We start from the raw sequence: 57,671 nt of genomic DNA on the forward strand, positions 1-57,671 counted from the left end.
TTTCCTCCGTGGTGGGTTCGGGTACCGAAATGGGGGCCTCGTCGTTCCACGGCCCCACATCGCGGGAAAAGATGTTGTCGGTGGTGAAGGCCGCGATGCGCCAGACGCCATCCTCGCGCGCCATCTCGATCGAAATCGCGGCGCTGCGCAGGTCGGAGCGGCCATCGCGATAGGTCGAGACCTGAAGCATCATCCAGCTGGCGCTGGCGCCCGAGCCCGGCCCTTCATGAACCGTGATGATCTCGCTCGCCAGATAATGGGCGTTCAGCACGAAATGCGGAGGGTCGGCATAGGCGCGCAGCATGCCCATGATGGCGCTGCGCCCCTCATGCCGGCCAAAGGCGCGGGCGTAACGCCCCCGCCCTGCCCAGACCGCATCGCGGGTGAACAGGGCCTCCATCGCCGCCCAGTCGGTGTCCGGTCCCAGCGTGTCGCACAGGCGGAAATAGGTGGCGACCACCAGCCGTATCGCCCCTTCCGCCTCAAGGCGTGCGACGCGCCGCGCCAGCGACGCCAGATCGGGCGGCGTATCGCTCATGCGGGGATCACCAGCTCGCGGCCGATGCGGGCTTCCACGCGCATGTACTTCCACAGGCGGTGCTCGCCCACCTCGATGGTGCGGAACAGGTTGCAGGCGGCGACCACCGTGGCGCGGTCCACCACATCGGCCATGATGTAGAAGGTCCAGGGCCAGCCATTGGGCGAGGTGCCCACCATCGTCTCGTCGTCGTCCAGCGTGCCCAGCACGGTGACGCCGGGCAGATCGCGGATGCCCTTCAGCATCTCGCCGGTGGCGGCCCAGACCTTGCCGATCTCGGCGGCGGGCAGGTCGAAGAAGTTCTGAAGCACGGCGCTGCAGAAGAGGACGCGAAGGGGTTTGGGTGTATCGGTCATGACGTAAAACCTTTCAGGGAAAACCGGGAGCATTCTGCAGGCCAAGCAACACCTTGCCCGCATTCTGCCAGGTACCTTCCGACAGGAAGGCGTGCTGGGCGACGACCAGCGCATCCTGCAACTGCCCCGCCAAAGCATGGTCGCGATAGATGCCGGTGGTACCCGAGAGGGTGAAGGCCTTCTGGGTAACATCGGCGCCTGCGCGCGCGGCATGGGTGGAGGCCAGACGCAACAGGCCGATCTGCTTGACGCTCAGCGTCTCCCCCGCTTCCAGCGTGGCCCAGGCATCCTGCGTCGCCTCATAGAAGAAGGCGCGGGCCGAGCGCAGCGCGGCTTCGGATTTGGCGATTTCGCTCTGCACATAGGCGCGGTCGGCCAGCGTGGGGGCGCCGGTGATCGAGGCACGGCCACCGGCCATCTGCGTGATCGTATCCAGAGCAGCACGCGCCACGCCCAGACCGACTATCGCCAGCACCTGCGCGGCAAAGGCCATGGAAGGATAACGATAGAGCGGGCTGTCGATGGTCGGCGTGCCACCGCGCACGAAGGTCCATTCCTCGGGCACGATCACATTTTCGACCAGCAGATCGTGGCTGCCCGTGCCCTGCAGGCCGATGACGTCCCAGTTGGGCTCGATGGTGACCTTGTGCGCGGGTATCACCGCCATGCGCGGCAGGCCGCCGTCATCGGCATCGGCAAGCTTGACCCCTACACCGATCAGATCGGCCCCGGTCGAGCCGCTGCCGAATTTCCATCGGCCGGAGACCTGAATGCCGCCTGCGACGCGCTGCGCCTCCTGCGGGGGAAAGAGCGCACCGGCAAAAATCACATCGGGGCCGTTCGCATAAAGCTGCCGCAAGGTCGCCTCGGGCAGCGAGGCCAGATACATGCAGGAGACGCCGAAGCTGGCCACCCAGCCCACCGAACCATCGGCCTGCGACAGGCGCTCGACCATCTCGAGAAAGGCCATCGGCGAGCATTCATCGCCGCCATAGCGCCGCGCCACCAGCGCGCGATAGACGCCCAGCTTGCGCAAATCCTCCACCACGTCGGCAGGCAGCTGGCCCAGCGCGGCAAATTCGGCGCGGCGGGCTTTCAGGCGCGCGATGAAATCATCATGGATGGCCAAGGCCTCCGGGGCTTGGGCCGGGGCGGTGGCATCCTGTGCAGCAGCCGCGATCATGCGTTTGTCCTTGTCGTGATATCGATAAAGGGGATGTGTCGGGCTGCCGCGCTCAACCGCGCGTCCTGCCCCTTGGCGGCGACCAGTTGCAGCGCAGCCGGACGCCCCGACGGCGTGGCCAGCGGCAGCGAAAGCGCCGGATGGCCGGAGAGGTTGAAGGGACGTACCAGCGCCGAAAGACGCAGAACCGCTGCCGGATCGCCCAGATCGTCGAGCATCGGGGGAAAGGCGGGCAGCGTGGGCAGCGCCAGAATGTCGCAAGCCGTCAGCGCCGCATCGATCGCCAGAGTGACATCGCGGCGGATGTTCTGCGCCCAGGCGATCTTGTCCGGCGTGGCCATGGCGGGCGCGGCGCGCAGCCGCGCCTCCACATCGGCCCCCAGCAAGCCGGAGGCGAGCAGATGGGCATAGGCCTCATGCGCCTCGGCGGCCATCAGGATCACTCCGGCCTCGAAAGCCTCCTGCATCAGCGGCAGATAAAATGGCCTTACGCTGTGTGGCGATGCTGTGACGGCCCCGGCCACGGCCTGAGCGATCTCTTCGTCGGCCTCGGCAATCACCGTGCCGATCCGCATCGGCCCAACCTCGGCCTGACCATAAGTCGGGTCCATCAGCGCCATGGCCCTGTCCAGCAGATCGAGCGAGCCGGCAAAGACTCCGACGCAATCCTGCGAGGAATGCACCGGATGCACGCCGTCGCGGCTCAGCCGCCCATAGGTGGACTTGAGGCCGATCACCCCGCAGCAGGCCGCAGGCAGACGCACCGATCCGCCCGTATCCGAGCCCAGCGCCACATCGACCAGCCCGGCCGCGACCGCCGCCGCCGATCCGCTGGAGGATCCACCCGCAATTCTGCCCGGATAGAGCGGATTGGGCACGGTGCCGGTCCAACCATTGATGCCGGTCATGCCATAGGCCAGCTCATGCATGGATGCCTTGGCGGCGATACGCCAACCGGCATCGGCCAACACCTGAACCACAGCGGCATGTCGCTGCGCCGGCAGACTGCCAGCCAGAGCGCGCGAACCGCAAGCGGTGACGCGTCCGGCGATGTCGATGCAGTCCTTGATCGCGACCGTCGGCTTGGTGCCCTCGGTCGGATAGGTTTCGACGAAGATGGAGGAAGGGGCGTTGAACATAGGATTCATACTGTGCTTTTTACGTGAATAGTCAACTTATTTATCACTTGCCTGTGGAACGGTATCGTGGCCAAAGGTGCTGGATATTCAGCGGCGCCATAAGGCAGCCCTTTTACAAGAGAAGAGACGATGGCTGATACGCCGGTGACCACCCCGACCGATCCCGACGAGTTCCGCATGGAGCAATGGCCATTCTATTGGCTGACCCGCTTCACCGGCCATTATCTGCACCGCATCGAGCTGACCCTGAAGGCCATCGGCCTCGACGTGCCGCGCTGGCGGGTGCTGATGTCCTTGCGCAACCGCGATGTGCTCAGCGTCAGCGAGATTGCCGATCATGCCATCGTCAAGCTGCCCACGATGACCAAGATCATCCAGCGCATGCAGATCGATGGGCTCGTCGTCTCGCAGCAGAGCGCCACCGATGGCCGCGTCACCGAAGTGCGCCTGACTCAAGCCGGGCGCGAAGCCGGCGAGCAGGCCTGGAAAGCGGCCAATCGCATCTATCGCCGCGCCTTCGAGAATGTCGAGGCGGGTGAGATCGATATGCTCAATGCCCTGTTGCAACGCCTGTCCTATAATCTGTCGGATTGATCCGCTGGCGGATACGGCGCCGGTTTTTCGAGGACCGGCGCCGCTCCCCCTCATGACTGTTACCAGTTGTAGGTCAGCTTGATGCCGTAGGTGCGCGGCGCGGCCAGAGCATAATTATAGGCGCCGAAGCTGGCATTGGCGGTGGTGATGACCACGGCATTTTCCAGATTGCGCACATAGGCCTGCAGGTTCCACCTGGCGCCTGGCGCCTCATAAGTCAGCATGGCATCGCTGCGGAAATAGCCATCGTTGCGCTGATAGCCGTAATTCTCGATGCCGAGATAGGAATAGCTTTCATAGTGGGTCTGGATACGCGGCGTCAGCTTGCCCTTGGCCACAGCGAAATCATGCTGCAGGCCCGCGTTGATCATCCAGGTCGGCGCCTGCACCGCACGGTTGCCCGCGAAATTGGTGGTGCAGGCCCCCGTGGTCGAATGCACGGTGCACAGATCCTTGAAACGGCCATGCAGATAGCTGGTCGACAGATCGAAGCTGTCACGCGGGGTCAGCGCCAGCACGCCTTCCACTTCCAGACCATAGATCTCCGAGCGACCGGCATTGATCACATAGCTGGTGCCCGCGCCCGCCGAGGAACCCGAGGGATTGACCACCGAGACCTGCTGGTTGCTGTAATTGTAGTGGAAGGCCGAAACGTTGAGCTGCAGCTTGTTGTCGAGGAAACGGTTCTTGGTGCCCGCCTCGACGGCGCTGATCGTTTCGGGCGCATAGTCGAACACGCCGGTGCCGAAGATGGTGGTGAAGCCGCCGGGCTTGTAGCCGGTGTCATACTTCACATAGACCAGATTGCGCGGCGTCACCTGCCAGTTGAGCGCGGTGTGATAGGTCACCTTGCTGCTGGCGACGTAACCATCCTGCGGCACATTGCCCGCGCCCAGGTTCTGATAGCCGCTGCGGCTCTTGGTGTCGTGGGAATAGCGGATGCCCGCTTCCGCCGTCAGCCCGTCGATCAGCTCATAGGACGCCTGGCCGAACACGCCTTCGGACCGCGCATTCACGCTGTAATCGAAGATATAGCGGTTGGTCGGCGTGCTGGAGGTGGCGTAGGTCTGATAGTAGGTGAGCAGCTTGTTGTCTTCGTTGAAGTAATTGGCGCCCATCTGCCATTTGAAGCGGCCCGTGCCATTCGAGACGAGCCGGACCTCATGCTGCTGGTCACGCGGGTTCTCGTTGGGCTGATAATAGTTGCTGGCGTTGGTGGTGCCGTCCAGATCGCGCAGCTGGTGATAGTTCATGTCGCGATAGCCGCCGATGTACATGGCGGTGGCAAAGCCCAGATCATATTCCACATCAGCCTGCACCGACTTGATGGTGTTGCTGATATACTGCGCGGGATTGCTGTGCGGAGTGCCGTTGATCTGCAGATTGGGGCGATAGCTCCTGTCCACCGTGGTGAAGGCAAAACCCTCGACCGTGGGGCCTACGCCCGACATCTTCGAAATCTGGCCGGTAACCTGGATCTTGAGGCGGTCGATCGGCTTCCACAGCACGCTCAGGCGGGCCGCGCTGGAATCGGCATCGTCGCCGTTCCGGCCAAGGCCCTCGGCCGTGCGATAGCCGTCATGCCTGGTGGTGGCGAAGGAGGCGCGCACTGCCAGCGTGTCGCTGACCGGCACGTTGATCATGCCCTGTGTGGTGAGCGCATTGTAATTGCCATAGCCCACCGAAGCGCTGGCCTCGAAATGGTCCTTGGGCTTGGCCGTGATGAAGTTGATCGCGCCGCCTGTGGCGCTGCGGCCATAAAGCGTGCCCTGCGGCCCGCGCAGCACTTCGACGCGCTCCAGATCGAAGACCGCGTCCGACAGGCCGGTGGGGCGCTGGATCGAAAAGCCGTCGATGCTGATGGCAATGGCGGGATCGGCGATTTCATTGGTGTCGCGGCTGGACACGCCACGGATGCCCACGACGACAGCGGCCGAGTTCTGACCCAGGCTGACCGAGGGTGCCAGCTTGGTCATGTCCTGAAGCGTGGCGACATTGTTGCGGGTCAGCGCCTTGGCGTCAAAGACGGTCATGGCCACCGCAGTCTTCTGCGCGGTGCTTTCACGCTTCTGCGCGGTCACCACGATGTCGCTCACGCCCGAGGCGGCAGGCGCGTCGGCGGGCACCGCAGCAGCAGGCGCGCTCTGGGCATGGGCCTGAGCCATCACCAGCAGGCTGGCGCCAGCCATCGCAGCGGCGGCTAGAGTTTTCTGCATCGTCCTCATGGTTCTTCCCCTTCTCTTCGGCGCGATCCCGTCACGCATTTATAAATTGATAAGTCAGATGAATATTCATTTATTTACGCAAACGCATGCCGCGCTGCCCCTTGGTGCGGGGCAGCGCCCTTACATCTTCACCGCTTGGAAACCTTGGCGCTCAAACGGATATCCTGAGACGAACCGCCCACCAGAACAGGCCTTTCGCCCGGCACAAATGTCCATGCATGCGCGCTGCTGTTCCAATATTGCAGGCTGCGGGCCGGGACATGCACCGTCACCATCCGGCTCTCACCTGGGGCCAGCGTGATACGGTCAAAGCCTGCCAGCGCCTTGATCGCGACTGGCGCGGGCGAGGACTGAGGCGCCCCCAGATAGACCTGCGCCACCTCATCGGAAGCCATCTTGCCACTGTTGGTGACGGTGAAGGAGGTATCCAGCCCCCCGTCTCCGGCAGGCGATACCTTCAGCCCGGCATAGTCGAAATGGCTGTAGCTCAGCCCATAGCCGAAGGAATAGAGCGGCTTGACGCCCTTGCGCTCAAAGCCGCGATAGCCGACATCGATGCCTTCGGAATAGACCACCGCGCCATCGGCGGCAGGCTTGCTGCGCTCGGGATGTGCGGGGTCATGGGTGGGATAATCGGCCAAGGCCTCTCCCCAGGTGAAGGGCAGGCGCCCGGCGGGGCTGGCGCGCCCTTCCAGAATATCGGCAGTCGCCTCGCCGCCCTTGTCGCCCGGCCACCACATGTTGACCACGCCCTTCACCTTGGAGAGCCACGGCATGGCCACCGGCAGGCTGGTGTTGAGCACGACAATGGTGTTGGGATTGCGCGCGGCAATCGCCTCGACCAGCGCATTCTGGTCGCCCGGAATGCCGAAGACCGGGCTCTGGCGCACCCAGACGAAGACCACGGCCTTCTTCGCGCTGGCCGCCTTCTCGACGGCCTCATGGACATTGGCGGCCTTCTGCTCGGGCGTCATCCAGGCCAGACGAACCTGCACCGGAGCATGCGAGGTGTCGCTGAAGGTGCGCAGCTCGATGCTGTGCCTGCCAGCGCTCAGCGCCACATCGCGGCGCACATTGTCCAGCCCGTCGGTGGTGGGCAGCAGATTGTCCTGCCCCGCCTGCACCGTATCGCCATGGCGCGCGCCGGTCATGGAGGCGGTGTGCGACAGCGGCTTGCCATCCACGATCAGCTCGGCATTCGACCCCAAAACTTGCAGATAAAGCCCATAGGTGCCGGCGGCGGGCACAGTCAGCTCACCTTTCCAGCTCAGCATGCTGTCGGCCGGCAGCGCCTTACCCGATGTCGCGGTGAAATCCAGCGCGGCATCGCGGCTCACCGGCTTGCCATCCCGATAGCGCGTCAGCCCCTCACCCCAGGCCGAGGCCGGGATCGGCGTGCCGGTCATGTCATTGGCCACGGCAAAGGCGATATCCTTGCCCGGATGGCGATCCTTCAGCACATCCACAGTGCCGCGCTGGGTCGCAACGATGCCCAGCGAATGCTCGGCATTGATGCCCAGCGCCACCACCTGATTGGCGCCCGGCCCCACCAGCGCCAGTCCATCCATATCCGACGGGGCCAGGGGCAGGATACCGCCCTCATTCTTGAGCAGCACCGCCGCATCACGCGCCGTTTTGGCGATGATGGCCTCGCTTTCGGGCGCGGGGGCCAGATGGGTCGGTTGGTGGGTCTTGCCGTCCAGATAGCCGAAGCGGTTCATTTCGTGCAGCACGCGATAGGCTGCCTGATCGACCGCCTTCTGGCTCACCAGCCCGCGCGACAGGGCCGTGGCCATGTTGATCGGCGCGGGATCGTCAGGAAACTGGCCATGCATGGCCGCCGCGCGCGCGCTGCCGCCCGCCGCCGTTGCCGGCGTGCTGTCCTCGGGCATCGCCCGGCTGAAGACGTAACTCAGCACCGACATATCCATGGTCAGCGGTGCGATCGGGGCCTTGTCGCCATCGAAATAGGAACGGGTGATGGTCAACCACGGGCTGCCCTTGGGCATCAATCCGGGCATTTCCATGTCGAGCCCCGCCGTCACATCCTGCGGCTTATGGGCGCCGCCCCAATCGGAGGTGACATAGCCCTTGAAGCCCATCTCGCCGCGCAACTGGTCGGTCAGCAGCTTGTGACTGCCGCAGGCGAACTGACCCCCCACCTTGTTATAGGCGCACATGATCGAGGACACGCCAGCATCGACCACATCCTGAAACGGCGCCAGATAGACTTCATGCAGCGTCTGATCGTCGGCCACCATATTGTAGCCGGTGTTGTCATAGCCGACGAAATGCTTGGCCTGCGCCATCACGCCTTCGTTCTGAATGCCTTCGACCTGTGCGGCGCCCATTTTGCCCGAGAGGAAAGGATCCTCGCCAAAGGTGTTCCAGCCGCGCCCCACCGCCGTGTCGCGCAGAATGTTGATGAAGGGCTCAAGCACCACATCCACGCCCAGCCGCTGCGCCTCTTTCGCGATGACCTGCCCGTTGGCTTGCGCATCGGCGCGGCTGAAGGTGGCGGCCAGCGCCATGGTGGCGGGCGGAGCAATGGAAGGCTCACGCGTCAGCACGCCGGGAGGGCCATCGGCCATGCGCAGCGCGGGAATGCCAAGGCGCGCAATACCGCCCAGATAGCCCGCCTCGCCCTGATCGGTGGCGGGACCTTCCTGCACGCCCCGGATCATCTCGATCTTTTCCGCTGAGGTCATGCGTGTCACCAGCGCCGCAGCGCGGGTGTCGGTCGCGCTCTCCGCGGCAGGGGCCTGTGCCAGAGCCGAGCCCGACAGCAGTGCCAGTGCCACCGGCGCGGCAGCGACACAGCCGAGCAGTCTCGAGGTCCGGCATAAAGGGCGAGGACTGGAAAGGCGCATCAGGGACTCCAAGACTTGATAAAACAATTAGGCGAAAATTTAGTTGAATTGTCAACTCAACCCACCTGCGTCAAATACCCCATGGCGCGGCAAGTCCAACTTCGCGGTTACGGTCAGCCCTGGCGTTTCAGGTAAGCGATGCTGTCGGTGATGGCGCCCATCGGATCGTCAGAGCGATCATATTCGACATAAAAATGCTTCACGCCGGCAGCACGCGCCGCAGAGAGCAGACGCGGCAAGGGCAAGGTCCCCTGCCCGACGGTGGCGAAATCGCCAGTGGCCGACATGTCCTTCACATGGCAGCCAAAATACCGGCCCTTGTTACGCTCCAGATAGGCGAACGGGTCGCCATGGGCCTGCGTGATCCAGTAGAAATCCAGCTCCAGCTGCACAGTGCGCGGATTGGTGTTGGCAAGGATCAGATCGTAAATCAGATCGTTGCCCAGTTTCGCAAATTCACGCGCATGGTTGTGATAGGCAAAGACCAGACCCGCCTGCGCGCACATGTCGCCTGCCGTATTGAACAGCTTCAACCAGCCGTCGAGCATCGGGCGGCTGGCCATCTGCTCTTTGAACAGGATCGGCCAGACGACATAGCGCTGGCCCAGTGCATGGGCCTTAACGATGGCGTCTTCCACAATGGAAAGCGTGCGCTCCTGCGTGAAGGCGGCCAGATAGTTGGCGCGGTTTTGGTCCGTGGTGATCTCGCGCCGGGTCCAGGCTGCGAAGGAGGCATAGACATCGTCGGGCGCGATATGCTGTGATGGAGAAATCAGACCGCAGCCCTCGAAGAGCGCACGCAATTCGGCGGGTGGACGGCCGAAGCTGCCGATGGTCTCGACCTCGCGATAGCCCAGAGCGGCCAATTGGCGCAGCGTTCCAGCGAAATCCTTTTCCAGGAGAGCCAGGACAGTGAACAATTGAACACCCCAGGGCTGGCGCCGCTCAGCCGCCAATGCTGAGCCAGCCGAAGCCAGCAGGCCAGCCCCACCCATAGCTTGCAATGTTTCTCGACGGTTCATTGATTGCCTCCCCGATCGTATGGATCATCAGGCCTTCCCGGATCGCCTTATTGGTTGACCATGGCCTGCTTCAGGGATGCTGCGTCATTTTACGGTCATATTCAAGTGATTTTTATCCATATGGCATTTAGCGCGACATTGCCAGGAATGCGACTGGGGCAGGCGCCTCATCACAACACCCGCTTTTCGGCAAAACGCGCTCACAACATTGCTCGACAATGCTCATGACCGCAGGCAGACCAAACTTTGCGTCCTGGCTTGGGTATGGGCATAGTCCGACCCTCCCGGTTGGGGGAACGCCACGGAGTTCGGCGAGCGCAGCAGACAGCTTTAGCTTCGACCGGCCGATCAGCGACGATCCTTCACGAACCGCCAGCAGGAAGGTATCCGAGATCAGCAGATCCTCGGCGATGTCTGGCGAGGCATTGGGCTGCTCCTTCAAGAGGGCCTTCCTGAACGAGGCCGACAAGGCAAAGCAGCTGGAAAGCATCGATATCATTGTTCAGGATGCGCGATTTTCAGCCTGACGACGACGTTATCATTGATATGTGTTGGGCTCGCGCTTCCGCCGTCAGCGGGTGAATGAGAGTCCAACGGTGAAGATTTGCAGAATACGCCACTTCAGGATTCCGGAATGCGGCAAGCGGCGCCGAAACGTCCATTCACCCCAAGTCTTGTCGAAGGCTGTCCATTTCGGCGAAGAACGACTGTCTGGCATCCATGGCGTAAGGATTGCCATTCTCAATGGCCGCGGTCACGCCGGCCGCATCATGCCGGACCATCGAGACAGCTTCCCACAACAGGTCGAAGCTGCGCGTGGTGATACGCCGCGGCGCCTCGAGAGGCAGCAAGGCTCTGGCAATCAGATGGGTAAGCCCCTGAGTGTAGGCGGCTTCCCGATCATGCTCTTCCGGCGTCGCCCGGATGATCCGGAGCCCCATCGCCTTGCGCAGAAACGCGGCGATACGGCGCTCATCCGTGCCGCGTATCGGGCACATCACCAGCTTGAGGCCAGCGGCACCGCCCTTGATGCTTTGCGGGCCGAACAGGGGATGCGTGGCGATGAGCGAGACATGCCGGGGCAGCAGCGTCGCCATGATCCGGGCCGGTTCGACCTTGACCGAGCCGACATCCATCACCAACGCGCCCGGGCGAAGCAAAGGCGCGATCTGCATGCAAAGCGGCTCCAGTTCAGACACCGGCACCGCCAGGACCACAATGTCGCAGGCGCAGACGCCCCCCAAATCAGTGGGTGTAACGCCATGCGGCGCATTGGCGATGGGCAAGGCGTCCGTGGCGTGGATCTTCACGAAACCACGCATGTGTTCGGCAATCAACCGTCCGAATGCTCCAAAACCGATGATGCCAAGTGAACGGTGATCCAACGGGGCAGACCGTGCCATAAGACGATGCTTTCATAAGAAAGCTGTCAAACCGGCCTTGCCTTGGGAACATGCAACCGCTGGTCAGACAGCGGTTAAAGGACGACACAAGACCCACCGCCAATCAGCGGTAATAATAAAGCCCGGCAAGGACGGAGGTCTTGATCATGGCCGCCAATTAGAATTCAAGCGCAACATTGTCAACGCATGACATGCCCGAGGATGAGCACCAGATGGATTCCGCTCTGACAGAATGGGCCAAAAGCCGGTCGAGCTTATCCTTCACGCTCTGCTTTATGTTCGTCCACAGCTTGCCAGCGGTTGAGGTTACGCTAGCATAAGCGGCATGACGGCCCCCACCATCTCCGCCCAGTTTCTGCGGCATATCGCCAATTGCGTGGAACTGACCGGGCAATCAACCCATGCTCTGCTGGCGCGCATCGGGTTGACGCGGGCCGATATTGACGATGCGGACAATTTCATTGCTCTAGCCGATTTCCTGAGCTTCATCGAAAGTTGCGCCACGCTGATCCGCAATCCGCAATTCGGGCTCATGGCCGGGCGACTGGTGGGCTCGGATGCCGTCGGGCCGCTTAGCCTGCTGTTTCTCAGCGCGCCGACCTTGCGCCATGCCCTTAACGGCTTCACGCGCTATTTCACTCTGATGCAGCAGGGATCGCGCATCGGTTTTGCCGAGGAGCGCCGTCTGGCGATCTATGAATATGGCATTCTCGATCCCACTTTGGGCAACCGCCGGCAGGACGCAGAATATTCGATCAGCGCCATGTTCAATCTGGCGCAGAAATATTGCGGCGGTAGCCTGTCCCTGACCGAAGTACGCTTCGAGCATGAGCGGGTGGGCGATCTGTCGCGCTATGAGGATTATTTCCAGTGCGACGTCTTCTTCGGACAGGAGCGCAATGCGCTCTACTTCCCCGAAAGCCATCTGGAGGTGCGCGGCAAGGTGCTGAGCGACAGCCTCTATCCCATCATCGACGATTATCTGGCCCGCAAGGCCAGTGTGGAACATCCGTCAACCGGTCTGGTCAATCGGCTGCGTGCGCTGATCGCCAGCTATCCACCCGGCGCGATCCCACAACGCGAGGCGCTGGCACAGCGGCTTGCCCTTTCCGAGGAGACCATGGCGCGGCATTTGCGGGCGGAGGGCTTCTCGCTGCGTGCATTGGTGGCAGAGCGGCGGATGGATGCCGCGGCCTATTTGCTGCGCAACACCGGCCAGTCGGTGGCGGAAATCGCCCATGGGGTCGGCTATACCGAAAGCGCGAGTTTTATCCGGCGTTTCCAGCAGCATTTCGGATCGTCCCCCGCGCGCTATCGGCGCGGGTAAAAGAACGCCATCACCCCGGCAAGCCGGAATGATGGCGCCAGTCAGGGTAGAGGATTTACCATTTCACCGTCGCGCTGATGCCATAGGTGGCAGGCTTGGCATACATGCTCGTGGTGCCCAATGCGCCAAGGTTCAGCGTGTATTCGCGGTAAGCCTTGTTGAAGATGTTGCGACCAAAGACTTCCACCGAAAGCTTTTCATTGCGCGCCGTCCAGGTCAGCGAAGCGTTGGAGACATTGTAGGCTTTCTGAAGCGAGGACAGACCATTGGTCACCTCCAGATATTGATTGTCATACCATGCACCGTCGAATTGCCCTGCGAAATTGCCGATCGGCGTATCGCGGTCATAGCGGAACACATAGTTTACGCTGAACTTCGGCGCGTTGGGCAGCTGCGCGCCGGTGATTGTCTTGACCGGATAATTGCAGACGTAATTATCGCCAACCTGCGTGCAATATTGCGGCACGGTTGCGCCCGGCACGGCGGAGAAAGTCTCGGTGCCAACAGCCTTGACAGCATTGACCCGGCTGGTCTCCCAAGTCGCACCCAGATTGACATTGACATGCGGCATGGGGGTCAGGAAGGTTTCCAGCTCGACACCCGTTGCCGTAGCATTGCTGTTGCTGACCTGAGGCGTGCCGCCCAGCAGAGCAAACACCTGATAATTGGTGTAGATATAATGATAGAGCGTGGCGTTCGCGCGGATCGTCTTGCTATCATTGGCCCATTTCGCGCCCGCTTCCAGCGCATTGAGCACCTCGCCCTTGTGCTGGAAGTTCTCGGGCGTGACATTGGGGTTCAGCGTGAAATTGCCGCCCTTGATGCCACGGTTCCATGAAACGAAGAACAGCGTGTTCGGCGCCGCCTTGTAATTCAGCGTGGCACGCGCCGCCCAATCCCCCTTCACGATGCTGTCCACGCCGGGAATTACTGCATCAAAGCTCTGGTTGGTGGCCAGAACGGCGGTCTGTCCGCTGTCATTGATCACCGAGTTGTAAAGAACGTGCTTGTTGTCCTTCGAATAGCGCAGGCCGCCGATGAAGGTCAGTCTATCGGTCAGATCATATTCGCCATGACCGAAGATCGACCAGTTCTTCGACGACAGACGATAGGTCTCGTCATCCGCCGGATTGTTGCCCGGCAGGCCAAGCCCGAGCGAAGCCCCCAGCACCGGCTGGCCGGTCGTCACCGAATGGCCACGCACCAGCATGTCGAGGTAATAGAGCCCCGCCTGCCAGCGGAAGGGGCCCGACGCCTCGCCCGAAAGCCGGAATTCCTCGCTGAACTGGGTGTAGCGCGCCTGGCTCTGATACTTGATGATGTCGAGCGAGGTGCCGTCGCCATCCTCTTGATACTGCTTGGTCAGCCAGGTGTAATTGGTGATGTTGGTCAGCTTGGCGAAGCCAAGATCGTACTGCAGCTTGCCCTGATAGATGTCTGTCTTGCGGCTGAAATCACCCGGCGTGTTCGAATAGTTGGTCCATGGGCTGGCCTTCTGGCCGGTGGCGCCATTGATCACCCCGCCCATGCCGTTGGAAAGACCAGCCGCATCGGTCGTGCAATAGCCGCTGTCGAGCATGTTGCAATTGTCGAAGACATAACCGCCGGTGGCGACATGGTCGTCCTGACTGTGCTTGTACCAAAGGTCCAGCTTGCCTCGGCTGCCCAAATCCGCCTGGATCGTGCCACGCAGCGCCCAGCCATTCTCGCCGCCCAGCGCCTGACCATCGCTGCCCGCCCCCGGCTTCACATAGCCATCGGCCTTGGAGACGCGGCCCGCGACGCGGAAGCGCACCCCATCGATAATGCCGCCGCCCAGCGCGCCTTCGACGGAGCGATGGTTGAACCGTTCCCAACCGGCGGTGACATAGCCGTTGAGCTTGCTCTTGGAAGCATCCTCGCTGACATACTGGATCAGCCCGCCGGTGGCGTTACGCCCGAACAAGGTGCCCTGCGGCCCTCGCAAGACTTCCACGCGCTGCACATCGAAAAGCTGACCGGAAATGCCGTTCATCGACCCCATATACGCATCGTCGATATAGACCGCGACCGGACTCTCCAGATAATCGGTGAAATTGTTCTGCGAAATACCGCGCAAGTTGAAGATCGTCACATTGGGCGACCAGGCGTTGAGTTGCAGCCCCGGGACGTGCTGGGTGATCTGGGTGGTGTCGGTGATGCCCAGTTTCCTGATCTGGTCACCCGAAAAGGCAGTAATCGCAATCGGCACCTTCTGTACATTTTCGCTGCGTTTGTTGGCGGTGACGACGATATCGCCGAAACCGCCCGACTGCGGCGCGGCCTGCGTTCTGGCGCTGTCCTGAGCGGCGGCAGCATCCTGCGCCTGCGCCAGGCCACCATAAGCCAGCGCGGCCAGAGCCGTCGTCAGCGCCAAAACATCCCTCATATGCTTCATCCCGGAACTCCTGCTGAACGGTAAGATCGCTCCTGCGGCACCACTTTGCGTGGGTCTCGCCATCGTCCATGCTGGTTTTCGTCGGGTCAGGCTTGCCCGATCCGGCCAAACAGGCGGCAGGGGCAGGTGATCCGGCCTTCTCTGGGTCAAATACCCCATGCATCCCGAAAATGCTAATTTACGACCGAAAAAATCAATCGGTTTTGCCGATCCGGTTATAACCTTCTGCTCAGCAAGAAGAAGAAACGGATTCGGGAGAACACCATGATACGCGCCAGCGTAAGATCCACCGCGCTCCATGGATGGCATGACATGCTGGCGGTGAAAGGCCATCAGTTGGGCGAGAACATCGCGGAAAACCCGCATTCGCCGCGCAGCGACATGATGTCTCTGCAGGATTTTGTCAGCTTTTCCGAAGGCGTTGTGCAGCAGGCGCGCGATGTGGCCATTCCCTGGCTGGTGGGCACCCATTACGATCTGGTCAATCTGGGGCAGATCGGCCCGGCGATCCTTTCGGCCAACAGCGTGGGCGTGGCGCTGCGCCGTCTGGTCGATTACTTTGCCCTGCTTCAGGACAGCACCGACATCGCCCTGCATCGCGACGAGCAGAGCGCCACCGTCAGCTACCGCATTCTCAGCCCCGATATCTGGCCGCGCCATCAGGATGCGATGTTCACCCTGGGCATCGTGTCGCAGCTCCTGCGGCAGGGTCAGGGCTCGGGCTGGGACCGCATCAACTTCGCCTTCGAGGCCGAGCGCCACGATATGCGCGGCGACATCGGCCAGGTGCTGAACGCCCCCTGCAGCTTCGGCGCGGACACCAACCAGATCCGTTTTCCTGCCGCTTTCCTTGATCTTGCCCTGCGCGCCGAACCGCAGCACAGCGATGTCGGCGCGCTCAACCGCGCCATCGCCCAGCAGCGCCGCCAGACCCCGATCATCGACCGCATGGCGCAGCTGGTTTTCCGCGATCTCAACAGCTTTGCCGTCGATCAGGCCCGTCTGGCGCGCGAAATCGGCATGTCGGACCGCACCATGCGCCGCAAGCTTGCGGACGCGGGCAGCTCCTATCAGCAGGTGCTGGATGAATGCCGGATGCGCCAGGCCGCTTTCGAGTTTCAGACGCGTCCCGAACTGTCGATCGCCCAGATCGCACTGCGGCTGGGCTATGCCGAACACAGTAATTTCACCCGCGCCTTCCAGCGCTGGAGCGGCATGGCCCCACAAACCTACCGCGCCCAGCTGGCGCAGCATCGGGCGCAATAGGCATGGCCAGCCTTCATCCGCAACCCGGCGCCATCCGCGCCATGGCGCTGATCCGCATCGCCGAGGATCTGGCGCAGCATCGCGCCGGGCTGGAGCCGGTGCTGTCGCGCCGCAGCCTTTCGCTGACGCAGCTGAAAGATCCTTACGCCCTCCTGCCGCTGCATGACTATGTCCAGATCTTCGAGGAACTGGCCGCGCTCGCCGCCCGCCCCGCGCTGGGCGCGATGATGGGCCAAAGCCACCGCCCCGCCGATATCGGGCCGGTGGGCATTCTGTTTTCGCTCTCGGCCTCCCCGGCCAGAGGATTCGAGCGTCTGGCCCGGCTTCTGGCCGCCTTTCAGTCGGGCACCAATGCCGCTCTGGTGCGCAACGGCGCGGAAACCTCATGGGTCTACAAGCTGAACCGCGCCGATATCTGGCCAAGGCGGCAGGATGCCGAATATGCCATCAGCGCCACCTGCGCCATGGTGCGTTCACTGCGCGGCACATCGTGGAGCCCCATCGAGGTCCAGTTCGAGCATGTGGCCCCCGCAGACCCGCAGGTGCTGCTGATGCTGCGCAACATTCTCCGCTGCCCGATCTCTTTCGGCCATGCCGCCAATGCGCTGGTGATGGACAGCCGGGAGATGGACCAGCCCTGTCACCGTGAGGACACCGCGTTGATCGCCGTGCTGGAACGCCATCTGGCTGACCTCCACAGCCAGACCGCGCAAAGCGACACGCTGCGCCAGCGGGTGGAGGCCGCGCTCGATCTGCTGCTTGGCCAGCGCAGCGTCACCTTGCCTCTGGTGGCCTCAACCCTCGGCATGCCTGCACGCACCCTGCAAAGGCGGCTGAATGCGCAGGGCCTGACCTTGCGCGTGATGCTGCGCGAAAGGCGCCTCGCCACGGCTGAGCATCGCCTGAGGCAAGGCGACACCTCCATCACCCAGATGGCGCAAAGGCTGGGTTACGCCGATCCCACCTCTTTCTCGCGCGCCTATCGCCACTGGACGGGGGATGCGCCATCGCGCCGCCGCGCCTGACGATTGCCTCGCGTGACACAGAACGTGGCGCAATTTGCCACGCACTTGTCGCACAATGCCATTCCAGCCCTCGCCCGCAGCGCCTAACATCCCGCCAAGGAAACACTGCAGCGAGAGGGCCAGTTCAAGGACAGCTATGATGGAACAGCCATCACTCTCCCTTTCCGCCGATGGACCGCAGGCGCTGACCGGCTCGATCGGTGTCGGCCATGTGGTCTTCTTCGTGGTGGCCGCCGCCGCGCCGCTCACCTCGGTGGTGGGCGCCTCACCCGCCGCTTTTGCTTTCGGCAATGGCGCGGGCGTGCCCGGTACCTATGTGCTGGCAGGCCTGCTCTATCTGATGTTTTCGGTGGGCTTTACCGCCATGAGCACGCGCGTGCGCGCCACCGGCGGCTTCTTCCTTTACATTTCGCTGGGGCTCGGCGTGCCGATGGGCATGGGCGGGGCCCTGGTCTCGATCCTCACCTATATGGCGATGCAGTTGGCGGTGCTGGCGCTGGCCGGTGTTTATATCGGCCATGTCGCGCAAGGGCTGGGGGTGATGCTGCCATGGTGGGCCTATGCCGTGGCGATCATGGGCGTGGTGATGGCCGTGGGCCGTCGCAAGATCGAGTTCAGCGGCAATCTGCTGGGCTTTTGCATGCTGGCCGAAATCGCCATTCTGCTGCTGCTCGATCTGGGCATTCTGCGCCATGGCGGCGGCCCTCAGGGCATCACCTTTACCGGCTTTGCCCCGACTTCGGTTCTGGCGCCCGGGCTGGGCGTCTCGATGGTCTTCGTGATCGGCTCTTTCATGGGGTTCGAGGCGACCGCGCTTTTTGCCGAAGAGGCGCGCGATCCGGCCCGCTCGATCCCGCGCGCCACCTATCTGGCGGTGGGGCTGATCATGAGCTTCTACGCCTTCTCCACCTGGACCATCGCCCAATTCTACGGCCCGGCCCATGTGATGCAAGCCGCCCATGCCGGGCTCGACAGCTTCTTCTTCCGCGCCAGCGACGCCATTCTGGGCAGCTGGGCCACAGACACCATGCGCGCCCTGTTGATCGTCAGCCTGTTTGCCTGCGCGCTGTCATTGCACAGTTCGATCAACCGCTATCTGCTGGCGCTGGGCCGCGACGGGCTGCTGCCCCGCGCGCTGGGCCGGATCGACGCCCGCCATGGCGCCCCGGTGATCGCCGGCGTCGCCCAGACGCTCAGCGCTCTCGTGCTGGTGGCATGGATGGCGTTGGCGCATCTCGATCCCTATGCGGTGGTCTTCGGCTGGGCCTCGGCCTTTGCGGTGCTGGGAATTCTGATGGTTCAGCTGGTGGTCTGCTTCGCCATCGCCCGCTATTTCCACCGGCGCGATGAAAGGCCCGCGCGGCTGGTCTGGCTGCTTGCTCCCACCTTGGCCGCGACCGGCCTGCTGGCCTGCATCGGTGCCGTCATCGCCAACCTTCCCTTGCTCGCGGGCAGCGACAGCCCCGTCATTCGCACCTTTCCCTATGCGATCGCGCTGGTGTGGTTGCTGGGCGTGATCCGCGCCCGCCGACGAAAACACGCCCCCCTGCGCGCCTTCGCCTGACACCTTTCCAAATTCAACGGAGACTGGCCATGAGCACCATCTGGCAGCGCCTCGACGCGCCCAATTACTACCGCGCCACCAGGAAATATGATCTGTCCTTCCCGGCGCTGGACGGCGATCTGGATGTGGACATTGCCGTCATCGGCGGCGGCTTTTCCGGCATCAACACCGCGCTGGAACTGGCCGAGAAAGGCTTCACCAACATCGCCGTCCTTGAAGGCAAAGTGCTGGGCTATGGCGGCACGGGGCGCAATGGCGGCCAGGTGATGGCTGGCATCGGCCATGACATCAACGCCGTCTCCAAACATGTCGGCAAGGAAGGCATGGAGATGCTTTTCCAGATCTCCACGCTGGGCGCGGGGGTGATCCGTGAACGTGTGGCGCGTTACGGCATCGATGCCGATCTGTGCCGGGGCTATGGCTATCTTTCCTACAACAAGCGCCAGACCGCAACCTTGCGCAAATGGATGGACGAGTTCACCCAGGCCGAACCCGACGAGGACATCCAGCTGCTGGAAGGCAAGGATGTGCATCAGATCATCGGGTCCGATGCCTATCACGCGGTCATCAAGCATATGGGCGGCGGCCATGTGCATTCGCTCAACCTGCTGTTGGGCGAAGCCAAGGCGCTGGCCAGCCATGGCGCGAACATCTTCGAGAACACGCCGGTGCTGTCGGTGGAATATGGCAGTCGCATCACGCTGCGCACCGCTACGGGCACCGTGCGCGCCAACAAGCTGCTCTGGGCCTGCGACAGCTTTCTGCGCGGTCTGGAGCCGGAGATCTATCCGCGCACCATCAACACCCATTCCTTTCAGGTCTCGACCGAAGTGCTGCCGGAAGCGCTGGTCAAGCGGCTCAGTCCGATCCGGGGGGCCTTCAGCGATATCAGCCCGGTGATCAACTATTTCCGCCTGACCAATGAGAACCGCCTGCTGTTCGGTTCGGCCACGCGCTACATCGAATATATCCCCAAGGATTTCGCGGCATGGAACCGCGACCTGATGCTTCAGGTTTTCCCCTATCTCAAGGATGTGAAGATCGATTTCGCATGGGGCGGGCCGATGGCCTGCAGCGCCAATCTCTTCCCACAGATCGGCACGCTCTCGGGGCGGCCCAATGCCTTCTATGTGCAGGGTTATTCCGGCTTTGGCGTCACGCCCTCGCACATCGTCTGCAAGGTGCTGGCCGAGGGCATGAGCGAAGGCTCGGCCCGCTACGATCTGATGCGTTCGATCCCCCATGCCAGCATTCCCGGCAAGGACGCCTTCGCCCCCGCCCTGCTGACCGCCGCCAAGAGCTGGCACCAGATTTCCGGCTTTTTCAACGGCCGCCGTTAAGGAGAACGATGATGCATGCTTTCACCACCAACAATCACCCCGAACTCGATGCCTGGGGCACGGTGGCCGATCTGGGTTCCGAAATCCTCGAGGGCGAATGCAAGGCGCTGGGCAAGATGGTGTTCGGCGCCCCCACCGATGCGCTCTCCAGCGCCTATTTCGGCGTGACCAGGGGCAAGTTCCGCATGACCTATCCCTTCAACGAACACGCCACCGTGATCGCGGGCAGCCTGACGCTCACCGACGAGCGCACCGGCGAGGCCACCACCTACAACCCCGGCGACGGCTGGTTCGTGGAGAAGGGCACGCCGGTCCTCTGGGAGGTTCACACCGACCATTTCGTGAAGCACTATCTGGCCGTGGCCTGATCGACCGGGGCTGGCGCGAACCGCGCCAGCCCCTTCCCCTCACTGATTGCCGATCAGCAGATCGACAGCCTTTTCCGCCAGAGCGATGGTGGGCGCATTGGTGTTGCCGCTGGGCACCGCCGGGAAGGTTGAGGCGTCGATCACCCGCAAACCATTCACCCCATGCACCCGCATCCGCAGATCGACCACCGAATCCGCAGGCGACAACCCCATGCGGCAGGTGCCGACCGGGTGATACACCGTCTTGCAGGTGCGCCGCACCCATGCCTCCAGCGCGGCTTCGTCAGCCTGCGGATCGGGCGAAAAGGCGCCTTGCGTCAAAGCGCCCAGCGAAGGCGCACCGGCCACCTTCAACCCGGCCTTCGCCGCGCGGATCTGCCCGGCCAGATCGTCCGGATGGCCCAGATGATTGCCCCAGATCTTCACCCCCTCGGCAGGATCGGCGCTGCGCAGGGTCACCTTACCGCGCGCCTTGGGGCGCAGATGGCCGACCTTCAGCGTGATGCCATGGGGATGGCCGTTGGTGATGCCATCGGGATCATCCCAGCGGTCGAGCAGGGGCAGGAAATGGATCTGCACATCAGGGCGGCCCTCGCCGTTGGTGTCGATAAAGGCCCCCGCCTCTAGGATGTTGGAGGAGACCACGCCGCGCCGCGTCAGCATCCATTCCATGCCGTTGCGCAAGGCTTTCAAACCGCCATTCTCGCCATCCAGCGTGATCGGCTGCTTCGTGGCGGCGTTCACCGAGAGATGGAGATGGTCATGATAATTGCGCCCCACCGGCAGATCGGCGACAGGCGCTATCCCAAGCGCCGACAGCTCCGCCGCAGGCCCGATGCCTGAGAGCATCAGCACCTTGGGACTGCCGATCGCCCCCGCGCTCACGATCACCTCGCGGGCGGCTTGCGCCTGTGTCACACCACCCCCGGCATCATAGGCCACCCCGTTGGCGCGGCCATCCTGCACGATCACGCGGTGCACCAGCGCCCCGGTCACCACCTTCAGCCTTGGGTTGCCCGCCACCGCTTTCAGATAGGTCTGCGCGGTGCTGGCGCGCTCGCCGCCATGGGTGGTGGTCTGATACCAGCCGACGCCTTCCTGGCTCGCCCCGTTGAAGTCCTGCGTGTAGGGCAGGCCCACCTCCTGACCGGCACGGATAAAGGCGCTGGAGAGCGGATGGCGGTAACGCTGATCGCTGACCGGCAGCGGACCGTCGGTGGCGTGATAGCGGTCGCTCAGGCTCTCATTGCTTTCGGCGCGGCGGAAATAGGGCAGCAGCGAGTCGTAATCCCACCCCGTGCAGCCGTGGAGATCGCGCCAGTCGTCATAATCTTCTCGCTGCCCCCGGATGTAGATCATGCCATTGACCGACGAGCCGCCCCCCAGCACCTTGCCCTGCGCCACCCCCATGCGCCGGTTGCCGGTGGCCGCATCGGGCTCGGTCGCATAGTCCCAGGTGCGCTTGCCGATGGCGATGGGCACACCGGCGGGCATTTTGAGGAACTGGTCCCTGTCCGCCGGGCCGGCTTCCAGCAGCAACACGCGCGCATCGGTGCGCTCGATGAGACGACTGGCCACGACGCAGCCCGCAGAGCCCGCGCCGATGACGATGTAATCGAAGGTGTCACTCACGTTGAGGGTCTTTCGCAAAAGAGGCCGCCATGGGGGAGCATGGCGGCCTGTCGGGGGGAGATTTCAGAAGTGGAATTCGGCCCGCGCGTACCATTCGGCGGGGCGGTTGTAGGTTGCCTCGGCAAAGCCGACCGAAGGGGTGACGTAACCGGCAATCTTGTAGCGCTTGTCGAAGACATTCTTGCCGCCCAGGCTAAGCGTCAGCGCCCCGCTGGGCACCGTATAGGCCACCGAAAGATTGACCAGATTGACCGCGCGCTGAAACAGTTGCGGCGAATTTTCAGCGTCGAGATAGACGGAGGAACGGTAGCTGTCGGAAGCGTTGAGATCAATCTTCGCCCCCGAACGCAGCGGCAGCGTGTAATTGGCCGAGGCGCTGGCCGTCCAGGTGGGCGTGTTCTGGAAGCGGGCATTGATACCGAAGGGCGCGGTGCCCGCCGGGAAGGTCAGGCTGGTGTATTTCGCATCGAGATAGCCAAGCGAACCGCCGATCCGCAGGCGTGAGGTGACTTTGGCATCTAGCTCGCCCTCGAAACCGCGAATGCGGCCCTGCGCGGCGTTCTCATTGGCAGGGGTGATCCCGGCCTGCACCACCACCTGAATGTCGCGATAATCGTTCCAGAACGCGGCCATGTTCAGCCGGACACGGTGATCGAACAGCTCGTTCTTCAGGCCGATCTCGTAAAGTGTGTTCTTCTCCGGCTGGAAAGCCAGCGAGGGCAGCAGCGAATTGCCGGGAAAGGCCGGATTGTAAGGCGCGGTCAAACGCGTGGTGAAGCCGCCCGACTTGAACCCCTGCGAGAAGGTGAAATAAGCCATCGTGTCGCGCGTGAGTTTGTAATTCGCGCCCGCCCGGATCGAGAAATTATGGAAATGCACGCGCTGCACGCCGTCTGGCCCCAGATAGCTGTGATCGGCACGTGGGAAGGCATTGGCGGGCAACCCCTCCAGATCGAAGAAATTGGTCAGATTGCGCTGGTCGAGCTGCAGCCGCTTGACCTCATCGGTGTAGCGCCCGCCCAGCACCAGATTGAACCTTGGCGTAACGGCAAAGGTGCCCTCGCCGAAGATCGCGCCATTGTAGGTCCATTGCGTGTTGGGCCCATAGATCTGCAACAGCCCTTGCCCCAGCGGCACGAAATCGGTCTGAAGCGCGTATTCTTTGAAGTAATAGCCGCCCAGCGTGTAGGTCAGCCGGTTCAATGCCTTGCCGTTCAGCTGGAGTTCCTGACTGAACTGATGCTCATTGATGGCAAAGGTTGTCTGATCGATATCCAGCGGCGACCCGTCGATATCGGCGCCGAACCGCGCTTTCATACTGCGATAGGCAGTGATCGACTTGACCGACAGATTGGGCGAGAACTCATAGTTCAGCGACAGCGCGGTGCCCCAGGAATCCATGTTCGAGAAATTGGCGCCGGTGGCATAGGTCTTGTCGATGTTGCCGGTGAGATAGCGATTGTCATAAAGCGCCGCATTGCCGACGCCGTAGTTGATATAGGGCGATGCCGCGCAAAGCCCCCGGGGCGCGGCCCCCATCACGCAGCCATTGTACAGCGCCGAGAGCGAACTGACCGGATCGAGCGTGGTCGTCAGCAGGCTGGTGGGCGGCGCGGCATCGCGGATGCGTGAGTAATCCGCCGAAAGCGTCGCGGTCAGCCCATCCTTGCGATAGCGCAACTTGCCGCGCAGCGTCTGGTTGTTCTCCGCGCCCGATTTGGCGCCGGAGTTCTTGTCCGCCACGAGAATCTGGCCAAGCTGAGCGCCGCTGGTGGGCGAAGCGCCGGGGAAAGCGATCCGTTCCTGATAGCCGTCCCGCGCATGGGTGACGAAGGAAAAGGTGGCCCCCAGCGTCTCGCTGATCGGCATGTTGAGTGAACCGCCGGTGTTGATCTGGTTGTAGTTGCCATACTGCACCATGCCCCGGAAACCGAACTTCGGCCCCGGATCGCGGGTGGTGATGTTGATCGCCCCGCCGATGGTGTTGCGCCCGAAGAGCGTGCCCTGCGGACCTTTCAGCACCTCGACGCTGTTCACATCCATCAGATCGGTGACCGCCCCCACGGTGCGCGCGATATAGACGCCATCGATGTAGACGCCCACGCCGGGATCGGTGTTCACCGCAAAGTCGGACTGGCCGATACCGCGAATAAAGCCCTGAAATGTGGAAGACGCCCCCGAAAAGGACGAGGTGGAGGCGAACATCACATTGGGCACCGCATTGGCCAGCTGCGTCGTGTCGCTCAGCCCTCGGGCCTTGAGCGTATCGGCGTTGAAGGCCGAGACCGAGATCGGCACATTCTGGATGTTCTCGGCCCGCCGCCGCGCCGTCACCACGATTTCGCCAAGGCCCTGACCGGGAGCATTGGCGGCGGGCTGGGGCGCGGACGTTTCCTGCGCGAAGGCAGGGGCGGCGATCAGGGCCCAGCCCAGGGCCAGGACGGAACTCAGCTGTCGATCAGGTGTCACGGTCTTCTCCCACTCATGTTTTTATGAGGGAGAGATTGGCGCCTGAATGACGCCCCGTCTTTCACGTAACCGAAGCGATCATGTCCAGAGGCGAAGCGGCGTCTGCTTTTGGCGATAATCGCGCGGCGACATGCCGAAGCGCCGCGCAAAACAGCGCGAGAAATGCGCGGAACTGGCAAAGCCGCAATCCAGCGCGATCTGGGTGATGCTCTCGGGCCGGCTGGCCAGACGCTGCGCCGCCAGATCCAGCCTGCGGTCCATCAGATAGGCCGAAGGGGTGGTCCCGGCTTCGGCAAAGGCCATCTGCAAGGCACGCTGCGTGACCCCCAAACGCCGCGCCAGCTCCTGCCCTGTCAGTTCGACATCATCGGCCGCCCGTTCGATCTCGGCCACCGTGCGGCGAAACAGGGCCCCCGCCCCGCGCCCGGCGATCGCGCTGTCGTTGGAGAGCACCGCCAGCGCCACCATATCGAGAAAGGAACGCTCCAGCAGCAGACCCGCCTGATCCCCGGCCTGAAACGGCGCCTCGCTCACCAGTGTCGCCAGCATCTGGCCCACCAGCCCCACGGCAGGGGCGCAGGCATCCAGATGGATCGCCCCCCGGATCGCCGCCGCGCCCACGCGATCGCGCAGGGCCTGTTCGTCAAATTCCGCGATCAGCAGGCTGACATCGCGCGAGGTGTCCAGATCGTAATGATCGTCAAGCCGCAGCAGGGTAAGGTCGCCGATGCCCAGCGTGGCCTCGCGCCCGCATTGGCGGTTACGGGTGGCGCCGCCTTCCTGAAAATGCAGGATCATGCGCTGCGGGCCGGTGCCTTTCGCCTGCCGCCGCACCTTCGACGAGCAGGAGCGCACCCGCGAAAAGCGGATGTTCCCCAATTCGCATTTGACCAGATCGGCAGGAAACCCCGCCTCCCGGCTGGAGATCGCGATGCCGTGCCAATTCTCCATCGCCCAGTCGTTCCAGCAATCGAGTTGCCGCCGCAGCGGCAACGCGCGCGTGGAGAGAACGTCTCGCCCCATGATCCTTCCCCCTCTGTGATGCGGGGCGCCTTCTATGAACGCCCTCGCCGTGTTGTGCGGCCTGCTCAATGCGCGATGCAGACCGATTTTTCCTCCGTATAACCGTCAAGCCAGTTCACGCCGAAATCCCGGCCAAGGCCCGATTCCTTGAAGCCGCCGAAGGGCATGTTGGGATCGATGAAGACATGGCTGTTGACCCAGACCGTGCCCGCCTCGATGCGGCGGGTGAGGTCCATCGCCGCGCCGATATCCTGAGTCCACAGGCTGGCGGCCAGACCCAGGCGCGTGTCATTGGCGCGAGCCAGACCTTCCTCGGCATCGGCGACTTTGGTGATGTTGAGGATGGGGCCAAAGACCTCCTCGCGTGTCAGTTTCGTCTCTTCCGAAGGGTTGAGCACCAGCGCGGGCGAGACGAAATAGCCCTCATCGGGCACCGCGATCTGGCCGCGCAGTTCCACGCCCTGCGCCCTGGCGTCAGCCACATAGGCCTGCACCTTGGCCTGATGATCCGCCGAAACCAGCGGATTGACCTGCGCCTGAGGGTCGAGCCCGCTGCCCACGCTAAGGCCCAGCAGCGCCTGTTCCAGCCCGGCGACCAGATCGTCGTACAGCGGCGCCTCGACAAACACGCGCGAGGCCGCCGCGCAGACCTGTCCACCATTGAGGAAGCCGCCCGCCATCAGCCCGGGGATCACCTTGGCCACATCGGCGTCCTTCAGCACCAGAGCCGGGTTCTTGCCGCCCAGCTCCAGCGTGAAATGCTTCATGCCGTCGATGGCGGCATGGCCGATGGCCTTGCCTGTGGCGGTCGAGCCGGTGAAGGAGAGCTTGGCCACCAGCCTATGGCTGGTCAGAGCACGGCCCGCGACAGCGCCGCCGCCCGTCACCACATTGAACACGCCGGCCGGCACGCCCGCCTCAAGCGCGGTTTCGGCCAGCCACAAAGCGGTCAAAGGCGTCACTTCGGAAGGCTTCAGCACGATGGAACAGCCCGAGGCCAGCGCTGGCAAGACCTTCCACAAGGCGATCATCAGCGGAAAATTCCACGGCGCAATGCCGCCCACCACGCCCACAGGCTCCCGCCGCGTATAGGCCGTCCAATGCGAAGGGCCGCCGGGCAGCGAGACATCGAAGGTGCGCCCACTCAGCTTGGTGGCCAGCCCCGCCGCATAGCGGATCCAGTCGACCGAGGCGCCCACCTCGATCATCCGGGCGATATGGATGGACTTGCCCTGCTCCAAGGTCTCCAACTGGGCGAAGGCCTCAGCACGATTTTCCAGCAGATCGGCCAGTTTCAGCAACACCTTTTCACGGTCGGCAGGGCGCAGCAGGCGCCAGCGGCCATCGACAAAGGCCTGATGCGCCGACTGCACCGCCGCATCGACATCGCCCTCGCTGGCCTCCACCGCCTTGGCCAGTTCCTTGCCTGTCGCCGGATCGAACACCGCGAACTGCTCGCCATCCGAAGAGGCCCGCCACGCGCCCTCAATGAACAGGGCAGGATCGCGCTTCAGAAAGGCGCGCACCGCCGGATCGATGTCATGAGGGCCCTGATACGGCATAGCTCTTCTCCGCCTGTCTGCGGACGGCGCATGGCCGTCCATGTTATGCCCATCCCTTCTAGCCTTGCGCCGCGCGGGGCGCTGTCATCAGTTCCAATGACAGAGGCTGGTTCGCCTCGGCGCTAGAAGGAACCCACAAGGCCTCCCCGGCAAAGGCGAGGCAGTTTGGGAGCATTCTCATGACCGTCTCACCCGTTCTGGAGATTCCGGTCCGCGCCGCCCCGGCGGTGGACGCCTATCTTCCCGGCTTCGGCAATCATCTGGCGACCGAGGCCGTGCCCGGCGCGCTGCCGGTGGGCCGCAATTCGCCCCAGCATGTGCCCTATGGCCTGTTTGCGGAGCAGCTTTCGGGCACCGCCTTCACCGCGCCGCGCGTGGAAAACAAACGCTCATGGCTCTATCGCCTGCGCCCCACCGCGCAGCATCCGCCCTTCGCGCCCTATGAGCGCGACAGTCTGATCCGCGCCAATCCCTACGACAGCGCGCCGCCCAGCCCCAACCGGCTGCGCTGGGACCCGCAGCCGATCCCCACCGAAGCGGTCGACTTTATCGATGGGCTGACGACCTATTGCGGCAATGGCGATGTGGGCACCGGCGTGGGAGTCAGCGTTCATCTCTATGCCTGCAACGCCTCGATGCAGCGTCGCGCCTTTTTCAGCGCCGATGGCGAATGGCTGATCGTGCCTCAGCAGGGGCGCCTGCTGATCGTCACCGAACTGGGCCGCATCACCGTGGGGCCGCAGCAGATCGCGGTGATCCCGCGCGGGGTGCGCTTCCGGGTGGAACTGCCCGATGGCCCGGCGCGCGGCTATGTCTGCGAGAACCATGGCGCGATCTTCCGCCTGCCCGATCTGGGGCCCATCGGTTCCAACGGCCTCGCCAATCCGCGCGATTTCGAAACGCCGCTGGCTTGGTTCGAAGACAGCGACGAGCCTGTCGAGGTGGTGCAGAAGTTTCAAGGCCATCTCTGGACCTCAACGCTGGATCACTCGCCCTTCGATGTGGTGGCATGGCACGGCAATCTGGCCCCCTACCGCTATGATCTGACGCGCTTCAACACGATCAACACCGTCAGCTTCGACCACCCCGATCCGTCGATCTTCACCGTGCTGACCTCGCCCACCGACACGCCCGGCACGGCCAATTGCGACTTCGTGATCTTCCCCCCGCGCTGGATGGTGGCCGAGGACACCTTCCGTCCGCCATGGTTCCACCGCAATGTCATGAGCGAGTTCATGGGCCTGATCCATGGCGCCTATGACGCCAAGGCAGGCGGTTTCGCGCCGGGCGGGGCCTCGCTGCACAATCAGATGTCGGGGCACGGCCCGGATCAGGCCAGCCATGAGGCGGCGGTGAAGGCCAGGCTGGCCCCGCATCGCATCGAGAACACCCTGGCCTTCATGTTCGAGAGTTGCCACGTCTTCGTCCCCACGCGCTTCGCGATGGAAACGCCGCTGATGCAGCTCGATTACGACGATTGCTGGGCCGGCTTCCAGAAGGCCCAAGTGCCCCTCAGCCTCCCCCTTTCAGGAGTTGCGCAGTGACCCTGCCCCAGATCGACCATACCCATGACGCCGCCCTGAAAAGCTGGGTGCCCTCTGCCGACAATCATCCCGAATTCCCCATCCAGAACCTGCCTTTCGGCGTCTTTTCGCCTCAGGCTCGCGCCGCAAGGATCGGCGTGGCGATCGGCGATTATGTCGTGGATCTGGCCGCCCTGCGCGATATCCTGCCCGAAGCGGCAAGCGAGGCGCTGGTCCAACCCAACCTCAATGCGCTTTTCGCCTTGCCCGCGCAGGATCGCCGAGCGCTGCGCCTGCGCCTGTCGGAGTTGCTGTCCGATGACACGCTGAGCGGCGCGGTGGTGCCCGCGCTCTATCCGCAGGCGGAGGTGACGCTGCATCTGCCCGCCCGGATCGGCGACTACACCGATTTCTATGTCGGCATCCATCATGCCACCAATGTCGGCAAGCTGTTCCGGCCTGACAATCCGCTGCTGCCCAACTATAAATATGTGCCTATCGGCTATCATGGCCGCGCCTCTTCGGTGCGCCCCAGCGGCGAGCCCGTGGTGCGCCCGCGTGGCCAGCGCAAGGCGCCCGATGCCGATGCGCCGGTCTTCGAGCCCAGCGCCCGCCTCGACTATGAGCTGGAGCTGGGCATCTGGGTGGCACAGGGCAATGCGCTGGGCACCACCATCCCCATCGGGCAGGCCAGCGAACATATCGCCGGGATCAGCCTGCTCAACGACTGGTCGGCGCGCGATGTGCAGGCTTGGGAGTATCAGCCCCTCGGGCCGTTCCTTGCCAAGAATTTCCACACCACCGTCTCGCCATGGGTGGTGACCACCGAGGCTCTGGCCCCTTACCGCATCGCCCAGCCTCCGCGGCCCGAGGGCGATCCGGCGCCGCTGCCCTATCTGCTCGATGTGCAGGATCAGGCGCAGGGCGCACTGTCGCTGACGCTGTCGGTGTGGTTCTCCAGCGCGAAGATGCGTGAGGAAGGCCGAGCCCCGCTGCGCCTCTCCGAAGGCCCGGCCAGCAACATGTACTGGACGCTGGCGCAGATCGTGGCGCATCATGCCTCGAACGGTTGCAACCTCAATCCGGGGGATCTGCTGGGCAGCGGCACCATCTCCGGGCCTACGCCCGAGAGCTATGGCAGCCTGCTGGAGATCACCGAAGGCGGCAAGCGCCCCTTCACCCTGCCCACCGGCGAGACCCGCAGCTTCCTTCAGAACGGCGACGAAATCTCCATCACCGCCAGCGCCCATGCGCCGGGCCGCGCCTCCATCGGCTTTGGCGAGTGCCGCGCGGTCATTCTGGCCACGCCGGCATGATCCGGCTGCATTCCTATTGGCGGTCGGGCACGTCCTACCGCACGCGGATCGCGCTGAACCTGAAGGGGATCGCCTATGAGCAGGTGACCCATGATCTGCGCAAGGGTGAGCATAAGGACAGCGCCTTCCTCGACCTGCAGCCGCAAGGGCTGGTCCCCGCGCTGGAGGTCGATGGGGACACGCTGATCCAGTCTCCCGCCATTCTGGAATGGCTGGAGGAAACGCATCCTGAACCGCCCCTGCTGCCAGCCCATCCTCTGGCAAGGGCTCAGGTGCGGGCGATGGCCGCCATCGTGGGCTACGATATCCATCCGGTCAACAATCTGCGCATCCTCAAATCCCTGCGCGCCGATCTGGCGGCGGATGAGGCGCAGGTCAGCGCCTGGATCGCCCGCTGGATCGCGGAAGGTTTCGCGGCTCTGGAAAGGCTGATCGCCCGGCATGGCGGCGCTTTCGCCTATGGCGACAATCCCACGCTGGCCGATGTCTATCTGGTTCCGCAAGCCTATGCCGCCGAGCGTTTCGACCTCGATCTAAACGCCTATCCGCGCCTTAACGGCGTTGTCGCCCATGCGCGCCAACACCCCGCCTTCGCCGCCGCCGCGCCAGAGGCGCAGCCCGACGCCGACCCATCCTGATACAGCCAAACCCTCAAAAGGATCACATCATGGCCAAGCCATTTGCTTCTTCTGCCGATACCGCGCCGAAAAAAGAAACGCTCGAAGTGTTGGCGGATGGCGTCTACGCCCTGACCGCCGAGGGCGACCCCAATGTCGGCGCCATCGAGGGCGAGGATTTCCTCGTCGCCTTCGAAGCCCGCGCCACCCCCGCCGCCGCCCGCGACTGGCTGACCAAGCTGCGCGAACACACCGACAAGCCGGTGAAATATCTGGTCCTCACCCATTATCACGCCGTGCGCGTGCTGGGCGCCAGCGCCTTCGAGGCCGAGCATATCATCACCAGCGATGTCACCAAAAAGCTGATCGAGGAGCGCGGCCAGCAGGATTGGGACAGCGAATTCGGCCGCATGCCGCGCCTCTTCAAAAACCCCGAAGAAATCCCCGGCCTGACCTGGCCCACCGAAACCTTCGCCACCGACCATCGCATCGAGCTGGGCGGCGACCGGGGCGCCATCGAGCTGAAATTCTGCGGTCGCGGCCATACAGCGGGCGATATCGTGGCCTGGCATGACAAGTCCAAGACACTTTTCGCGGGCGATCTGGTCGAGGCCGAGGCCGCGCTCTACACCGGTGACGCTTTCCACTTCGACTGGTCGACCACCACGCTGGACAATGTGAAGGCCTTCCGCGCCGAAAACCTGATCGGCGGGCGCGGCGCCATCGCCAAGGGCACCGCCGCCACCGATGCCGCCATCGAGCAGACCCGCGATTTCCTCAAGGGCATGATCGAGCATGTCGGCAACGCCCACAAGAATGGCGGTACGCTGAAGGACGCCTTCCGCGCCACCCATGAGGCCCTCTCGCCCAAATTCGGCATGTGGCCGATCTTCGAACACTGCCTGCCCTTCGACGTGCAGCGCCTGTGGGACGAGTTCGACGGCATCGACTGGCCGCGCATCTGGACCATGGAGCGCGACCGCGAGGTCTGGGCCCAGTTGCAGGACTGAGAGGAACCATCATGACCGCTACGACCAAGAAGGGCGGCATTCCGGTCTGGCGTGACATGGGTGTCACGCCAAATCCGGCCCGGGAGGATGATGCCGAAGTGGTGATCGTGGGCGGAGGGCCGGTCGGCCTGACGCTCGCGCTCGATCTGGGCCGCCGGGGCCGCCGGGTGCTGGTGCTCAACAAGCGCGACATCATCGCCGCCGGCTCCAAGGCGATCTGCTTTTCCAAGCGCACGCTGGACATCTGGAACCGGCTCGGCGTGGGCAAGGCCATGGTCGAAAAGGGCGTGGTCTGGAATGTCGGCAAGGTGTTCTGGGGCGCGCAGGACGAACCCGTCTACAGCTTCGACATGCTGCCGGTGAAGCATCAGCAGATGCCCGGCTTCATCAATTTGCAGCAGTATCACGCCGAGGAAATCCTGATCGAGGCGGTGATGGCGTTGCCCAATGTCACGCTGCGCTGGGGGCATGAGGTGACCGAGATCGCGCAATCCGCCGAGAGCGCGCGGTTGACTGTACGCTCGGATGAAGGCGCCTATTGCATCGATACGCCATGGGTGGCCGCTTGCGATGGCAGCACATCGCCCTTACGCCATATGCTGGGGCTGGATTTCGAGGGCCGCATCTTCGAGGATAATTTCCTCATCGCCGACATCCGCCTCAAGCAGGACCGCCCCGCCGAGCGCTGGTTCTGGTTCGATCCGCCCTTCAACCCAGGCCAGTCGGCCCTGCTTCACAAACAGCCCGACGATGTCTGGCGCCTGGATTTCCAGCTCGGCTGGAACATCGACCGCGAAGCCTGCATCAAGCCCGAGAATGTCGCCCCCTATGTGCGCGGCATGCTGGGTGAGGATGTGGAGTTCGAACCCGAATGGTACAGCGTCTATACGTTCCAGTGCCGCCGCATGGCGCGTTTCGTGCATAGCCGGGTGATCTTCGCCGGGGACAGCGCGCATCTGGTCTCCCCCTTTGGCGCGCGCGGCTGCAACGGCGGCGTGGCCGATGCCGACAACCTCGGCTGGAAGCTGGACCTGATCCTGCGCGGCGAAGCGCCGGAGGATCTGCTGGAAAGCTACAATGACGAAGCCATCGCCACGGCGGACGAGAACATCCTGAACTCCTCGCGCTCGACCGATTTCCTCACGCCCAAATCGGAAACCAGCACCGCCTTGCGCAATGCCGTGCTGGAACTGTCGGAAACCCACGCTTTTGCGAGGCCCTTCGTCAATTCCGGGCGGCTGTCGACGGCGGTGTCCTATCCGCATTCCCAGCTTAACACGGACGATGGCTTGCAAGGCGGCATTGCCCCCGGTTCGGTCGCGCTGGATGCGCCCGTGGACCATGGCTGGCTGCTCGATCATCTGGGGCAAGGCGATTTCGTGCTGCTCAGCGCGGATGGTTCGGTGCCTCAGATCGAGGGTCTGCGCAATCTGATTGTCGCAGACCTCGGCGATAGCGAAGGCCTTGTGGCCCAACGTTATGCCATGGAACCGGGCGCCGCCTATCTGATCCGCCCGGACCAGTATATCGCGGCACGCTGGCACCAGCCCAGCGCGCATCAGATCCGCGCCGCCCTGCGGCGCGCGAAGGGATTGCATGTATGAGCACGATTAACCTCGCCCCCAACATCGCCCGCCCCGACGATTTCTACGCCCGTCTGGTCAGCCTGCACGATGGGCTGGACATACAGGCCAGCGCGGTGATCAATGCCAAGCTGATCTTCCTGCTGGCCAACCATATCGGTGATGAGGACGTGCTGCACCAAGCCCTGACAATGGCCGCCGCCAAGCAGCCGATGCCGCAAGCGCCCTGCGCACAGGCAGCCTGAGAGCTTCCCTCGTTGCGGCGATGGCATGGTTTCATCGCCGCAACGTCATACCGCCGGACGATTGCAATCCGCGTGCAAAACTGCTTGACTGATACCGATAAGAACAGGCCGCCTTCCTGACGTGAGAATGTGGCCGGGAGACTGCGATGGTTGTGGGATCTGTCCTCTATGAGGCGCTGATCGATGCCACCGGCACGGGTGCCCTCGCCGATGTGCTGCTCTCGGCGGCGGATCAGGCGGCCGGTGTCGATGAAATCTTCGGCTATTGGCTCGATGAGCGCGGGCGCGTGTTTGTGATCGTCTCGTCCGGCCATGTCGGATCATCGCAAAGCCGTGCCGATCGCTATGCCAGCCAGTATCATGCGCTCGATCCGCTGGCGGGCATGGCGCATTATCACGGCAAGGATATGCGCATGGCCCGGCTGGCGGCGAGCGATGTGCATCATTCCGCCTATCGCCGCGAATGCTACGACCACCCCGGTTTCGCCGAAAAGATCGCCTTTGCCCGCGCGCGCGGCGGGCGCAATTTCGTGCTCAACTTCTACCGCCGCAAGGAACAGCCGGTCGGCAGCCTCGACACGCTGAGCGAATTGGCCGAACTGGCCTTTCCGCTGCTGCGCAAACATGTCGATCTCGCGCGGGACGACACAGACCTGCCCATCGTCGCCAAACTGGAGCAGCGGCTCACCAACACCTATCCCCTTCTCAGCCGCCGCGAGCGAGAGGTCTGCGCCCGCACCCTGACAGGCATGACCGCCGAAGCGATCGGCATCGACCTGTCCGTCAGCGAAACCACCGTGCTGACCTATCGGCGGCGCGCCTATGAGCGCTACAATCTCTCCAATTCGCAGGAAATGCTGGGGCGCATCCTGTTCTGAGCCCCCTTTCCTCCCGCTGGACCACCGTCCAGACAAACGCCAGAATGTCTGCCAGATCCAAGGGATGTTCACGCCACCGTCGAATAGAAAAAGGCAGGCAGCCGCCTTCCGAGCAGCCGCCCGCAGTGAGCCGAGCAGTTAGGGTCCGTTCGGCATCGCAAAGATCATGAATGAGCGAGATTTAAAGAAAATTCCGTTCGCTGAGCGCCTGAAAAACGTCCAGGTCCCGGCGCATCCATCATTTTACAGAGCGTAAAGTTATAAATCCTGTTTCAGATAAGCCAGCGTCATGCGTCCCAATTCGGTCTTCAACGATGCCCATTCGCTTTCGATCTGCGTCTCGGCCACGGATCCCAGACTCAGATAACGCGCCAATGTCGAAAAGATGATCTGATAGGCCGCATTCGCTTTCAACTCATGGTCTTCACCACCGAATTCATGACGATACCGCAGCATCGCCTCGGTGCTGGACTGCTCCGAACGCCGCGCAGTCTCCTTGCCGGGTTCTGCCACCAGCGGATCACGCTGCGCCCTTTCCATGATCAGGCGCAAGAACGGCGCATGGGTGCGCAGCATTTCGGCATAAGCCGCCACATAACGCGGTATGTAATCCGAAAGATTGGGAGATTCCCCGATTGCCCGGATCAACATTTCCCTTTCATCGTGCGCCACCCTCTCCAACTGATGGGCAATGACTTCGCGAACAAGATTATCCTTACTCTTGAAACGCAGATAGATCGAACCAATGGAGACTTCACCACGCTTGCTCACATCTCTCAGCGTGAAGTTCTCGCTCCCCCGCTCGAGCATGAATTGCTCGGTCGCAGCGAACATTCTTTCAAGCGAAGCCTGTGAGCGAGGCTGCTTGGGTGCCTTTTTTGAGGCAACTTTCCTCTTGGGGGCGGTGGGTTCCAATGACTTCGGCCTTCAGGTGAACACGAAACTCCACCGCATCCGAGATTATTCGCGATGTCAATTCCAATTATTTTGAACCACGGCGATGAAGCTGCCCCTCCACCCACCCAAATATCCAATAATATGCTGAATATATTTGGATATTTTAGAATTCCGAGCAAAGTTCCGAACCCGAAAAATAAAACATAAATTCCAAATTTCGCGGATGGGGGCCGACCGGCATGGGCTCAGGCGTCTTCATGCCAAACCACACCGGCCGCACCCCATCACTCAGGCAGCCATCTGCAGCTCACGGCTCCCCTTGGTGGTGGGCACGAAAGGCAGGTAAGAGACACGCATTCGCACCGCAAAGTCGATGGCATGCGGGCCGGCGGCCAATCCACCATCCTTCAGCACCGTGATCCGGGCCTTTTCACCGAAATTCCAGCGATTGTCATAGACCGTTTCCATCTCGTCGAGCGTATAGGTCTTGTCCCGCACGGTAAAACGGATCGCCTCGCGCGGCATCGCCTCACCATCGACCGTCACGGCAAGATCCTCGATCATCGAGAGGCCCAGCCCGCGATAATAAGGCAAGCGCCCGAGAAAAACGAAACCCGTCGCCCGGCCATCCTCGATCACATTCTCGAAGAGTTCGGGGCAAATCATCTTATTGTCCATCATGGCGCTGATCTCCTTATGCGGCCACGGGGGTTTTCAGGCTGGGCACCTCGGTTTCGCCCAGCAACTTGGCCAGCATCACCTGCTGACGGCGAACCTGCTCCACCGAATCCGGCTCCTGCGCGTCCTCGATCCAGCGGTTGCCCTCATATTCCGAGCAGATGTAGCCCTGATAGCCGCCCTGCTGCAGCACGCGGACAATCTCGTCATAAGGGATCGAGGGTTCGATATAGTCCTCGGTCATCTCATAGAACTTGCCATGCACATTGTGGATACGCGGCATGTAATCGAGCATGCGCTTCGGCTCGAAAGCGGCATTGTGGCGCAGGGTTTCGGCCATGGCGATCGCCGGGCCAACGCCGCCCATGTCGCGCACATTCAGAATGACATATTCCGACAGCACGCGATCTTCATAGGCCTTGACGATATAATCCGCGATGTTGGCAGGCACGCCGATGCGCATGAACTTTTCCTTCCACACCGGCGGGAAGCCGAAGAGGAACATGCCCATATCGGGCAGGAAGCCCAGCGCGTCCGAGCCGGATTTCTCGAAAGCCTCGGCATGGCGAATGATCCAGGGGTGATCGAAATGCAGCGGAGCATGCACCTCGATCAGGATCTTGATGCCCTTTTCCTCGGCATAGGGGGCAGCGGCCACCAGGACTTCAGGCGCAATCGAGACCAATGCGCGTATGTATTTCATGCCCAGCGCGGCGCCGAAATCGACATCCTTCTTCACGCTGGCTACCTGTTCACCAAAGGGCATCTCGCGACCCTTGTAGCGCTTGTAATCCAGCATGAAGTCATGGCTGACCGGGGTCGTGCCATATTTCGCCATCAGTGCGTGCCAATGATCGATATCGGCCTGCGCCACGCCCACCTCGGGCCAGCCCCAGAAGGTCTGCTCACCGATGATCTCGATGCCACAGGCGCCCAGTTCGGCACTGGTTCGCACGGCATCTTCAAGGGTCATTTTGCCCTGAAATGTCTCGTTCTGATAGGAATAGAGGCTCACGCCCCGTTTGATCTGACTGGTCATGCCATTCACCTGGCTGTCGGTTGATGTTCGGGGATGGTTCTCCGCTGGATGCTGCCAGCGGCGCAGGCTCTCTCCCCCGACTGAGACTGTCTTTATTAGAACAATGATTCCTAAAAATGGAACGGTCGTCAAGCCCATCTTTTTCGAGGAGATGAGAGATTTTTCTCCAATCCCCAGCGAAACGCCTGTTCTCAGAGGGTCTTCGCGTTGACATGATTAAAACCATTGTATTAATTTATCTCACCATAAAAGAGGACGCCCGCCATGACCTGCAAACTTTTCGCGTTGACGGCGCTTCTGGCCGCCAGCACGGCTCAGGCTGCCCCATCCCGCCCGGCGGCCATCCTGCGCCCGCCAGCGCTTTCCGCAGATCTCGCCCTGCATCTGGCCGCCACCGCCCGCGCCGCCTGCCTGAGCCATGGCGCACAGGTGGCGGTGGCGATCACCGATGCGTCGGGCGAAACACGACTGCTGGTGGCGAGCGACGGCGTCTCGTCGATCGGTGTCGAATCCGCCCGTCGCAAGGCGATGTCCGCCGCGCTGGTCGGCTTCCCCACCGCAGGCCTTGTCGAGGCGGCCAAGGTCGCGCCCACCTACACCGATCTCCTCAAAGCCCTCCATGGCGACATGCTCTTCATGGCCGGAGGCCTGCCACTGCGGGTCGACGGGCAATTGGTGGGCGCCATCGGCGTGGGTGGCGCGGCCAATGGCGAGGCCGACGAGGCCTGCGCCAAAGCCGCCGCCGATGAACTGGCCAACCAGCACTGAACCTGCAAAGGGGCGCCACGCCGGGCGCCCCTCACACCTCACTTCGTGGGATAGGCCCTGGCATCCTCCTCGACCGGCAAGGTCACCTTGCCCGTAGCCGCCCATTCGGTGCCGCGCGCCATCAGCGTCTTCAAGCCGGCAAAGCCCAGCCCGACCTCATCATGGCCCAGCGTGATCGAAAAGACGCGACCCTTGCCGTAATCGGCGGTCCACACCTGCGGATGGTCGGCGTCCAGCCCCTTCATCTTGGCCAGCTTGTCGGGCGTATAGGCAGCGACAGGATATTTCGGCCCGGCGAGTTCGGGCTTATAGGCGGCTGAGGCATCATGCGCTGTCGCCAGCACATGGATATGCGCCTCGGGATCCTGCACCATATTGGTGTACATATCGTCGTTGTAGGTCCAGATATACTCGCGCATGCCCAGCGTGATCGGATGCGTGCGATCGACAATATGGACCGGGAAGCCACCCGGGGGCGAGCGGCGGCTCTGCCCCGGCTCCATCACGGCGCCGACCAGACGGCGATACTCCGGCCAGTTGTAGCCGAAGGTGAAGGAGGAATGATAGGCGACCAGCCCGCCGCCCTGCTTCACATAGTCGAACAGCGCCCTTTCCGCCCCGGGCGACCAGCGATGCTCGGCAGGATCATTGTAGACCCAACGGCTGGAATAGTTGAGCAGCACGACATCGTAACCCTTGAGCATCTCGAGATTGCCGTGATCGAAGTCCTCGATCACCCGCACATCGAAGCGGCCGGTGTCCTGCAACTGCTTGCGCAGCAGATTGTTCACCCCGGTCCAGTCATGCTCATAGCTGTTCCAGCCAGTGATGATCAGCACTTTCAGGCGCTTTTCCGAAGGGTCGACGGGGATCGCCACCCGCTGCACCGTTTCGGGCGGGCGATAATCGGGGTGAACGATGACCTGCGCCGCGCCCGGCACGGCCCATGCGATCAGCGCTGCGCCGGCACCCGCCAGCACGCCATTCCCAGCTTTGAACATCACTGCCTCTCCTTTGTTTATAGCTTGTGTCACGCCCCCTGAGCAGCGGTCCGCGCGGCGATATCGGAGCGGATGCGGGCATGATCGCCGTCCATCGGCCAGAACAGGATGGCTGCGGCCTGAGCGATCAGCACCACGGCAGGCCAGATATAATAGGACCAGCGGATCGCCTGATGGACGCCCTGAGACATCTCGCCGGAATGATAGCCCGCCATGCCCAGCGTGTAGGCCACTCCCGCCGTGCCCAGCGCCATGCCCACCTTGGTCGCCAGCGAAATGCCCGAGGACAGCAGGCCCTCGCCGCGCACGCCAAAACGCCATTCATGATAGTCGACGCAATCGGCGGCCATCATGAAGATCGAGGTGGTCGTCACGCTGATCGCCAGCGATGAGCCGACGAAGACCGCCACGAACAGCGCAGGCTGCCCCTCCAGCCCCGGCAACAGCGCATAGAGCGCCAGCGCCACGGCGATCGAACCCAGCCAGCCCCGGCGAATACCCGTCAGCTTGAGGATCGGCGGGGCAATCACCGCCCCCAGCAGCAACGTGCCCGAGACCGAGGGCAGCAGCACCGAAATCGCCCAGGGCGCATGCAACACCTCCAGCGCGAAAAACGGTGTGTTCGACAGCACCGCGCCAAAGCGCACGAAATTCAGCGAAGCGACCGCGAAGGTCACCAGCCAGGCCCGGTTGCGCAGCATGCGCCCCACGGCGGGCAGGATCGCTCCGGTGGCGGGGGTCGGGTCATAATGCACCTCGCGGCAGGTGCGGAACAGGTTGAGCGAGAACATCAGCGAGATCACCGCAAAGACCCCGGCCAATGCGGCAAAGCCCATGCGCGGGTTGCCTGCGCCCAAAGCCTGCACCAGCGGCATGGCGAAGGCCGTGGCCAGGATCACCGAAAGCGCGGTCGCCCCGGCGCGCCAGCTGGAAAGCTGCAGACGCTCGTCGGTGCGTGCGGTCATCATCGGCAGCAGCGCGGCCAGCGGCACGCTGCCCAGTGAGAACAGCAGCCCCAGCAGGTTGAAGGTGATAAAGGCCCAGACCAGCCTTGCATCCACCGACAGGCCGGCAGGCACCCAGAAGGTCAGCACCATCAGCGCCGCGAAAGGCAGGCCCGCGTAGAGGAAGAAGGGCCGCGTGCGCCCCCAGCGGCTGCGCGTGCGGTCCACCCAGATCCCCACGCCGATATCCACCACCGCATCGAACAGCCGCGCCAGCAGGAACAGCGTTCCCACCGCCGCGGCAGGCAGCAGCGCCACATCGGTGTAGTAGAAGAGCAGGAACGCCCCCACCATATTCCAGGGCAGGCTGAAGGCGAAATCACCCATGCCATAGCTGAATTTCTCGAACAGGGTCAGGCGGCGCTCGGCCATGATGATGCTCTCCCGGAAATGGGCCCGGCGCATCGGATGCGCGCCCTTTGGCCCGGTCATGCGCAGACGGTCAGGCGTTCAGCGCGGCGCGCGCCTGCGCCAGTGAGGCCAGCGCCGGTTGCGTGGGGCGGTATTCCAGGCCGAAACCGCCCTGATAGCCCAGATCCTTCAGCGTGGCGCAAAGCCCCGCCAGATCGAGATCGCCTGTGCCCGGCTCATTGCGGCCCGGCCTATCGGCCAGTTGCACATGGTGAACCAGATGGATGCGCCCTTGCAACACGTCACGCGCATCTTCCCCCATCACCGCCGAGTGATAGGCATCGTAGAGCAGGCGCAGGTTCGGGCTGCCCACTGCCTCGATCAGATCGAGGCCCAGCGTGGTGCTGACCAGATACATGCCGGGATGGTCGATCCGGTCGTTGAGCGGTTCGAGCAGGGCCATCACGCCAGCATCCTCGGCCATCGCGGCAATGCGCTTGAGCGCCGTGACGGCGTGATCGAAATGCTCCTTCGTGCTGATGCCTTCGCGGTTGAAGCCCGATGCCACGATCATCGGCGCCTTGCCGAGCTTGCGCGCGGTGACAAGGCTGTCGGCCACGGCCGCGAACAGCTCGGCGTGCTGCGCCGGATCGACCAGGCTGCGGCGCGGATCGGCGCAGAAACCGGTGAGCGTCACGCCCGTTTCGGCCAACGCCTTGGCAATGCCCTCGATATCCTTGTCGCGCCACAAATGGAACTCAACCTGCCTGTAGCCAGCAGCGCGGGCAGCGCGGATGCGGTCTGGCAGCCCCTCATGCTCATCGGCGAAAATCCATTCGATACAGGGGGACAGTTGCACGGCTCTCTCCTCTCGCGCTCACGCCATGGCTTGCGCCTCATCAGATCATGACGAGCGCGGCAGGGGTGGCACATTTATTGGAACGATGGTTATGATTTAGAGATAGAGATGCGCGGATCGAACCGTCAAGCCATTTTTGCGGCACGCTCATATCATGCCGGAAAAGCGCCACGAACGATGGAGCTTTTGCAATTTAAAATAAGACGAAAAACCATATCGATAAGAAAGGGTCACGGTTATCCCGCCCGTACCGCAGGCCATATTTTTTTGCAGGCCGAGCTTGCGCCTTGACAGTTGAACCGAATCACCAATACTAAAACGGCAATTCTATAAAAATGCAAATTGGGGAGGATCAGGACGATGCGCAAGGGAACCGCTTGGCTTTTTTCGGCAGGTGTCAGCCTGCTGGCCACAACAGCCTATGCCCAGACGGCGAAAGACACCACCGCCGATGACCATGAAATCATCGTGACCGCCCAGAACCGCAAGGAAAACGTCCAGAACGTGCCGATTGCCATCTCGGTGGTCTCCGGCGCCGCGCTGGTGTCGAAGGGGGTAACGGATTTCACATCGATCCAGAAGGTGTCCCCTGCGCTCAACATCACCAATGACACGAACAACACCCGCGTGACCGTGCGCGGCGTCGGCACGCTGTCGAACAATGAAGCGCAGGACCAGTCGATCGCCGTCAACATCGATGGCGAATACATCAACCGCCCGACGATCCTCAATGCCGCGATCTTCGATCTCGATCGCGTCGAGGTGCTGCGCGGCCCTCAGGGCACGCTCTATGGCCGCAACTCCACCGGCGGCGCGGTGAACTTCATCACCCGCAAGCCCGGCGACCACTTTGCCGCCAATGGTTCGGTCACCTATGGCAATTACAATCAAGTGATCGTCGATGGCGGTCTGGATGTGCCGCTGGCGGGCATCGGCGGCATCCGCTTCGCCGGTTTCTACCGCAGCCATGACGGCTATTCCTATCACCCCAACACGCCCTCCAGCCCCACCGCCGCCTATACGCCGGTCAACACCCAGCGCAGCGACGACGATAACACCGGCGGCGGCCGCATCAGCCTGCGCCTGCGCCCCCTGCAGGGGCTGACCATCGATGGGGCGGTGGAATATGTCGAACAGAACCTCATCCCCGCTTCACAGGCCGGAGGCGACATGACCAGCGCGGCCAACAATCCGGGCGCCAGCGGCTGCGGCAATGGCTGGGCTTCGGCGGGAACGGTCTCGGGCGCTCCGGCCTGCGTGCCTCAGAACACCCATGCGCTGGTCGCCATCAACCGCCAGAGCTACAATTCGCCGGCGCAGGGATCGGGTTGGCTGCACCAATATTCCACGGCGGAACGCGGACGCATCGCTTATGACGCGGGCCCCTTCACCGTCACCTACACCGGTGGCTATCGCTATACCCGCGATTCCAATGTGCTGACCCTGGCCCCCAATTACGTCTTCACCCATTTCGGCGAGACGGTCAAAACCCAGAGCCATGAATTGCGCTTCAACGGCATCACCAGTGGCGTGACATGGCAGGCGGGCGCTTTTTACTTCCGGGAGAAGCAATGGACCAATGGCGGACTTTATTCCGCTTACATCGGCCAGAACGGCTCCTACATCAATTACTTCCAGCATCCCACAGACACGCAGAGCATCTCGGGCTTCGGCCAGCTCGAAGTGCCGGTGACCGAACAGCTGACCGTGGTGGCGGGCGGGCGCTATACGCATGATGTGCGCAACGCCACCTTCCGCGCCTTCAATCCCTTCTACTATGCCTTTGCGGGCGGAACCGGCGCCTACAACACCGGGCCGATCAATCTGGCGCCCCTGGCATCGCAGATCGGCTACAGCGATGTGCCGCTGCACTATGCGGGCAGCAAGGCGACTTGGCTGGCCGGGATCAATTACAAGCCCAACACGCGCACGCTGGTCTATGCCAAGGTCTCGACCGGGTACAAGGCGGGCGGTTTCGACGGTTCGGGCAACACGTTCCGGCCAGAAAACAACACCGCCTATGAAGGTGGCGCCAAGCTGAAGCTGGGCGATCGCGGCCAGCATACGTTCAATGTCGCGGGTTTCTATTACGATTACAAGGATCTGCAAAACGATGTGCTGCTCAATCCGGTGATCGGCGCGCAGACCTTCAATGCCGGTCGCGCCCGCATCTATGGCCTCGAGGCCGAGGCCAATCTGCGCCCGACCTCCGACGATACGCTGACGCTTTCGGCCAACTGGACGCATGGACGCTACACGCAGTTCACCGCCAGCGTGAATTACTACAATCAGGATGGCACGCAGAACCCCACCATCAATCTTGCGGGCAATCATCTGCCGCAGTCACCCGACTATGTGCTGACGCTGGGTTACGACCACGCCTTCCATCTGGGTAATGGCGCCACCGTGACCGCCTCTGTCTTCGAGCGTTACAAGAGCGGCTATTATCTCGACTTCTACAATTATCATGACAGCTATCAGATCGGCCACACGCAGACCGATCTGAGCATCGAATACAAGCCGCGCAACAAGGCCTACAGTGTTCAGGCCTATGTCCGCAATCTGGAGAACTATCGCTCTTTGACCTATGCCGCCAACACGGTGATTTCGGGTCAGGCCAACATCTACAGCTGGCAGTTCGGCCCGCCGCGCACCTTCGGCGCACGTCTGGGCTTCGAATTCTGATGCCGCGCGCCGGGGCCTGCTGCGGGGCAGGCTCCGGCATCCAGCCTTACAGCGAAAGCATGTGCGATGGCCGATCATGACCCCTCCCTCTGGAAGCGCCGCGATGTTCTGGGCGGCGCGGCGCTGTTCGCGCTGGCGGTGGGCCTGCCGGTCGCGGCGATCCGCCTTACCGACCTTTCGCCCGATGACCGGCCCACACCGCGCCTGCGCCGGATGCTGCGCGAGGTCAGCCAGTTGGTCATCCCCCGCAGCGATACGCCAGGCGCCGGGGATGCGGGCGTCGGCGATTTCCTGATCTTTGCGCTGGCCCATGGCATGGAGGGCACGGGCGAGCCGTTCAGCCATCCAGGCACCGACCTGCCGCTTCGCGCCAACGGCAGCCTGCGCCACACGCATTGGCTGGAAACCGAACTGGACCGGCGCGGCAATGGCGACTGGCTGGCGCTGAGCCCTACCCGCCGCGCGGAAATGCTGGCCGCGCTCGACCATCAGGCCTTTCCCGATGGCCCGCCGCCCGCTGTCCTAAGCCCGTGGCGGGCGATCAAGGGCCTGATCCTCACCGGCTATTACACCAGCCAGATCGGCGGCGCGCAGGAGCTGCGCTACGCCCTGATCCCGGGCCGCTATGACGCCGACCTGCCCTTTTCCTCCCATGACCGCGCCTGGTCCAGCGACTGGACCGCGGTGGATTTCGGATAGCACCATGACACACCAATTCGACGCCATCGTGGTCGGTTCGGGCATCACCGGAGGCTGGGCCGCCAAGGAACTGACCGAGGCCGGTTTCAAGGTGCTGATGATCGAGCGCGGCCGCGCCATCGAACATGGCGACTACAGCCGGGAAACGAAAGCACCGTGGGATATGCCCTTTCGCGGCGAAGGCGACCCGGACCTCTATGCCGGCGACTATCCGGTGCAGCGCCTCAACCGCCATTTCACCGAATTCACGCAGGATCATTTCGTCAATGACCGCGAGAATCCCTACGCCACGGAAGCGGAAACAGCCTTCACCTGGTTCCGCTCCTATCAGCTGGGCGGGCGTTCGCTGACATGGGGCCGACAAGCCTATCGCTGGTCGGACTATGATTTCGGCGCCAACAAGCGTGACGGCCATGGCACCGACTGGCCGATCCGCTATGCCGATCTGGCGCCATGGTACGATCATGTCGAAAGCTTTATCGGCGTCTCCGGCGCGCGTGAGGGGCTGGCGCAATTGCCCGATGGGCAGTTCCAGCCGCCTATGGCGCTCAATGCGGTGGAGGTGGCGCTGCGTGACAAGATCCGCGCGAAATGGCCCGAACGCGTGTTGACCATCGGCCGCACCGCCAATCTCACGCAAGGCAAGCCGGATGAGGGGCGCAATCCCTGCCAGTATCGCTCGATCTGCGCTCGGGGCTGCTCCTTCGGCGCTTATTTCTCCACCCAATCCAGCACGCTGCCCGCCGCGATGAAAACCGGGCGACTGACCGTGCTGACCGACAAGGTGGTCGAAAAGGTCGATTACGATCCGGTCACGAAGCGCGTCACCGGCGTGCGCTGGCTGGACACAAAAGACCGCAGCCGGGGCAGCGCCACCGCGCGTATGGTGTTCCTGAACGCGGGCGCGTTCAATTCGGTGCATCTGCTGCTCAATTCCGCGAGCGAGGCGATGCCGCATGGGCTGGCCAATGGCTCGGGCGTGCTGGGCACCCATATCATGGATCATGCCAACACCATGGGGGCTCTGGCGGTGATGCCGGGCTTTGAACTGCACACCTCTTTCGGCAACCGCCCGACCGGCATCATCATCCCGCGCTTCCGCAATATGGAGCGGCTGGATGGCGTGGGCCATACGCGCGGTTTCTCCTTTCAGGGCGGCGCGCTGCAATCAGGCTGGAGCCGCGGCAAACGCGAGGCAGGCACGGGCGCGCAGTTCAAGGAGGCGTTGCGTCAGGTGGGCCCATGGCGGATGGTGCTGGTCTCTTTCGCTGAATGCCTGCCACGCCCCGGCAACCGCCTGACCCTGGACCGCACCCGCACCGACGCCAACGGCCTGCCGCTGCTGAACATCGCCTTCGCTTTCGGCAAGGAGGAGCATGCCGCCGTGGCCGAGGCCCATGCCTGCGCCACCGAAATGCTGACCCATGCCGGGGGCCAGGTGTTGTTCGGATCGGACACGCCCGGGCCGGGCGGCACCGCGATCCATGAAATGGGCGGGGCGCGGATGGGTTTCGATCCGGCGACCAGCGTGCTGAACGGGCACAGTCAGGCGCATGGCATCGCCAATCTCTTCGTCACCGATGGTGCGCAAATGTCGTCCAGCGCCTGCCAGAATCCCTCGCTGACCTATATGGCCCTCACCGCCCGCGCGGCAGCCTATGCGAAGGAGCAGGCACAGGCGGGGGCCATCTGATGATATGCCGCGCCTGAACAGAAAGGCTTGAGCGAAGGGCGCCGCCAGCAGGAGACTGGCGCTCCCTCGCCATGCAACCGACGGTCAAAGAATGCCCGCCCACCATAGTCCGACCAGCAGGATGGTTATCGCCGGAATGCCCATGCAAATGGCCGCTGCGTCAGAGCAGGTGCATGCCACCCGATGTTTTGCGGATATCGTTCGCGGCGCAAACCTGCCGCCGTGTGCTCTGTTCATCGGCCTCTCCCAAGGTCCAGCTATGCCGAATTTTTCAGCTTCGAATTAGTATATCACTTCTGATATAGAAGTGTCCAGCCGTCAGTGGATGGCCGCCTCGAATTCAGGCTGATGACACGCGGCAGGGCAAATGCCCCTCGGATCACCTTGAACCGGGCACAGTCGTACCGTTTGCTAGCAACTGGCGCGATAGTCAGCCAATTTCTCCCGAAGCGTATCGATAACCTGATCGCGCAGCACGTCCGGCACGGCGCGGAGCCAGGCCGCGCTCAATGGCAGCAGAGCGATCTCCTCCACATCGGTCAGCTGGCGGAACACAACATCCTCATGCCCGCCCTTGGCGCTCCAGCGCTGAACGATGGCCGCGCCGATGCCCGCCGAGACCAGGCGCAGGATCGTGTGTTTTTCCTCTGCCTCCTGCGCCACCGACAGGGCAACACCGGCCACTTCGAAGAGCTTGACGGTCAGATCGTGGCTATGCGGCCGCGCACGTCTGCCCGGCAGGATCATGGGCACGCCGGCAAGATCGGCCATGGCAACCGATTCAGCCGTCGCAAGAGGATGATGGGCCGGCACGGCAAGGACCGGGCGCTCCTCCAACAACGGCTCCATGACCACGCGTGGATCGTTGCGCGCTGGCGGGCGAATGACAGCCAGATCGATGGACCCGGCGATGAGCTTGGGAAGCAGACGCGTGCTCTTGCCCTCGACAAGCGCGACTTCGATATCCGGATGAAGCTGATGCAGATCGTTGATCAGCGCCGGGATGAGCCCCATCGAGGCGCTGTCGATGGCCCCGATGCGGATGATGCGCCCTTGCTTCTTGGCATGATGGCGCATGGTTTCCACCATCTCGTCGGCCTGCGCGATGAGTTTGCGCGCCAGCGGCAAGAGCGTCTTGCCCGCGTCGGTCAGCGCCACGCTGCGGGTGGAACGCCGGAACAGGGCCGCACGCATTTCCTCTTCCAGCGTCTGGATCTGGCGTCCCAGCACGGCCGGGAGAATCTCCATATGCTGTGCGGCTTTCCCGAAATGGAGTGTTTCAGCTGCCTCGATAAAGCAGCGCAATTGCCGCAACTCCACGCCCGCCTCCGCCGATTATTCAATTTAAGTATATAATTGGATGAGGATTGCAATGCAATCCCTGCGGTCGCTAATGTCGCTTCAAGACAAGCAACGTCAAGAAAAAATCCAAAAATGATCTGGAAGAGGACGTGTCGTGGATATCGATATCGAAAAGCGCGCAATCATGCGCATTTCATGGCGCATCGCTCCCTTCGTCATTATTCTGTACTTCGTATCGTTTCTCGACCGCGTCAACATCGGATTCGCCGCATTTTCGATGAATCGTGACCTTGGAATCAGCTCTTATGCCTTTGGCATTGGAGCGGGGATCTTTTTCATCGGCTATTTCCTGTTCGAGGTTCCCTCCAATCTCATTCTTCACAAGATCGGCGCACGGATCTGGATCGCACGGGTCATGGTGACCTGGGGCCTGATCTCGGGCGCCATGGCCTTCGTTCGGGGTGAGCATAGCTTCTACGTTCTTCGCTTCGTGCTGGGCGTGGCCGAGGCAGGCTTCTTCCCCGGCATCATCCTCTATCTCACCTGCTGGTTCCCCGCACGTTATCGCGCCTCGGTGATGGCGCTGTTTATGGCCGCCGCACCGCTCTCCACCGCGCTGGGCTCGCCCTTGTCCGGCCTTTTGCTGGAAATGCACGGCCTGCTGGGCCTGCGCGGCTGGCAATGGATGTTCCTGATCGAGGCCGTGCCCGCCGTGATGCTGGGCGTGGCGACCTTCTTCTACCTCACCGACCGCCCCGAACAGGCCTCCTGGCTGCCTGAGGCCGAACGCGACTGGCTGGTCGCCACCATGGAGGCCGAAAAGCCTGCCACACCGCGCCACGCCTCGCACAATCCACTTGCGGCTCTGGCGGATATCAGGGTGATCGCGCTGGCGCTGATCTATTTCGGCACCTCGGCGGGGCTTTACACGCTGGGCCTGTGGTCGCCGCTGATCATCCGCGCCTTTGGCCTCTCTTCGCTGGCCACCGGCTTTGTGAACGCCATTCCCGCCGGGATCTCGATGGTGGCGATGGTGGCCTGGGCCCGCCATTCGGACCGCAGCGGAGAGCGGGTCTGGCATGTGGTCTGCCCTGCCTGCTAGCCGCCGCGGGCCTTGCCGGAGCAGCCTTCGCCGGAACGCTGGTGGCGGTGGTGTTCGCCCTCGTCGTCATCAACATCGGCATCTCCTGCGCCAAGGCGCCGATGTGGGCCATGCCCGGCCAGTTCCTGAGCGGCCCCACCGCCGCGGCAGGCGTGGCGGCGATCAATTCCATCGGCAATCTGGGCGGCTTTGTCGGCCCGGTCGCCATTGGCTGGCTCAAGGAGCGCAGCGGCGGATACGGACAGGGGCTCTGCGTCGTGGGCGCCTTCCTCCTGCTCTCGGCCCTGCTGGTTCTGCTGCTGGCCCGTCATCAGAAAACCCTGACCTCCGCTCAGCCATCCCACTGATCAACCTTTTGTTCTGGAGATAACGTCATGCGTAGCTACAAGATCGCGGCGATTCCCGCCGACGGCATCGGCCCCGAAGTGATCGAAGCCGGTCTCGACGTCCTGAAGGCTCTGGCCGAGCGCGACGGCGACCTGAATTTCGAGGTCACCACCTTCGACTGGGGCTCGGACTACTACAAGAAGCACGGCGAGATGATGCCCAAGGACGGGCCCGATCAGCTCAAGCCCTTCGACGCCATCTATTTCGGCGCCGTGGGCGCGCCCGATGTGCCCGATCACATCACCCTCTGGGGCCTGCGCCTGCCGATCTGCCAAGGCTTCGACCAGTATGCCAACGTGCGCCCCACCAAGATCCTGCCCGGCATCACCTCGCCGCTGGCCGGCGTCGGCCCCGGCGATCTGGACTGGGTGATCGTGCGTGAGAACTCGGAAGGCGAATATTCGGGCGTCGGCGGCCGGGCGCACCGCGGCCTTCCGGAGGAAGTGGGCATGGAGGTCTCGGTCTTCACCCGCACCGGCGTGGCCCGCATCATGCGCTATGCCTTCAAGCTGGCCCAGTCGCGCCCCCGCAAGCTGCTGACCGTCGTCACCAAGTCGAACGCCCAGCGCCACGGCATGGTGATGTGGGACGAGATCGCCGCCGAAGTGGCCAGGGACTTCCCGGACGTCACCTGGGACAAGATGCTGGTCGACGCCATGACCGTGCGCATGACGCTTCACCCCCAGAGCCTCGACACCATCGTCGCCACCAATCTGCATGCCGATATCCTCTCGGATCTGGCGGGCGCGCTGGCCGGTTCGCTGGGCGTGGCCCCCACCGGGAACATCGACCCTGAACGCCGCTTCCCCTCGATGTTCGAACCGATCCACGGTTCGGCCTTCGATATCACCGGCAAGGGCATCGCCAACCCGGTCGCCACCTTCTGGACCGCCGCGCAGATGCTCGAACATCTCGGCGAACCCGATGCCGCCAAGCGCCTGATGGTTGCAGTCGAGCAGGTCTGCGCCGATGGTGTGCTGACGCCGGACGTGGGCGGCGGCGCCACCACCAAGGATGTGACCGCCGCCGTCATCGGCGCGATCCATGGAGCCAACGCGTAACATGACCCAGCCAGCCTTCACCGACACCCATGCCCGCCATGTGCTCCGCCGCATGTTCGATGCCGCCGTGGAAAGCGCTGCGCCCGCGCAGGCGGTCGTCGGCCATCTGCCGGAAAAGCCGCGGGGGCGCTGCGTGGTGGTGGGGGCTGGCAAGGCCTCGGCGGCGATGGCCGCCGCCGTCGATACGGCATGGCCCGATGTCGATGTTTCCGGCGTGGTGGTGACCCGTGATGGTTATGCCGTGCCCGCCGGGCGGATCGAGATTCTCGAAGCCTCGCACCCCGTGCCGGATCAGCGCAGCATGGATGCCGCGCATCGCATCCTCGCCGCCGTGCAGGGCCTTGGGCCCGACGATCTGGTTCTGGCGCTGATCTCGGGCGGCGGCTCCGCGCTGCTGGCCGCGCCCGCCAAGGGCATGACGCTGGAGGACAAGCAGGCCGTCAATCGCCTGCTGCTCCACAGCGGCGCCACCATCGAGGAGATGAATGCCGTGCGCAAGCATCTCTCCGCCATCAAGGGCGGCAGGCTGGCGGCGGCGGCGCATCCGGCGCGGGTGGTCTCGCTGCTGATCTCGGACATTCCAGGCGACGATCCGGGCTCCATCGCCTCGGGCCCGACCGTGGGTGACACCAGCACGCTGGCCGACGTTCAGGCCATTCTCAGGCGCTATGACATCCAGCTGCCGACAGCGGCGCTGGCGGCTCTGGAGCACGGTGAGGAAACGCCCAAGCCCGGTGCGATCCCCGAAGACATTCGCATCATCGCCGCGCCGGCTCTGTCGCTGCGCCATGCCGCCGAACTGGCCAGCCGGATCGGCATCCACCCGATCATTCTGGGCGACGCCATCGAGGGTGAGGCGCGGGAGGCAGGCATTGTCCTCTCCGGCATCGCCCTGGGCGTGGCCCGCCATGGCTTTCCGGCGAGCGCGCCTGCCGTGCTGCTCTCGGGCGGGGAGACCACCGTCTCCATCGGCAAAGGGCCAGCGGGCAAGGGTGGACGCAACACCGAATTGCAACTCTCCATGGCGCTGGCGCTGAAAGGCGCGGCGAACATCTGGTCCATCGCCTGCGACACCGATGGCATCGACGGCAGCGACGATGCCGCCGGGGCCATCGTCACCCCCGATACGCTGGAGCGCGCCCGGCAGGCGGGGCTTGATCCCCATGCCTTCCTTGCAGCTCACGACAGCTACAGCTTCTTCGCGCCGCTGGGCGATCTGGTGATCACCGGGCCCACGCGCACCAATGTCAATGATTTCCGCGCTATTCTGATAGGTTAAGCCATGAACGCCGCAACCCTGATCGGTCCCTCCTCCGCCGAAACGCTCGGACCGGCCAGCACGTCGGCCGTGGTGATCGAAAGCCTGTTCCGCGCCGGTGTCGATGTCTTCCGCCTCAACGCCATCGAGGGGCTGATCGGGCTCGATACAATGCATGGCTGCAGCTCAACCCTGTCCACAACCGGTTCCTGACGGGGCCGCGCTTTGAATACAACGGGATACGCACGCAGCTGAACGTGCGGTTCTGATGAAGGGACGAATGCCGTCCGGCATGCGGGGCCTCGGACAGCAGCGCCGGCCGCCGCAAGGAACGGCTGGTCGAGCTGGCCGGCCCCCATCCACACCGGCAAGGCTTTTCGCGACTCCGGCGATGACATCCATCGCGGGATCAGCCAGAGCAAAAGCCGGAATATTAAGCCGATAAGGGCCTTGGTCGCGGTTTCCTCGGTAACGATCAGGGCCCACATCCTCCTGACACAGCCGCCTTACAGAATGGATCATCCATGAGAACCCTCCTCCGCCTTGCTGCTTCCGCTTCGCTGGGCGCCCTGCTGAGCGTCTCGATCGCCCAGGCCCAACCGGCCGGCCAAATCGTTGCTCTGCGCCATGCCCGCGTGATCGATGGCAACGGCGGCGCGCCCAAAGCCGCCCAGACCATCCTGATCGAGCAGCACAGGATCCGTGCCGTGGGCCCCGATGCCCGGGTGACGCTGCCCAAGGCCGCCCGCGTGATCGACCTGACCGGCCAGACCGTGCTGCCCGGCCTGATCTCCGACCATTCGCATCTGGCCTATACCGATGGCGCCACCAGCGGCCCGCAAAACTACACCCGCGACAATGCTGTGCGCGAGCTGAAACAGTGGCAGCGCTATGGCGTGACGACCATCACCTCGCTGGGGCTGAACGCGCCGCTGTTCTACGAAATGCAGCCGCAGGCCCATGCCGGATCGCTGGGCGGGGCCGACTTTTTCGGCGCCGATCGGGGCATTGGCGTGCCGGAAGGCGCTCCGACCATGACCGCCGCCGCCGACCAGCTCTATCGCCCCACCACGGTGGAGGAAGCGCGCGCCGATGTGGATGAAACCGCGGCCCGCCACCCCAGCTTTATCAAGGTGTGGGTCGATGATTTCCATCACGCGGTCCCGGCCAGGATGAAGCCGGAGATCTACAAGGCGGTGATCGAGGAAGCCCATGCCAAGGGCCTGCGCGTGGCCGCCCATGTCTATTACCGAGAGGATGCCCGCAAGCTGGTGGAAGCCGGGGCCGATGTGCTGGCCCATGGCGTGCGTGACGAGCTGGTCGATGCCGATCTGATCGCCCTGATGAAGCGGCGCGGCACATGGTACATCCCGACGCTGGGGCTCGACGAGAGCTTCTACATCTATGCCCAACATCCGGAATGGCTGAAATCGGGCTTTTTCCGGGGCGCGTTGCAGCCTGCTCTGGCCACGCAACTGGCCGATCCGGCCTGGCAGGCCAAGGCGCTCGATCCCAAGGCGCTGGCGATGAACCAAGCCTCGCTGGCGATCAACAAGAGCAATCTGCTCACCCTCTATCGCGCCGGGGTGAAGATCGGTTTCGGCACGGATTCCGGCGCGACGCCGCTGCGCATCCCCGGCATCGCCGAACAACGCGAACTGGTGCTGATGGTGCAAGCGGGCCTCACCCCGCTGCAGGCGATCACCGTGGCGACGCGCGATGCGGCGGCGCTGCTCGATCTGACGGATCGCGGAATGATCGCGCCAGGCAAGCGCGCCGATCTGCTGGTCGTGGCGGGCGATCCCGCGCGCAACATCACCGACACCACCCATATCCGCTCCGTCTGGGAAGCGGGGCAGGAGGTGGTTTCAAACGCCGCTCCCCGGCCCCGGCCCTGACCCGGAACCGCAAGGAGCCCGCCATGCCATGGCCGGCTCCTTACTGTCCAACGGGCCCCAACAGATCCGCTTCGACCAGACTGAGGCGCCAGCCCGCAGGCACGGTGTCGGCCCCGACGCTGGCGGCCACCTTGTCGTTTTTCACCTCGACGATCTTGCCGAAGGCATCGCGATCGGTGGCGGCGGCGGTCAGCGCAATGCGCAGGCGCGTGCCTTTGGCCGGGGCCATGGGCAGGTTCACATAGCCCAGCGACTTGGGCGTTGCACCCGCGAAGATGACCTTGTCATCCAACGTCACCCGGATCGGATAGCTGCGGATGCGCCATCCGGTCAGCCGCAACGACAGTTGCGCCACGCTTTCGGGGCTGGCGAAGCGATACTCGATCCATGCATTCTCGGGTTTGCCGTCGCTGCTCCAGCTCGTAGCCTCATTGTCGTCATGGCTTTTGGATGCATCCAGCTGGTTCGATCCGGCGGTGATCTCGACCGGGTGCAGCGTGACGAAGCGGGGCACCACGGCATCGCCGGTCGGCGTGGGCCCACGCGACAGGTCGGAGGGCTGCGCATCTTCCGGGAACATCGTGGAAAGCCCGCCGTTGGACGGCACCGTAACGCTGTGAGCATCGATGGATGCGCTTTTCAGACCGCCCGCCGTCGCCGTGAGATGGATATCCCCGGCCTGACGGGTCGAGCGGATCAGCACGCGGTTCACGCCCAGTTCGACAGGCAAGCGCCTGGAAAGGATGAAATTATCCTCATCGCGCGCCGTTCCGGCAAAGCTGGTGGTGCCCGCATAGCTGGGCGCCATCACCGCCTGCGTGGGGCGCGGCCTGCCTGAAGAATCCCCCTGAGCCATGCCCCCGCGCCATTCCGCGGGGCCATCGAGCCTGAAATCGATCGTGTTGAACGCCGTCGGCACGCGCTGCCCCCTGGCATCGACGACCTCGACATCGACCATCATCACGTCGGAACCATCGGCCAGCAGACCTTTCGGGCCGGTGTGCGGCGTCAACCGGAGCGCCGCCGGAGCGCCTGCGGTGGTCAACACCTGCTCGGCCTTGCTGCCATCGCCGAAAGTGGCGACCGCCCGCAGATCGCCCGGCGCGAAATGCACGTCCCTGAAGGTGAAGAGGAAACCGCTCTCCGGCTCGCCCCGGCCCAGCGAGCGGCCATTGAGGAAAAGTTCGACCTCCCGCGCATTGGCCACGACATAGACCGGCTTCACCGTGCCCGGCGCATAGGTCCAATGGCCCAGAATATGGACATGATGGCCACCCGCTTCCACCCAGCCATCCCACATCGCCTGATGGACATACCACGGATCCTTCGGCAGCCGCAGCGCATCGACCACGCCGGAGCGGCGGTAGTTGTTGTCGCCCCGAAAATGTGAATTGGAATCGGTGAAGCCGATCTTCACGCCGCCCGCGCTGACCCGGTCGCCGCCACCGGGCCGCTGCTGATAATAGTCCCACCAGCGGCGTACATCCTCCACCGCCATGCTTTCGACGTTGCGGTTGTAGTCGGGCGCATCCTTGTGGAAGGGCGGGGTCCAGTCATCCTGATAGGCGCGGGCGGCCTCGTCGCGCGAATATTCCATCGCCCAGAGCGGTTTGCCGGCGCTCTTGTTGATGTAGAGCATCTCGCCGCCATAGCCGGCCGTGGTGCTGCCCAGCATCTCGCGTGCGCCGATGGCGCGGCCGCCATGCGGATCCCAGCGTTGCTTGAGCGCCATCATCTCGGCCATATGGGCCTCCGTGATGCCGTGATTGCCGCTTTCATAGAACAGGATCGAGGGATTGTTGCGGTTATAGATGATGGCATCGCGCATCACCGCCACGCGCTGATCCCAGCGTCGGCCGGTGGGATCGCCTTCGGCATCACCGGCAGGCATCGCCTCGATCAGACCGACGCGATCGGCGGATTCGATGGTCTGCCTGGCCGGGGTGACATGCATCCAGCGCACCAGATTGCCGTTGCTGCCGGTGATCAAGCTGTTCGAGACATCGCTCATCCATGGCGGCACATCGGTGCCAAGGGCAGGCCATTCGTCGGTCGAGCGCTGGGCATAGCCTTTGAGCTGAAGCACCCGGCCATTGAGCCGCAGCACGCCTTGGCCGAATTGCGTGGCGCGGAACCCGGTACGGATATCGACGGCATCGATCACCTTGCCCGCATCGTCGCTCAGCAGGCCGGTGACCGTGTAGAGATAGCCATAGCCCCAGCTCCAGAAATGCAGGCCGGACAGGCGATGCCGGGCATGAAGGGTTGCCGTGGCGCCCGCCGCGACCGTCTGCCGTTCCCCCTGAAAGCGAGCGACCTCCCTGCCATCAAGATCGCGGACAACCACGGCGTAACGAACGCCCAGCGGCGCCTTCCCGGCATTGCGCACCTCGGCTTCGGCATGCACCGTTGCGGCGCCATGCGGCAGATCGAAACCATCGGCCCAGACATAGCTGCCGCTGGTGCCCAGCGTGCTGTAAAGCGGCAAGGTCTGGTAGACCGGTCCCGTCAGATGGAGCCGGACCACCTTGTTGATGCCGCCGAAATTGGCGTAGAAATTCTTGTCTTCCCACTGGAATTTGGTGTCCGTTGCCCGCTCGCGATAGTCCCAGTGGTTGTCGACCCTGACGGCGATCACATTCTCGCCGGGGCTGAGGGCATCGGTGATATCCACGCCGAAGGCCATCACGCCATTCTCGCTGAGCCCCACCTTCTTGCCGTTGACCCAGACATCAGCGGCTTGCCGCACGCCCTGAAATTCCAGAAAGGCGTGCCCGGCAGGCGCATCGGCGGGAAGAGTGAAGGATTTGCGGTACCAGATGATCCCCTCGGCATGGTTGTGCCCGTCCACCGCAAAAGCCTGATCCTCGTTGAAGGCCCGAGGGAGGCTGACCGCAGACCACGCGCCAGCGCCGAACACGCCGGCGGAGAAGGCGGGATCGTCGCCGACATGCATCTGCCAATCGCCATCGAGATTGTAGCTCTGACGCGGAGAGGTCACGACAGTCGAGGCCCGCTGCGCCATCGCGGCTCCCGCAAACGCAAGCTGAAGACCCATCGCAGCGGCAAGCATCCTGGTGGCGCGGCGCATCGGCATGTCCTTCCCAATGTTTTCGTGTTGTATCGGCAACCCTATCATGGAGATTCCACAATGTGAACAATAAGTCCTCAATGTAGAATACATCCTGCGTGGCGCCAAGGTATGGCCGCTATGCCTTGGCTGGTAGCCTGAGCTTTCCAAGGCCCTGGCCTCTCATTCTGCATGGATCTTAATCCATACATAATAAAATTATCACGAATTGCATGGCGTATTGCATGCATGCAATCATGGGTCTACAGGGCAGACAGAATCAACCACCCCGCCAAGGTTTGAGTCGATGCAGAACAAAGACGCCCTTGAAAGCAAAGGGAAATGGATTTTCCGCTGCGGATTGAGAGGCCTTTGCCCGAAATGCGGGCAGGCATCCATGTTCAGAAAATGGCTGAAGCTGCAAACCCGCTGCCCGCATTGCGGCCTGAATTACAACTTCGCGGCGCCCGATGATGGACCGGCTTTCTTCTCGCTCTGCATCGTGGCCTTCCCGCTCTCGTTTTTCGTGGTGTGGCTTCAGGTGGTGTTCGATCCACCCTATTGGGTGCATCTGATCACGTCCTTCCCGCTGGTGATCCTCGGATGCGTTTTGCCCCTGTCCTATATCAAGGGCTGGCTGGTCGCTTCCCAGTATGTCAATCACGCGCAGGAGGCCGGGACCGAGAAACTCTGGGCTGAATTGCATGCCCGGGCTGAAGGCAAGGACGACTGACATGAGCGCGCCCAAAAGCCTGAACCTGGCCGCGCGCCTTGTTGCGGACATGTATGATGCGATCAACCGGCCCGATCTGTCCGGCATGATCCGGACGGGCCAGGCGGAGGATTTTCCGGAGATCAAAGCCGCAACGGCCTTGCTGGAGCAGGATGCCGCGCAACGCCACCGCTATGAGGCAGCCCTGAGCCAATACGCAGATCCCGGCTTCTGGGATGACATGACGCCGGGCGGCGCGCTGGCGCTTCATGATGGCGGCGAGATGGCGAGAAATGTTCTTGCGGGTCGCCCCGCTTTCAATCATCGGGACTGATGATCCTGACAAAATACAGACAAAGCTGGTTGGAACGTCACGATGCAAGACTGGAACCCTGACATTCGCGCGGCAAAAGGGCCGAAATATCTCGCGATCGCCCAAGCCCTGTCCCGCGACATCGAGACCGGGATCCTTGCGCCAGGTGATCGCCTGCCCCCACAAAGATCGCTGGCCGAAACGCTGGGGCTGGATTTGACGACAGTGACAAGGGCCTATGGCGAAGCACAACGCCTTGGCCTGATTGAAGGCAGCGGACGCCGTGGCAGCTTCGTTCGGACCAGACCAACCGCGCAGCCGCCGGTTTTGGCGAGCGATTCCGGCGATACCGTGATGAACGCCCCGCCAGAAGGTTTCGGCGGGACACTGGCGATGGCCT

49 protein-coding genes (1 of these 49 running past the window's edge) are annotated in these 57,671 nt (G+C 63.2%); 27 read left to right on the forward strand and 22 right to left on the reverse strand.

From position 1 onward, the window contains the following. The 4 genes from SR3_RS00005 to SR3_RS00020 all read right to left on the reverse strand — a co-directional run. Positions 1 to 538: nuclear transport factor 2 family protein (locus tag SR3_RS00005; RefSeq protein ID WP_068079356.1), on the reverse strand; the 538-nt coding region annotated here is incomplete at its 3' end. Then, entirely contained in the window at positions 535 to 894 is a 360-nt protein-coding gene (locus tag SR3_RS00010; protein ID WP_068079358.1) for a hypothetical protein, read from the reverse strand. The genes SR3_RS00010 and SR3_RS00005, both read right to left, overlap by 4 nt. Before the next feature lie 13 nt (positions 895 to 907). Continuing rightward, entirely contained in the window at positions 908 to 2,077 is a 1,170-nt protein-coding gene (locus SR3_RS00015; protein ID WP_068079360.1) for an acyl-CoA dehydrogenase family protein, read from the reverse strand. Then, entirely contained in the window at positions 2,074 to 3,225 is a 1,152-nt protein-coding gene (locus SR3_RS00020) for an amidase (protein ID WP_068079362.1), read from the reverse strand. Before SR3_RS00020 ends, SR3_RS00015 begins: the two co-directional genes overlap by 4 nt. Positions 3,226 to 3,345: 120 nt before the next feature. Between SR3_RS00020 and SR3_RS00025 the strand changes: the two genes are divergently transcribed. After that, a complete protein-coding gene (locus SR3_RS00025; protein ID WP_068079364.1) occupies positions 3,346 to 3,810 on the forward strand; it encodes a MarR family winged helix-turn-helix transcriptional regulator in 465 nt (154 codons plus the stop codon). Between the two features lie 59 nt (positions 3,811 to 3,869). Here SR3_RS00025 and SR3_RS00030 read toward each other — a convergent pair whose 3' ends face one another. The 5 genes from SR3_RS00030 to SR3_RS00045 form a co-directional block, all read right to left on the reverse strand. Beyond that, on the reverse strand, positions 3,870 to 6,035 hold the full coding sequence (locus tag SR3_RS00030) for a TonB-dependent receptor (RefSeq protein WP_084454765.1): 2,166 nt from the start codon (positions 6,033 to 6,035) through the stop codon (positions 3,870 to 3,872). Positions 6,036 to 6,163: 128 nt separating this feature from the next. Continuing rightward, positions 6,164 to 8,836 (reverse strand): beta-glucosidase family protein, encoded by a 2,673-nt coding sequence (locus tag SR3_RS00035; RefSeq protein WP_218018729.1) that lies wholly within the window; start codon positions 8,834 to 8,836, stop codon positions 6,164 to 6,166. A 182-nt stretch (positions 8,837 to 9,018) separates the two neighbouring features. Beyond that, positions 9,019 to 9,825 (reverse strand): sugar phosphate isomerase/epimerase family protein, encoded by an 807-nt coding sequence (locus SR3_RS00040; protein ID WP_245653652.1) that lies wholly within the window; start codon positions 9,823 to 9,825, stop codon positions 9,019 to 9,021. A gap of 229 nt (positions 9,826 to 10,054) precedes the next feature. After that, complete coding sequence (locus tag SR3_RS31035) at positions 10,055 to 10,369, reverse strand: hypothetical protein (protein ID WP_157098547.1); 315 nt, start codon at positions 10,367 to 10,369, stop codon at positions 10,055 to 10,057. A gap of 220 nt (positions 10,370 to 10,589) precedes the next feature. Next, positions 10,590 to 11,330 carry a prephenate dehydrogenase gene (locus tag SR3_RS00045; protein ID WP_068079370.1) on the reverse strand — a complete coding sequence of 247 codons (741 nt, stop codon included), beginning with the start codon at positions 11,328 to 11,330 and terminating at the stop codon, positions 10,590 to 10,592. 325 nt (positions 11,331 to 11,655) lie between these two features. On the opposite strand from SR3_RS00045, the gene SR3_RS00050 reads away from it, so the two are divergent. Next, positions 11,656 to 12,657 (forward strand): AraC family transcriptional regulator, encoded by a 1,002-nt coding sequence (locus SR3_RS00050; protein WP_068079372.1) that lies wholly within the window; start codon positions 11,656 to 11,658, stop codon positions 12,655 to 12,657. Between the two features lie 55 nt (positions 12,658 to 12,712). On the opposite strand, the gene SR3_RS00055 is transcribed toward SR3_RS00050, so the two are convergent. Further along, the gene (locus SR3_RS00055) at positions 12,713 to 15,064 is read right to left on the reverse strand and encodes a TonB-dependent receptor (RefSeq protein WP_084454807.1); all 2,352 of its coding nucleotides are present in this window, start codon (positions 15,062 to 15,064) and stop codon (positions 12,713 to 12,715) included. 273 nt (positions 15,065 to 15,337) lie between these two features. On the opposite strand from SR3_RS00055, the gene qhpR reads away from it, so the two are divergent. From qhpR to SR3_RS00080, 5 genes are all read left to right on the forward strand, one after another. Beyond that, positions 15,338 to 16,339: an AraC-like transcriptional regulator QhpR gene (gene qhpR, locus SR3_RS00060; RefSeq protein WP_084454768.1), complete on the forward strand. Its 1,002-nt coding sequence runs from the start codon at positions 15,338 to 15,340 to the stop codon at positions 16,337 to 16,339. Between the two features lie 2 nt (positions 16,340 to 16,341). Further along, the gene (locus SR3_RS00065; RefSeq protein WP_084454769.1) at positions 16,342 to 17,364 is read left to right on the forward strand and encodes an AraC family transcriptional regulator; all 1,023 of its coding nucleotides are present in this window, start codon (positions 16,342 to 16,344) and stop codon (positions 17,362 to 17,364) included. A 139-nt stretch (positions 17,365 to 17,503) separates the two neighbouring features. Then, on the forward strand, positions 17,504 to 18,928 hold the full coding sequence (locus SR3_RS00070) for an APC family permease (RefSeq protein WP_157098564.1): 1,425 nt from the start codon (positions 17,504 to 17,506) through the stop codon (positions 18,926 to 18,928). Between the two features lie 29 nt (positions 18,929 to 18,957). Further along, entirely contained in the window at positions 18,958 to 20,268 is a 1,311-nt protein-coding gene (locus SR3_RS00075) for an NAD(P)/FAD-dependent oxidoreductase (protein ID WP_068079378.1), read from the forward strand. A gap of 8 nt (positions 20,269 to 20,276) precedes the next feature. Beyond that, entirely contained in the window at positions 20,277 to 20,636 is a 360-nt protein-coding gene (locus tag SR3_RS00080; protein ID WP_068079380.1) for a cupin domain-containing protein, read from the forward strand. Between the two features lie 39 nt (positions 20,637 to 20,675). On the opposite strand, the gene SR3_RS00085 is transcribed toward SR3_RS00080, so the two are convergent. The 4 genes from SR3_RS00085 to SR3_RS00100 all read right to left on the reverse strand — a co-directional run bounded on the left by SR3_RS00085 (position 20,676) and on the right by SR3_RS00100 (position 27,322). Beyond that, complete coding sequence (locus SR3_RS00085; protein ID WP_084454770.1) at positions 20,676 to 22,268, reverse strand: GMC family oxidoreductase; 1,593 nt, start codon at positions 22,266 to 22,268, stop codon at positions 20,676 to 20,678. 63 nt (positions 22,269 to 22,331) lie between these two features. Continuing rightward, positions 22,332 to 24,737 carry a TonB-dependent receptor gene (locus SR3_RS00090; protein WP_068079384.1) on the reverse strand — a complete coding sequence of 802 codons (2,406 nt, stop codon included), beginning with the start codon at positions 24,735 to 24,737 and terminating at the stop codon, positions 22,332 to 22,334. 78 nt (positions 24,738 to 24,815) lie between these two features. Beyond that, positions 24,816 to 25,760 (reverse strand): helix-turn-helix domain-containing protein, encoded by a 945-nt coding sequence (locus SR3_RS00095; RefSeq protein ID WP_084454771.1) that lies wholly within the window; start codon positions 25,758 to 25,760, stop codon positions 24,816 to 24,818. Positions 25,761 to 25,825: 65 nt separating this feature from the next. Next, complete coding sequence (locus SR3_RS00100; RefSeq protein WP_068079388.1) at positions 25,826 to 27,322, reverse strand: aldehyde dehydrogenase family protein; 1,497 nt, start codon at positions 27,320 to 27,322, stop codon at positions 25,826 to 25,828. A gap of 179 nt (positions 27,323 to 27,501) precedes the next feature. Between SR3_RS00100 and hmgA the strand changes: the two genes are divergently transcribed. From hmgA to SR3_RS00135, 7 genes are all read left to right on the forward strand, one after another. Next, positions 27,502 to 28,866 (forward strand): homogentisate 1,2-dioxygenase, encoded by a 1,365-nt coding sequence (gene hmgA / locus SR3_RS00105; protein WP_068079390.1) that lies wholly within the window; start codon positions 27,502 to 27,504, stop codon positions 28,864 to 28,866. Beyond that, positions 28,863 to 30,161, forward strand: coding sequence for a fumarylacetoacetase (gene fahA / locus SR3_RS00110; protein ID WP_068079392.1), 1,299 nt, complete (start codon positions 28,863 to 28,865; stop codon positions 30,159 to 30,161). The genes hmgA and fahA overlap by 4 nt, the downstream gene beginning before the upstream one ends. Then, complete coding sequence (maiA, locus tag SR3_RS00115) at positions 30,158 to 30,799, forward strand: maleylacetoacetate isomerase (protein ID WP_174549115.1); 642 nt, start codon at positions 30,158 to 30,160, stop codon at positions 30,797 to 30,799. Before fahA ends, maiA begins: the two co-directional genes overlap by 4 nt. Positions 30,800 to 30,828: 29 nt before the next feature. Beyond that, on the forward strand, positions 30,829 to 31,788 hold the full coding sequence (locus tag SR3_RS00120; protein ID WP_084454772.1) for an MBL fold metallo-hydrolase: 960 nt from the start codon (positions 30,829 to 30,831) through the stop codon (positions 31,786 to 31,788). 11 nt (positions 31,789 to 31,799) lie between these two features. Next, complete coding sequence (locus SR3_RS00125) at positions 31,800 to 33,392, forward strand: FAD-dependent oxidoreductase (RefSeq protein WP_068079399.1); 1,593 nt, start codon at positions 31,800 to 31,802, stop codon at positions 33,390 to 33,392. After that, a complete protein-coding gene (locus tag SR3_RS00130; protein ID WP_068079401.1) occupies positions 33,389 to 33,616 on the forward strand; it encodes a DUF2783 domain-containing protein in 228 nt (75 codons plus the stop codon). Before SR3_RS00125 ends, SR3_RS00130 begins: the two co-directional genes overlap by 4 nt. A gap of 146 nt (positions 33,617 to 33,762) precedes the next feature. After that, positions 33,763 to 34,494, forward strand: coding sequence for a helix-turn-helix transcriptional regulator (locus tag SR3_RS00135; RefSeq protein WP_068079404.1), 732 nt, complete (start codon positions 33,763 to 33,765; stop codon positions 34,492 to 34,494). 258 nt (positions 34,495 to 34,752) lie between these two features. Here SR3_RS00135 and SR3_RS00140 read toward each other — a convergent pair whose 3' ends face one another. From SR3_RS00140 to SR3_RS00150, 3 genes are all read right to left on the reverse strand, one after another. Then, positions 34,753 to 35,328 carry a TetR/AcrR family transcriptional regulator gene (locus SR3_RS00140; protein WP_084454773.1) on the reverse strand — a complete coding sequence of 192 codons (576 nt, stop codon included), beginning with the start codon at positions 35,326 to 35,328 and terminating at the stop codon, positions 34,753 to 34,755. A gap of 351 nt (positions 35,329 to 35,679) precedes the next feature. Continuing rightward, positions 35,680 to 36,072, reverse strand: a complete 393-nt coding sequence (locus SR3_RS00145; RefSeq protein ID WP_068079408.1) for a C-glycoside deglycosidase beta subunit domain-containing protein — start codon at positions 36,070 to 36,072, stop codon at positions 35,680 to 35,682. 13 nt (positions 36,073 to 36,085) lie between these two features. Further along, the gene (locus SR3_RS00150) at positions 36,086 to 37,108 is read right to left on the reverse strand and encodes a sugar phosphate isomerase/epimerase family protein (RefSeq protein ID WP_068079414.1); all 1,023 of its coding nucleotides are present in this window, start codon (positions 37,106 to 37,108) and stop codon (positions 36,086 to 36,088) included. 264 nt (positions 37,109 to 37,372) lie between these two features. Here SR3_RS00150 and SR3_RS00155 point away from each other — a divergent pair, with 264 nt between their 5' ends. Further along, positions 37,373 to 37,876: a GlcG/HbpS family heme-binding protein gene (locus SR3_RS00155; protein WP_068079416.1), complete on the forward strand. Its 504-nt coding sequence runs from the start codon at positions 37,373 to 37,375 to the stop codon at positions 37,874 to 37,876. A gap of 38 nt (positions 37,877 to 37,914) precedes the next feature. Here the strand turns inward: SR3_RS00155 and SR3_RS00160 are convergent, their stop codons facing one another. The 3 genes from SR3_RS00160 to SR3_RS00170 form a co-directional block, all read right to left on the reverse strand. Next, complete coding sequence (locus SR3_RS00160) at positions 37,915 to 38,877, reverse strand: ThuA domain-containing protein (RefSeq protein ID WP_068079418.1); 963 nt, start codon at positions 38,875 to 38,877, stop codon at positions 37,915 to 37,917. Between the two features lie 29 nt (positions 38,878 to 38,906). Then, a complete protein-coding gene (locus SR3_RS00165; RefSeq protein WP_068079865.1) occupies positions 38,907 to 40,253 on the reverse strand; it encodes an MFS transporter in 1,347 nt (448 codons plus the stop codon). A 70-nt stretch (positions 40,254 to 40,323) separates the two neighbouring features. Then, the gene (locus SR3_RS00170) at positions 40,324 to 41,091 is read right to left on the reverse strand and encodes a TIM barrel protein (protein ID WP_068079420.1); all 768 of its coding nucleotides are present in this window, start codon (positions 41,089 to 41,091) and stop codon (positions 40,324 to 40,326) included. A gap of 360 nt (positions 41,092 to 41,451) precedes the next feature. On the opposite strand from SR3_RS00170, the gene SR3_RS00175 reads away from it, so the two are divergent. From SR3_RS00175 to SR3_RS00185, 3 genes are all read left to right on the forward strand, one after another. Beyond that, positions 41,452 to 43,776 (forward strand): TonB-dependent receptor, encoded by a 2,325-nt coding sequence (locus SR3_RS00175; RefSeq protein WP_245653653.1) that lies wholly within the window; start codon positions 41,452 to 41,454, stop codon positions 43,774 to 43,776. Positions 43,777 to 43,842: 66 nt separating this feature from the next. Then, entirely contained in the window at positions 43,843 to 44,475 is a 633-nt protein-coding gene (locus SR3_RS00180) for a gluconate 2-dehydrogenase subunit 3 family protein (RefSeq protein ID WP_068079422.1), read from the forward strand. Between the two features lie 4 nt (positions 44,476 to 44,479). Continuing rightward, complete coding sequence (locus SR3_RS00185; protein ID WP_068079424.1) at positions 44,480 to 46,168, forward strand: GMC oxidoreductase; 1,689 nt, start codon at positions 44,480 to 44,482, stop codon at positions 46,166 to 46,168. Between the two features lie 411 nt (positions 46,169 to 46,579). On the opposite strand, the gene SR3_RS00190 is transcribed toward SR3_RS00185, so the two are convergent. Then, entirely contained in the window at positions 46,580 to 47,488 is a 909-nt protein-coding gene (locus SR3_RS00190; protein WP_068079430.1) for a LysR family transcriptional regulator, read from the reverse strand. A gap of 136 nt (positions 47,489 to 47,624) precedes the next feature. Here SR3_RS00190 and SR3_RS00195 point away from each other — a divergent pair, with 136 nt between their 5' ends. The 6 genes from SR3_RS00195 (at position 47,625) to SR3_RS00215 (ending at position 53,176) form a co-directional block, all read left to right on the forward strand. Next, entirely contained in the window at positions 47,625 to 48,572 is a 948-nt protein-coding gene (locus SR3_RS00195) for an MFS transporter (RefSeq protein ID WP_218018730.1), read from the forward strand. A gap of 41 nt (positions 48,573 to 48,613) precedes the next feature. Next, on the forward strand, positions 48,614 to 48,919 hold the full coding sequence (locus tag SR3_RS32150; RefSeq protein WP_218018731.1) for an MFS transporter: 306 nt from the start codon (positions 48,614 to 48,616) through the stop codon (positions 48,917 to 48,919). Positions 48,920 to 48,946: 27 nt separating this feature from the next. Next, the gene (locus SR3_RS00200; protein ID WP_068079432.1) at positions 48,947 to 50,020 is read left to right on the forward strand and encodes a tartrate dehydrogenase; all 1,074 of its coding nucleotides are present in this window, start codon (positions 48,947 to 48,949) and stop codon (positions 50,018 to 50,020) included. A gap of 1 nt (position 50,021) precedes the next feature. Then, on the forward strand, positions 50,022 to 51,299 hold the full coding sequence (locus tag SR3_RS00205; protein WP_068079434.1) for a glycerate kinase type-2 family protein: 1,278 nt from the start codon (positions 50,022 to 50,024) through the stop codon (positions 51,297 to 51,299). Between the two features lie 3 nt (positions 51,300 to 51,302). Next, the gene (locus tag SR3_RS00210; RefSeq protein ID WP_068079438.1) at positions 51,303 to 51,491 is read left to right on the forward strand and encodes a hypothetical protein; all 189 of its coding nucleotides are present in this window, start codon (positions 51,303 to 51,305) and stop codon (positions 51,489 to 51,491) included. Positions 51,492 to 51,802: 311 nt separating this feature from the next. Then, positions 51,803 to 53,176 carry an amidohydrolase family protein gene (locus SR3_RS00215; RefSeq protein ID WP_068079440.1) on the forward strand — a complete coding sequence of 458 codons (1,374 nt, stop codon included), beginning with the start codon at positions 51,803 to 51,805 and terminating at the stop codon, positions 53,174 to 53,176. Positions 53,177 to 53,216: 40 nt separating this feature from the next. Here the strand turns inward: SR3_RS00215 and SR3_RS00220 are convergent, their stop codons facing one another. Then, entirely contained in the window at positions 53,217 to 56,267 is a 3,051-nt protein-coding gene (locus tag SR3_RS00220; RefSeq protein WP_068079442.1) for a glycoside hydrolase family 2 protein, read from the reverse strand. Positions 56,268 to 56,553: 286 nt separating this feature from the next. Here SR3_RS00220 and SR3_RS00225 point away from each other — a divergent pair, with 286 nt between their 5' ends. The 3 genes in view from SR3_RS00225 to SR3_RS00235 are tightly spaced (at most 42 nt apart) and all read left to right on the forward strand, a layout consistent with a single transcriptional unit that may run on beyond the window. Further along, on the forward strand, positions 56,554 to 56,979 hold the full coding sequence (locus SR3_RS00225) for a DUF983 domain-containing protein (RefSeq protein ID WP_068079443.1): 426 nt from the start codon (positions 56,554 to 56,556) through the stop codon (positions 56,977 to 56,979). A gap of 1 nt (position 56,980) precedes the next feature. After that, the gene (locus SR3_RS00230) at positions 56,981 to 57,292 is read left to right on the forward strand and encodes a hypothetical protein (RefSeq protein WP_157098549.1); all 312 of its coding nucleotides are present in this window, start codon (positions 56,981 to 56,983) and stop codon (positions 57,290 to 57,292) included. A gap of 42 nt (positions 57,293 to 57,334) precedes the next feature. After that, positions 57,335 to 57,671: the 5' portion of an aminotransferase-like domain-containing protein gene (locus tag SR3_RS00235; RefSeq protein WP_068079445.1), read on the forward strand. 1,052 nt of this gene lie beyond the right edge of the window; only the first 337 of its 1,389 coding nucleotides appear in the window; its start codon is at positions 57,335 to 57,337; its stop codon lies off the right edge, out of view.

The organism is Novosphingobium rosa NBRC 15208, from assembly GCF_001598555.1.
Classification (GTDB): Bacteria; Pseudomonadota; Alphaproteobacteria; order Sphingomonadales; family Sphingomonadaceae; genus Novosphingobium; species Novosphingobium rosa.

What these genes read in the sequence shown, in the direction of transcription:
- SR3_RS00010 (WP_068079358.1), bottom strand. Translation starts at nt 894, where the DNA reads ATGACCGATACACCCAAACCCCTTCGCGTCCTCTTCTGCAGCGCCGTG.
- SR3_RS00015 (WP_068079360.1), bottom strand. Translation starts at nt 2,077, where the DNA reads ATGATCGCGGCTGCTGCACAGGATGCCACCGCCCCGGCCCAAGCCCCG.
- SR3_RS00020 (WP_068079362.1), bottom strand. Translation starts at nt 3,225, where the DNA reads ATGAATCCTATGTTCAACGCCCCTTCCTCCATCTTCGTCGAAACCTAT.
- SR3_RS00025 (WP_068079364.1), top strand. Translation starts at nt 3,346, where the DNA reads ATGGCTGATACGCCGGTGACCACCCCGACCGATCCCGACGAGTTCCGC.
- SR3_RS00030 (WP_084454765.1), bottom strand. Translation starts at nt 6,035, where the DNA reads ATGAGGACGATGCAGAAAACTCTAGCCGCCGCTGCGATGGCTGGCGCC.
- SR3_RS00045 (WP_068079370.1), bottom strand. Translation starts at nt 11,330, where the DNA reads ATGGCACGGTCTGCCCCGTTGGATCACCGTTCACTTGGCATCATCGGT.
- SR3_RS00050 (WP_068079372.1), top strand. Translation starts at nt 11,656, where the DNA reads ATGACGGCCCCCACCATCTCCGCCCAGTTTCTGCGGCATATCGCCAAT.
- SR3_RS00055 (WP_084454807.1), bottom strand. Translation starts at nt 15,064, where the DNA reads ATGAGGGATGTTTTGGCGCTGACGACGGCTCTGGCCGCGCTGGCTTAT.
- qhpR (WP_084454768.1), top strand. Translation starts at nt 15,338, where the DNA reads ATGATACGCGCCAGCGTAAGATCCACCGCGCTCCATGGATGGCATGAC.
- SR3_RS00065 (WP_084454769.1), top strand. Translation starts at nt 16,342, where the DNA reads ATGGCCAGCCTTCATCCGCAACCCGGCGCCATCCGCGCCATGGCGCTG.
- SR3_RS00070 (WP_157098564.1), top strand. Translation starts at nt 17,504, where the DNA reads ATGGAACAGCCATCACTCTCCCTTTCCGCCGATGGACCGCAGGCGCTG.
- SR3_RS00075 (WP_068079378.1), top strand. Translation starts at nt 18,958, where the DNA reads ATGAGCACCATCTGGCAGCGCCTCGACGCGCCCAATTACTACCGCGCC.
- SR3_RS00080 (WP_068079380.1), top strand. Translation starts at nt 20,277, where the DNA reads ATGATGCATGCTTTCACCACCAACAATCACCCCGAACTCGATGCCTGG.
- SR3_RS00095 (WP_084454771.1), bottom strand. Translation starts at nt 25,760, where the DNA reads ATGGGGCGAGACGTTCTCTCCACGCGCGCGTTGCCGCTGCGGCGGCAA.
- SR3_RS00100 (WP_068079388.1), bottom strand. Translation starts at nt 27,322, where the DNA reads ATGCCGTATCAGGGCCCTCATGACATCGATCCGGCGGTGCGCGCCTTT.
- hmgA (WP_068079390.1), top strand. Translation starts at nt 27,502, where the DNA reads ATGACCGTCTCACCCGTTCTGGAGATTCCGGTCCGCGCCGCCCCGGCG.
- maiA (WP_174549115.1), top strand. Translation starts at nt 30,158, where the DNA reads ATGATCCGGCTGCATTCCTATTGGCGGTCGGGCACGTCCTACCGCACG.
- SR3_RS00120 (WP_084454772.1), top strand. Translation starts at nt 30,829, where the DNA reads ATGGCCAAGCCATTTGCTTCTTCTGCCGATACCGCGCCGAAAAAAGAA.
- SR3_RS00125 (WP_068079399.1), top strand. Translation starts at nt 31,800, where the DNA reads ATGACCGCTACGACCAAGAAGGGCGGCATTCCGGTCTGGCGTGACATG.
- SR3_RS00130 (WP_068079401.1), top strand. Translation starts at nt 33,389, where the DNA reads ATGAGCACGATTAACCTCGCCCCCAACATCGCCCGCCCCGACGATTTC.
- SR3_RS00135 (WP_068079404.1), top strand. Translation starts at nt 33,763, where the DNA reads ATGGTTGTGGGATCTGTCCTCTATGAGGCGCTGATCGATGCCACCGGC.
- SR3_RS00140 (WP_084454773.1), bottom strand. Translation starts at nt 35,328, where the DNA reads ATGTTCGCTGCGACCGAGCAATTCATGCTCGAGCGGGGGAGCGAGAAC.
- SR3_RS00145 (WP_068079408.1), bottom strand. Translation starts at nt 36,072, where the DNA reads ATGATGGACAATAAGATGATTTGCCCCGAACTCTTCGAGAATGTGATC.
- SR3_RS00150 (WP_068079414.1), bottom strand. Translation starts at nt 37,108, where the DNA reads ATGACCAGTCAGATCAAACGGGGCGTGAGCCTCTATTCCTATCAGAAC.
- SR3_RS00155 (WP_068079416.1), top strand. Translation starts at nt 37,373, where the DNA reads ATGACCTGCAAACTTTTCGCGTTGACGGCGCTTCTGGCCGCCAGCACG.
- SR3_RS00160 (WP_068079418.1), bottom strand. Translation starts at nt 38,877, where the DNA reads ATGTTCAAAGCTGGGAATGGCGTGCTGGCGGGTGCCGGCGCAGCGCTG.
- SR3_RS00165 (WP_068079865.1), bottom strand. Translation starts at nt 40,253, where the DNA reads ATGGCCGAGCGCCGCCTGACCCTGTTCGAGAAATTCAGCTATGGCATG.
- SR3_RS00175 (WP_245653653.1), top strand. Translation starts at nt 41,452, where the DNA reads ATGCGCAAGGGAACCGCTTGGCTTTTTTCGGCAGGTGTCAGCCTGCTG.
- SR3_RS00180 (WP_068079422.1), top strand. Translation starts at nt 43,843, where the DNA reads ATGGCCGATCATGACCCCTCCCTCTGGAAGCGCCGCGATGTTCTGGGC.
- SR3_RS00185 (WP_068079424.1), top strand. Translation starts at nt 44,480, where the DNA reads ATGACACACCAATTCGACGCCATCGTGGTCGGTTCGGGCATCACCGGA.
- SR3_RS00200 (WP_068079432.1), top strand. Translation starts at nt 48,947, where the DNA reads ATGCGTAGCTACAAGATCGCGGCGATTCCCGCCGACGGCATCGGCCCC.
- SR3_RS00205 (WP_068079434.1), top strand. Translation starts at nt 50,022, where the DNA reads ATGACCCAGCCAGCCTTCACCGACACCCATGCCCGCCATGTGCTCCGC.
- SR3_RS00210 (WP_068079438.1), top strand. Translation starts at nt 51,303, where the DNA reads ATGAACGCCGCAACCCTGATCGGTCCCTCCTCCGCCGAAACGCTCGGA.
- SR3_RS00215 (WP_068079440.1), top strand. Translation starts at nt 51,803, where the DNA reads ATGAGAACCCTCCTCCGCCTTGCTGCTTCCGCTTCGCTGGGCGCCCTG.
- SR3_RS00220 (WP_068079442.1), bottom strand. Translation starts at nt 56,267, where the DNA reads ATGCGCCGCGCCACCAGGATGCTTGCCGCTGCGATGGGTCTTCAGCTT.
- SR3_RS00225 (WP_068079443.1), top strand. Translation starts at nt 56,554, where the DNA reads ATGCAGAACAAAGACGCCCTTGAAAGCAAAGGGAAATGGATTTTCCGC.
- SR3_RS00230 (WP_157098549.1), top strand. Translation starts at nt 56,981, where the DNA reads ATGAGCGCGCCCAAAAGCCTGAACCTGGCCGCGCGCCTTGTTGCGGAC.